Raw genomic sequence first — 57216 nt, 5'->3', positions numbered from 1 at the left:
CGCAGCTTTCATGTTGCTAAGTCGCCAACCGTCCCAAATCGCACTCCTCGGGGCGGGTGATAGCTCTGATGCTCATCACATTTCAGCGCCTCACCCTGAAGGAAACGGGGCAGAGCAAGCCATGCGAAAGGCACTAGAAGACGCCGGATTATCCGCCTGCGACGTGGGTTATATCAACGCTCATGGAACAGCGACACCACTAAATGACAGCATGGAAAGTAAAGCTATTTACCGCGTCTTCGGCAGCTCGGTTCCCGTTAGTTCTACCAAACCACTAACTGGACATACACTTGGCGCAGCCAGTGCGACTGAAGCTGCGATAGCCTGGCATATTTTGAAATACAATTTACTCTTACCACTACAACACTGCCAAGACAAAGCAGATGACATCGAAATATCGTTAGTCGAACAGCCTGCTCAACTCGAAGGCAAAGCCATTTTAAGTAACTCTTTTGCTTTTGGTGGTAATAACATTAGTCTCATTTTTGGTTATACCCATGACTAACTATCCTTGCATTTCGCAGCTACTGCCTCATGATGAGCCCATGATCTTGATTGATCGTGCGTTAGATATCCAGCAAGATACTATCCATTGTCAGGTGGATATTGGGCCTAAGAACCCATTTTTTGATACTGAATCCCAAACAGTTCCAGCCTATGTTGGCATTGAGTTTATGGCTCAATCCGTCGCAGCATGGTCAGGCTACCACGCAAAGCAGAAAGGCCAGCAGCCACCGATTGGTTTCCTTCTTGGCAGCCGTCGCTACAACTCGCATTGCGACGTATTTGCCTCTGGCCAACAGCTAGACATTTACGCAGAACAGATGATGGAAGATAACGGCATGGCCGTGTTCACCGCACGTATTGAGAGCGAAGGTAACACGATTGCAACTTGCCAGCTCAACGTTTACGTTCCATCAACAGAAAAATTAGAAGAAATGAAAACCAGGAGTCAACAATGACCCGAAACGTCTTAGTCACAGGTGCCAGTAAAGGCATTGGCAAGGCTATTGCCATCCAACTTGCGAAGGATGGATTTACCATTGCAGTACATTATATGGGTGACCAAAAGGGCGCTCAACAGACCTTAGATACCATCCAAGAAAATGGCGGTCACGGCCGACTGATTCAGTTTGATATTAGCAATCGCGAAGAGTGTCGAGAAAAGCTCGAATCAGACATCGCAGAGAATGGTGCATACTACGGCGTCGTCAATAACGCTGGCATTACGCGCGACACAGCTTTTCCAGCGATGACAGAAGAAGAGTGGGATGGCGTGATCCACACCAACCTTGATAGCTTCTACAACGTACTCCACCCTTGCGTAATGCCAATGGTTCAGAAACGAAAAGGTGGTCGCATCGTAACCTTAGCTTCTGTGTCTGGCCTGATGGGCAACCGTGGTCAAACCAACTACAGTGCCGCAAAAGCTGGGGTGATTGGTGCCACTAAATCATTAGCTCTTGAGCTGGCGAAACGTAAAATCACCGTTAACTGCGTAGCTCCTGGCCTTATCGATACTGGCATGGTCGATGAACATGTCAAAGAGCATGCGATGCCTCAAATCCCACTTCGTCGTATGGGAGAGCCTGAAGAAGTCGCAGGACTGGTTAGCTACCTAATGTCAGACATCGCAGGCTACGTCACTCGACAAGTTATTTCTGTCAATGGAGGCCTAGTATGAGTCGCCGCGTCGTTGTGACTGGAATGTCGGGCGTTACAGCGTTTGGTAATGACTGGGAGTCCATTGAACCAAGACTTCGCGCATGCGAAAACGCCACTCAATACATGCCATCCTATGAGCAGTATGAAGGGCTAAACACTAAGCTGGCAGCCCCTGTAGATAACTTTGAGCTACCAAAGCACTACAAGCGCAAACAAGTACGAGGTATGGGTCGCGTTTCAAAACTGGCAACAGTTGCCACAGAAAACGCGTTAAACCAAGCAGGTTTAATCGGTCATGAAGTACTGACCAACGGTCAAACTGGCATTGCTTACGGCTCATCCACAGGCAGTACCGATGCCATTGGATCTTTCGGCGTCATGCTCAATGAGAAAACGACCAAAGCGATCACTGCGACAACTTACGTCCAGATGATGCCGCATACCGCAGCAGTGAATGTTGGTCTCTTCTTTGGATTGAAAGGCCGCGTTATCCCAACCAGCAGCGCGTGTACCTCTGGCAGTCAAGCGATTGGCTACGCTTATGAAGCCATCAAACATGGTTATCAAACCGTCATGGTGGCGGGCGGTGGTGAAGAACTTTGCCCAACCGAATCTGCGGTATTTGATACTCTATTTGCAACCAGCCTAAAGAACAAATCACCAAAGTCGACCCCTCGTCCTTACGACGCAGGCCGAGATGGATTAGTGATCGGTGAAGGCGCTGGCACGCTCGTTCTAGAAGAATATGAGCACGCAGTAGCTCGCGGCGCTAAAATCTATGCCGAAATTATCGGTTTTGCCAGCAACTGTGATGCCGCCCATGTCACTCAGCCTCAAATGGAAACCATGCAGATATGTATGGAAATGGCGCTCCAAGACGCTGGCATCGAACCTGAAAAAATCGATTACGTCTCAGCACATGGTACGGCCACAGACCGTGGTGATATTGCTGAAAGTAATGCGACTGCCAACGCGTTAGGTAAAGTGCCAATCAGCTCGCTCAAGAGCTATTTTGGCCACACTCTTGGGGCATGTGGTGCAATCGAGGCTTGGCTGAGCCTTGAGATGATGCACACAGGTTGGTTTAGTCCTACACTAAATCTCGAAACTTTAGATGAACAATGTGGCCACCTAGACTATATTACTGGTACAGGTCGCGACCTAGAGGTGGAGTATTTGATGAGCAATAACTTTGCGTTTGGCGGCATCAATACTTCAATCATCTTTAAAAAGCTAGCGTGATAATCAATCGGTAGCTTATTGATGGTGTACTAATGGTAGCAAGGGTTTATTACCGAATTGGATCACGAATATCGCCAATACGGAAAATAAGCCTTTACTACTTCAGGGCGCTGGCATACTATGGCGTCGCTCTGTTATTCAGGGTTATTAGTGAAACTCAAGTAAAAGTAAATCATTCAGAATGCTAGCCATTCTGCTGCAGTACAGTTAGATTTTCCCTTAGCTTCATAGTTACATTTAATAGTTCAATTTTTCAGCGCACCAAACATTTAATTAAACTTATACAAGGGACACATCATGTCTAACAAAACTACTGGCACAGTAAAATGGTTTAACGAAGAGAAAGGCTTCGGTTTCATCACTCAAGAAAACGGCGGTGCTGACGTATTCGTTCACTTCCGTGCTATCACTGGCGAAGGCTTCAAAACTCTAGCTGAAGGCCAAAAGGTTGCTTTCGAAGTTGAGCAAGGCCAAAAAGGTCCTCAAGCTGCTAACGTAGAAGTACTATAATTTTAGATTGACTTAAACGTCGATTTTCTAAGATTTCAAAAAACCAGCCCTAGTGGCTGGTTTTTTATTAGCTTTCATCTGGCTGCGAGCAACATTTTCGTCCAGTTATAAAAAACGCCCTACTGAGGTAGAGCGTCGTTTACATTCTTAAAGTGGAGTAATTACCACATCAAGTCATCTGGTACAACGAAGTCAGCATACGGGTCATCTTCCGCAGGAATATCTTCTGCTGGCGCGTTTTGTTCAATGATAACGCTCTCATCACGCATCGCAATTTTCTTCGCCACACTACTTGGAATCACCACGTAAGTATCATCCGTGCGGGCAATAGACAAAATACCTTTCGCCAGCTGATCGCGAGTAAGCGGTTCAACATACAGTGCTTTGACTAGCGTTCCATCTGTAAAGTTGTATTTTATCTCGCCATCTTTCTGCTCGATGGTATTCATAGCGATAAGCTGTTTAATCTGCGCCTTGATCTCTTTGGATAGACGCTGCTCTTTCTGCTCTTCACTTAATGCTTTGTCACGCTCTTGCTGTAAACGCTTGTTCTCTTCCACTGCAGCTTTAACTTCACGTGCTTGTACACGAGATTTTTTTGAGCCTTTCTTCGCTTTCTTCAGTTTCTTCTCGTTCACTAAGCCTGCTTTTAGCATCTGCTCTTGAAGTGTCAGTTTTGCCATGGTTCTTCCAAAAGTAATCAATTTGAGCCCATTTTAACGGCTCAACTTTCGCAAATAAAGGCTGTTGATTGGATTAATCGTGGGAATAAAAACAGACTAGATAAAGCGAAAAAGAATATGCAGTTTAGGCTATCTTTTCGACAAATTTATTTTGTTAGACTCTGATGCCTTTTTGTCCGTTAATGCGCTCGACCCGGCAATATTCGAACTCTAACTCGCGCCGCGTCAGGTATGATTTCAGGTCCTTCTGATTCATGTATCACTCTCCCTATTCTTTGTGAGACTAGATGTGGAAAACATTTCCAAACTCGATCGTGTTCGTGCTGATTACAACGTTCATTACTGGAGCCAAGGCTTCTACGGCATCGACAACCAAGGCGAGGTGTATGTATCACCTCGTAGCGACCAAGCGCATCAAATTCCACTAAGCAACATTGTTGCCCAATTGGAAGAGAAGCAGCTCAACCTACCGGTTTTGGTTCGATTCCCACAGATACTGCATCAACGTGTGCATGGTATCTGTAACGCATTTAACCAAGCGATTGAAGAGTACCAATACAAGAATAACTACCTGCTGGTTTACCCAATTAAAGTGAACCAACAGAAAGAGGTGGTCGATGAGATTCTGGAAAGCCAAGCACAGCTAGAGACCAAACAGTTGGGATTAGAAGCAGGCAGTAAACCTGAACTGCTTGCCGTGCTAGCGCTGGCGCAAAAAGCGAGCTCAGTGATCGTATGTAACGGCTATAAAGACCGCGAATACATCCGTTTGGCGCTGATTGGCGAAAAACTGGGGCATAAAGTATTTATCGTACTAGAAAAACTGTCAGAGCTTGACCTAGTACTGAAAGAAGCCAAAAGCCTAGGTGTTAAACCTCGCTTAGGTATTCGTATTCGTCTTGCATCACAAGGTGCTGGCAAATGGCAATCAAGCGGTGGCGAGAAATCCAAATTTGGTTTGGCGGCATCTCAAGTATTAACCGTGATTGAACGCCTAAAACAAGAAGAGCAGCTAGACGCCCTGCAGTTGGTGCATTTCCACCTAGGCTCGCAAATGGCGAACATCCGCGATATTCGCAATGGTGTGAATGAGTCAGCGCGCTTCTACTGCGAATTACGCGCTATGGGCGCAGACATCCAATTCTTTGATATTGGGGGCGGCCTTGCTGTGGACTATGACGGTACACGTAGCCAATCGTCTAACTCGATGAACTATGGCTTGATCGAATACGCGCGCAATATTGTCAGCACCGTTGGCGATGTATGCCAGCAATACGAACAGCCAGAGCCTGTGATCATCTCTGAGTCAGGTCGTTCATTGACTGCACACCATGCGGTCTTGATCACAAACGTGATTGGCACAGAGGCGTACCATCCAGAGACTGTCTCTGCACCGGATGCAAATGACCCAACATTGCTACAGAACATGTGGCGCAACTGGGAGAACTTGCAAGATGGCAGCAACGCTCGTGCTCTGATTGAGATTTACAACGATACGCAAAGCGATTTGGCGGAAGTGCATTCTCAGTTCGCGATGGGATTACTTAACCTGCATCAACGCGCTTGGGCTGAGCAGCTTTCACTAAGAATTTATTTCGAGTTGAGCCGCCAGATGAGCACGAAAAACCGTTTCCACCGTCCGATTTTGGACGAGCTGAACGAACGTTTAGCGGATAAGTTCTTTGTAAACTTCTCGCTATTCCAATCGCTACCTGACGCATGGGGTATTGATCAAGTATTCCCCGTACTGCCGCTATCAGGGTTAGAAAACGTCGAAGATCGACGTGCGGTGATGCTCGACATCACATGTGACTCAGACGGTGCCATCGAACAGTATGTTGAAGGCCAAGGCATTGAAACCACTCTGCCTGTGCCTGCTTGGACAACAGATAAGCCATACCTAATGGGCTTTTTCTTAGTCGGCGCTTACCAAGAGATCCTTGGCGACATGCACAACCTATTTGGCGATACGCACAGTGCTGTCGTCAATGTAAATGAAAATGGTGAAGCGATCATCGAGCGAATCGATGAAGGCGATAGTGTTGAAGATATGATGCGCTACGTTCACATCGATGTAGATAAGATTCGCAGCAACTACCGTGAATTAGTCGCTGAACGCGTCGATGCACGTGAGCAGCAAACCGTACTAGAAGAATTAGAGGGTGGCCTAACGGGCTACACCTACTTAGAGGATTTTTAAATGAATGATTTGTTCACTAAGACTGATTATTCACTCTACTCAAACTCGATGAGCTTCATGCGCAGACCGTATCTGCGCAATCCGGTCTCATCAGACGCTGACCTTGTCGTACTTGGAGTGCCACTAGATATGGCGACATCAGGCCGACCTGGTGCGCGAATGGGCCCAGATGCAATCCGCCGAGCATCCGTTAACCTTGCATGGGAAGGAAACAAATTCCCATGGAACTTTAACGTATTTGAGCGTGCAAAAGTGATTGATGCTGGCGATTTGGTGTTCGACTGCGGCGACGCAGAAGACTTTACCTACCGCCTTGAAGCTGCAACTAGCGAAATCTTAAAAAGCGGTAAGACAATGTTAGCGCTTGGCGGTGACCATTTCATCACTCTGCCAATCTTACGTGCTTATGCTAAGCATCATGGTGAAATGGCCTTGATTCACTTCGACGCCCACACTGATACTTATGCGAATGGCAGCAGCTATGACCATGGCACTATGTTCTTCCATGCTCCAAATGAAGGTTTAATCTCACCGAAGCACTCAGTACAGATCGGTATTCGTACCGAGTATGATCAAGAAGATCATGGTTTCAATGTCATTAACGCAATGGAAGCCAATGACCTGAGTGCAGAAGACATTGTGGCTCGAGTGCGCGATATTATTGGTGATAAGCCCGTGTACGTCACTTTTGATATCGACTGTCTAGATCCTGCGTTTGCACCAGGTACAGGCACGCCAGTTTGCGGCGGATTAAACTCAGACAAAGTGCTAAAAATCTTACGTGGCTTAGCCGGAGTAAACATTGTCGGTATGGATGTCGTTGAAGTTTCACCTCCATATGATCATAGCGACTTAACAGCGCTTGCAGGTGCAACTGTGGCATTAGAACTGATGTACGCATGGGCTTTTAACCGCGAAAGCGAATAACGTATACCTGATGTTACCTATAAAGCTGGCCACCCTGTGCGCCAGCTTTTTTATTTCTCCACTAGATAGTGAGAAAAGGAGCAGCGTATACTATCAATCACATTCACTTTGATTGGTTCGTTATTATGGCTCATCGCTTGGTCTCCACCTCACTGCTCACCGCCACCTTTCTTGTGGCAGGTTGCTCATCTCCCTCTCCTGACATAGAAACCAATCACACCAAAACGTCACCTGCTGCACTGGATGTCACCACTTGGGTTAGTCAACAACTGCTAACATCGGAGGGCATCGAGCTCGACGCTAGCGATATGCGCTACTTAACGGGCAGTGCCGATCTAAACCAAGATGGGCAGCAAGAAACCATTGTTTTAATGCAAGACAGGTATTTTTGTGGCAGCGGTGGATGCTCAGCTTTTATATTCGATCAGTCAGGCAAGGTGATTTCTCGCATGACAGTTGTCAAACCACCGGTCATCCTAGCTGATAGTTATCGCAATGGCTGGCAGGATTTCATTGTATGGAGTAATGGCGCTTATCGCCTGATGAGTTTTAATGGAGAAAGCTACCCAGCAAATCCATCACTTGAACCCACGATAGATAGGAAGGAAGAGCAACAACTCGCGCTCGCTTACGTGATGGCAACGGAACTCTATCAACAAGACGGTTACGACATTATGCCCGCACCACCTAGCCAATTGTGGACACCCGCAAAGCAGTACCATTTCACCTTTAAGCATTACGGTGACCCCGAATTTATTTATCACGCCATTGTTGATTTAAATAATGGTGACATCAAAGTAGACACTCTCCCAATTGAAGAACTGGGCAACTAAATTTGCTGGCTTAGAAAACGCATCGCTAAAGAGCAGCCAAAGAGAATAAAAATGGAACTTAATTGAGTTCCATCCACTCCAACCGACTTTATCACTCAATAACTTTTTTATGTCTGCCATACTCTCTGTCGCTTTAACATCTGCGCTTCTAACCGAACCCAGCCTCAATACACTCACTTATCAAGTGAAACAGCACACTTTCGACCCTTCTGTAGTAACCGTTAGCGTCAACACCAGTGCATTCACCCAATTTCAAGTTATTCCCGCACGCACAATGCAAAGTGATATTCAGCCATCGCTTATCTGCGAGACATCCACTGGTGAACAAAACATAGCAACTTACAATACAGATTTAACATGTACGAATGTAAGTTGGACACTGTCATTGGCGGAAGTTGATCAGCATGGCTTTGATATCGCAGAGCAGTTAGATAGCTACTCGGCTGATAAGGGCTGGTTTTTTATTAGTGAGTTTAATTCGCTACCTCGTTTCGTAAATCACGACCAGCAGCCCATTGACGCAAACATCATCTTGCCAAATGGCAAAAAGCAGATAATGCCGAAAACCACACAGCCGCCACTATTTTTAGTAGGAGGGTTAACCCCGATATCGCTTGATATTAACGGATATCAAGTTGAAATCAGTTCTGACACTCAGCAAGTGTTAGACGCCATTGAACAATGGAAACCTGCATTCGAAACCCAGCTTCGATACTTGGTGAGTCTCTACCCACAAAGAGCTACACGTAGTTGGAATGTCGCGTTTTTCGCTCGTGATAAAACTGCGGGAAGTGTTAGTGGCGCTGCCGGCAGCGATACGATATTAGTCAACGCGCTCCAAGAAAACGGGAAGCTAGATTTTGATTCAATGCCAATGCTACTTAAAATCGCCGCCCATGAATCGATGCACATGATTGAGCAATCTACACCTCTATGGGCCTCCGAAAGTCTGGCTGAGTATTACGCCATGAAATCACTTAAGAAAACCTCTTACTCTTTTGTGAGTGCTGATACGCAGTGGCAACAATTTAAGCAATCTTTCCCGCTAGCAAGTACAGGCCTGCTCGAAGCTCACCAGAAAGTCTCTGCACAAGGAATGCAGCAGTATTACCCACTGTTTTATGTCAAGGGTCCGGCATTTTGGCTAAATATTGATAACGCATTAACAGAGGCTGGCTCAAGCCTAGATAAACTCGTCGCAAACTTTACCTTTGAAGCAACGGGTGAACTCTCACCATCATCGGTCAAACAAATAATGCAGGTTATCGGAGAAGAGGGTTGGCAGAAGATTGCTGAGAATTATCTCTAAAGTTGGAACAAGACAGCGCTATGTAGCGCTGTCTTTGGTTAGGGAGGTTACGCCCAGAAACTTAGAGCGATAAAGGTCAACGCGCCAATACAAGCAAGGTTCAGCAAAATACCGACACGCATCATTTCACTTTGTTTGATATGACCTGAGCCAAATACAATCGCATTCGGCGGTGTCGCCACTGGCAGCATAAAGGCACAAGACGCCGCGACAGCAATCAATACCGACAGGATTACCGGAGACATACCAAACGCTTCAGCGACGCTCGCAAAAACTGGAATGAGCAGCGCCGCACTGGCTGTATTACTGGCAAATTCAGTCAAGAACACAACAAAAATGGCAATCACAGCCACTATAAAGAAAATTCCTAAATGGGCGATCATGTCACTTAGGCCATTAGCCAAAAAGACACTCGTACCGGTCGCCTTCAGCACATTGCTCAAACAGATACCACCACCAAACAGGAGTAATACTCCCCAGTCAGCCGTTTTTTCAATATCTTTCCAATGTACAACTCGGGCAAAGTTAACAGCGACGATCGCCCCGAGAGCAACGACAGTGTCGAACTTAGCGTAGCCACCTAGCATTGCATTAATAGGCTTACTAAAAATCCATAAGCAAACCGTGGCGGCAAAAATGGCTAGAGTAACAATTTTCCCTTTATCCCAATTGACTGCTTCGCGATTCAGTTCGAACTGACCGTTTAAATCGGGCTTAAGTGCGAAGAACAATACAGCAATAGCCACAGGCAATAGTACCAATGTTGTTGGCACGCCAAAGCTCATCCACTCAGTGAACGTTAAGCCAACTTCTGCCGCAGCAATTGCGTTAGGAGGGCTACCCACAATCGTTGCAATGCCACCGATACTGGCACTGTACGCGATACCTAGCAGAACAAACACATAGGTTTTGTGACCACTTTCAGAGTTCACTTTGCTCAAAACACCAAGAACCAGAGGGAGCATCATTGCTGTCGTGGCCGTATTACTGATCCACATTGACAGCGCAGCGGTCACACCAAATAGCATAAATACAGCAACACTCATTTTACCTTTGGCGAGGATTAACACCTTGTCTGCAATAACCTTGTCTAAGCCTTGTCGATGCATTGCAGCTGCGAGAGCAAAGCCCCCTAAGAATAGGAAGATAATTGAGTTGGCAAAATTGTTTAGCGCTGTTTGGGTATCAAACACCCCAAACAACACTGCCATGATGGGTACTAAGATTGCGGTCACGGTAACGTGAAGCGCTTCCGTCAGCCATAAAATGGCGATAAACGTTAGCATACAGATCCCCAATACGACTTGAGGATCAAATGGAAGGGTAAAGTACATGACCGCAAACAGTGCAACATCTGCCAAGATAATCATACTGTTGCGGTTAAAAAACCATTCTCGGGTATTGTTGGGCAAAGGGACACTATCATTTCTATTCATTATTATATTTCCTTATGAGGGCCTTGTGGCATAGCAAATGATCCCACACATACCCATTTGGAAATATTTTTCATTGCAAATTTGTTAACCACATCAAAAATGTGGTTAACAATGTTAAGTTAATGAATAGTATTAATAAGTTCCCATCATCAGCTTGATTGAATAACACTTAATCTATCAAAAGTTTGCATCACTTCGGAACATTTCATCACACGTCCATGACCTTGCCCCTGAGTCGCCACTAACTCGACATTCGGCATCTCTTCAGCGGCTCTTTGGGATACTGAGAACTTAGTAAACTTATCATCTTCATCATGAACAATAATAGTCGGTGCAGTGCGAAGTTTTAGTTTATTGTATGGATCGACCGATTGAATCGGATAGCGATACTGCTCCTCAATTTCTGCAACCACACTGTTAAACAGCTTCATCGAATAGCCCGAGCGCGCAACACTCCCAAACAAGTTATCAAGATAATCCAACACAGGCGCGATCAGCAAAAAGGGTTTATCAACCAATTTCTGATGATGACATTCGATCGAAGAAGCTGTGCCCATGCTATGGCCAACTAGACCCGCAACGTCATCTACGCTATCGAGTATGGCCTCTAAGCCGTGTACGAATGCAGGAATATGCCCGTACAAGCCTTCGCTCTGTCCATGAGCAGGATGATCATAAGCAAGTGCTGTAAATCCTCGACTCGCGATATGTTCCATCAAAGGGTAATACTGACTCGCACTACCAGACCAACCATGGGTTAATACCCAGACAGGTCCAGTACCAAGTTGATACGTCTTTAGCGTTCCCTCTTTTGAAACCACTTCACCTTTTACTAAACCTTGGGGCTCAGCATTTTTTGGTTGAGTACGAGCAGGGGTCAGCAATAATTTGCGTGCAGTTTTCTGTGCATGATTGGGCGCAACAGTATGATGTAGCCTCGTAGTTAAGTTTACTAAGCTCTTCTTAACACTAAATTTATTTGACGTATTAAAGTAAATCTTCTCACTCATGGTCACTGTCCTTTCTATCTTCGCTTGTCATTGGCAGAAAAGCGAACGACCGTGCTATTTTAAGTTAAATAATAAGCCAAGTACGAACACTTAGCTTAACTCGATTCTATTTCCAGCTGGCGATAAGGCGCCTAACACCTTGCCAGAAATGTTGATAACTCGCCTCTTCCCCGTGTAGGGAGTAAAACAAGTGGGCGCTTAAATACAAACCATACAACTCAAATGTGGCCTGTTTGGGATCGAGGTCTTGGCGAAACTCACCACTCTCCACCCCTTTAGCAACTTGAATACGCAAATACTCAATCCAGGTTGCAATCGTTTTTTTCAGCATTTTTTGGGTTGGCGGCGCTTCCGCACCTGTTTCTTTCCACGCATCAAGGAACATACAACTGCCTTGAAACGAATGGTTCCAGCCCAACCAGTTATCAAGCAACATCGTCAGTTTTTGCTCAATGGAAATCGCGGTATGTTCGCGGGCTGGAGCAATGACGCGTTGGGTAAATACCTGATTTGCAAACTCTAATACCGAAATCTGCAGATTGTCTTTGGAATTAAAGTGAGCAAACAAACCACTCTTAGACATGGCGCACTGCTTTGCCAATTCCCCGATGGTTAGACTTTCCAGACCATTCTCACTCGCAAGCTCAAACGCTTTGGCTAAAATATTTTCTCGGGTTACTTTGCCTTTACTCATACAACCATCTCAAACATCGTCTCTTTATTTTTAGCACAGTCGTACTTTTTTTCCAATATGAAAGTGACAATTAGATCAATGCCGCTCTATGAGCGGCATTCAATTAAGCAACACCTAGTTGATGGTAAAGCGTTTCATCTGCAGGTCTAAGTTCTGTGCCACTTCTGTTAACTCATTGGCCGCAATAGATATCTCGCCAACAGACTGAGTATTTTGAGTGGATATTTCATTAGTTTCTTGGACACTACCGCTGACATTATTCGCCACTAAACTTTGCTCTTCGACCGCCGCAGCAATCTGCAAATTCAGTTCGTTAAGCTCAAAGATCGAGCTCTTAATCGCTTCAAGCTTATCGGTTGCTGAAATCGCTCGCTCCGATGTTTCGAGTACCTTGTTATGACTACTGGTAATCGAGTTAGTCGCTGTTTCAGCCCCAGCTTGAAGGCTAGTTATCAAGGTTTCAATTTGATGAGTGGCTTCTTGGGTACGTTGCGCTAATGTACGAACTTCGTCAGCAACCACTGCAAATCCGCGGCCTTGATCGCCTGCACGCGCCGCTTCGATAGCTGCATTCAGCGCTAATAAGTTGGTCTGCTCAGCAACACCGCGAATGGTTTCTAGTATCGATCCTATGTTGATAGACTCTTGATACAAGCCTTGGATTTGCTCCACACTGGCCGTCATTTCGTTTTCAATCGTCCGAATATCAGTCAATGTTTGGCCTACCACCTTCAAGCTCTCTTCAGCGCTGTGTGTGGCTTGCTGAGTAAAGTTTGACGCTCCTTGAGCGCTGGTCGAGATTTCTAGCGTACTGGCTGACAGTTGCTCCACGGCGGTTGCTATGCCATCCATTTCAGTTTTCAGCGCCTTAGAAGATTCATTGGTCGTATTAGTAATCTGGGATAACTCCTCTGACATCACCCCAGCTCGGCTGCTAGAGCCTAATACCTCACTCACAATATCACGCAACGATACGATGGTAACTTGCATATCATCCAGTAGCTCTCCCAGCTCATCACGACTATTGTTTTCAATCTTGATAGCCAGGTTGCCATCCGACAAGTGCTGGGACACCACCTTGACGCGTGAAATTCCGCTTAATATTGAGTGGCGCACCCAAACTGCGAAACTGATTCCGATAAGAATAGCGATCGCTGAGGCCATAAAAATGGCAGTCACGGTTTGCTCTTTACGCTCTTGCAGTTGAGGGATTAAAACGTCTTGTTGTTCTATCGCTGTATATTTGATCGCTTCTAGCTCTTTTGAAATGTCTTCACCAAGGTAAATCAAGTCACGAATCAGTGCCTGCTCTTGCGATTTCAGCTCGACTACATGCTCAAAGTCTTTGCCATATTTTATACGTTCGCTCTCAAACTGAGAGAACAGCGCTTTTTGTTCTGGCGTCTTCAAACTCTTTTTCAACGCCGATTCAGCTTCTGGAAGCTGCTTGTTGAGGTAACTGTTTGGCGCGGATAGAGGGGTTTTCTGTTGGTCTTGGAGATAATTAGAGACAGCGATTTTGGCAAACAGGAATTTTTCCATCAATATTGCAGAATAATACTCAATGTCAGCGTCTCCACTATCATGCGCTCCTTCCAGCAATGATTCGATCGCCCTCAATGCGGCTTTTTCTTGCTGCCTCATTGTGCCATTGAGTGACTTATCAAACTCATGTACTTCTTGTTGTAGCAGATCAAAATCATGCGCATAGTCGGCGACTTCCGTTTTTATCTTCGCAAAATGGCGTAAACTTTCTTCGTCGTGAAGATAGCCTTCCAAATCGGTAAGCAGTCGTTTCGTTCTCTCAAGCCTCTTATTGAATTCCGCCATGTATTTATCATCATGAGTTGCTAGAAACTCATTAACCCCTAGCCTTGTTTGTAACATATTGGCTTGGATCTGACCGATCAAGGTCGTTTCTTTTGACAACTTGCTAAACGTTTTAAAACTGGCGCTCGCGTTTTGCATACCTTGGTAGCTCACATACGCAGAGATACCGAAACAGATAAAACATGCCAGAAACGCAATAATGATTTTGGTACTGATCTTAATGCCATTAAGCATACCGCCTCCAATATACAGAACAAAATACTATAATTTCACAAATGCATTACAATCACAAATAATTAATGTCACTTACATTTTAAACTTGTATTCATTTGATTAAGTTAGGTATTTTCCCCATATCAGTTTAGGTGCTGAAAAGAGATACTGCTCTAAAACTCCAGATCACGTGGGTAAAAACTCATATAAAACACTCATCCAAATCATGTTTCTTAAACTCGCCAACTGATACCTTTTGCGGCTCAGTTTTCGAGAATACGTATCTTATGAGTCATCAAAAAATTATCAGTATCGAGTTTGGTCGTGTCGTTGCCATTCTCGCAATCGTCGCAATGCACTGCCAAATGTTTCTCACTTATTGGCAATACGACGGTACTCCTTGGCTTGGTTACTTGTTTAACCAAACAACACGATTCGCTGTACCACTTTTCTTTCTCATTTCAGGCTACTTAATTCAGCCTAAATTAATCGTAGACCCTATCTCGACTTTGAAACAGTATCTCTCTCCTTTACTGAGAATATTTATTGTTTGGAGCGTAATTTGTTTGTTGATGCCATTTAACTTTCAAGTCGTATTTGAACAAGGTTACTTAGTTGAGAGGGAGGGGTATTGGCAGTTCCTCGCCGAATCTCCTTTGAACTCCATATTGGAAGGTGGATTGGTTCACCTATGGTTTATTCCGGCATTAATGTGTGCCGCTATCATCACTGGCATCTTAGCTAAGTTAGATAAACTGGTCTTGCTATTGCCGATTTCAGTTGGTCTATATGTTTATGGTGTGTTGGCGGGCAGCTATTTAACGCTCACAGAGCTGTGGACCCCTTTCTTTACCCGAAACGGTCCATTTTTTAGCACTTTACTCTTTGCTATTGGATTTGTGATCCGTCAGCGTGGAATCACTGCCACCAGCCAACAAGCCGCCATGTTGGCCTTATTTGGTATGGCTATACACTTTGCTGAGGCAGCATGGCTTTATCAGTTTGATCAACCGTTCAACGCCAACGATTTCCTATTTGGTACAGCTCTGTGGGGCACAGGTTGCTTCTTTTGGCTATTATCGAAGCCAGAGCTTGGCAAGGGTTTATGGCTGACATCACTAGCAAAGTTTGTATTACCAATTTATGTCGCTCACCTACCCATCATAATATTGATGATGAACGTTGCAGGCTTCAACGAACTGACGGATTTACCAAAAGATGGACTGGTACTGGTTGGGAGCTTAGCAACGACTCTTCTCTTGGTCTTTGGCTTGTCTAAAACGCCACTCTATCGCTGGCTTTTCCGCTAATCATTAAGCGATGACTTAGTCATCGCTTTTTACTTTCTAGCTAAGTCGCGAGCCAATATAAGGGCTAAACCGAAAATCTGGAGAAACAAGCCGATATTTTTGTACCAAGCGATTTCAGCATCCAGCTCGTTCATTTGCTCGCTGAGCGTCAAGTTTTCTAAGTAGAAATTATCAATACGTTCACGATGTGTTTGCTGAGCTTGATTGATTAACCCCATAAGCTCACGGAGGTTTGCCTGACTAATTTGAGGTACAGATTTATTAACCCATTCACTCAATTGATCTTGCAAAGCTTGGCTGATCACTGCTGACCTGTCATCTTCTTGCCTTAGATGTAGCAGTAACATCTCCCGTTTACGCTCTAGGGTTTCAACACTATTCCATGCTAGTTGAATCGCATAGAGGTTCTCATCCTTTTCTTCAGCGAAAACATTGTGTTGATAACCCAGCTTATCCAGTACAACACTCGACATAAGTATTGCCATTACGTTGAGTATTAAACCGAACAGGACCAAAACCCATGGAGGCGGCAAACGTTGCATTACCACAACCTATCAAATGGTAAGTACGCGAGATTCAAGACCGCAAGTATCACCATCACAAGAAACGTAAGCTTCATTCCTGTAATACGACCTTTGAGTTTATCGGCAAGAATGCTCTTAGCATGAAGAATACGTCCTACCACAAACGCCACGCCACAGAGATGAACCATCCAAAGGCTGGCTCCGTTGAACTCTAAGAGCGCCATCAAAATCAATGTGATCGGTACATAATCGACGGCATTACCGTGAGCGCTTCGCGCCACCTGCAATGCATCAATGCCTCCATCGGCATATTTTACTTGTGCCTTTCGCCGCTGTTTAATGACTTGGATAGATAACCAGATCATTAACACTGCTAGAATAGACGCATATAGCGCTGTAACCATGAAGCTCTCCTCTGTCGTATTAATAACCAATTAAGCATAAAAAAGCCTCGCTGAACAGCGAGGCTAAAAAGGATGAGATCTCAAATTAACAACAACTTGTGCCGCAACCAGAAGAGGCTTGGCAATCTTCACCTTTACCTAGGAAGGTTTTCTCTGACAAGTAGAACGCGGCAAAGGCCTGTTCAAAGTCATCAGATACCGTTTTTTCAACTAAGCCAGAATCCATGAGTGCTTTACGCCAAGCTTGTACTTTAGGGAAACCTTCTAGCATGTCGAAACAAGTACGAGATTTAATAATGTAGGAGCGATGAAGCAGAGGTAGCCACGCGATATCGACATTACTCAATCCTTCCCCTTTAAACATCGGCCCGACAATTTGTTGTTCTGCTTTAGCGAAGGCTTTCGACAATTTTTCAATACGTTCAACCAACGTATCTTGAGTGGCGCTGCTCATTGCACCACACTGAGGAAGGTAGTGTTTAGAGCCAAGGTAAGACCATGCTCGGTCAAGAGCGCGCTGTTCATTACTGATCCCCGCCTCTACTGGGCCAAACTCATCTTCGATAAACTCAACGATCGCGTCTGATTCAAACAATGCCGTGCCGTTGTCAGTAATCAATACAGGCACTTGACCATTTGGCGAGATGTCCAAGAACCATTGAGGTTTGTCTTTTAGGCTGATGTACTCGATTTCGTACGCCACATTCTTTGCTTCTAGAGCGGCTGTCACACGTTGGACAAATGGACAAATTTTAAAACTAACGACTTTGATCATCTTATTACTCACTTTTTCAATTAGGGAGGATGCCTGTTTTACATCCCTTACACCTTTAAGACGATGTGAGTTTGAAAAAGACGAACAAAACCTAAAATTATTTTAGCAGTTATCACAACCCTTTGAATTTCTTTGACAATCAATAACTGCGCCCTTCTTATCCAATTGCAAAGTACAACATTCTTCAAATAGCTTTTTGAGTTGCAAGCGGCTTTGCTGGACACGAGATTTTAATGTGGAATAGCTGATTCCCACTTTTTCTGCGAGTTGCTTTTGGCTCTCACCCTGCAACTCAACAGCCTCAAGCAATTGAGATTGTTCATCAGGCAGGGCATAGATAAACGGTTTAATGCAATGAGACATTTCTTGTTCGATCGTCTCTTGTGATTGCTCAAACCACAAATCATCAGCAACTAAATCATTGTCGCGCTGCTGACGAGCGCGTTTTCTGTAGAAATCGATTATAGTTCTATTAGCCAGTTGGAATAGCCAAGCTTTTACGCTTTCACTTTCTTGAACTTGTGAGAGGCTCTGGTGCGTCTTGATCAAGATTTCCTGCAGCAGGTCATCAACATCGTCAACGTTGGACACCTTCGAGCGCAAAAATGCTTTAAGTGCCTGCTGATACTGAGCCCAAACCGTATCGAGCTGAAGCGAACTAACTGCACTTTTCATCTGCACAACACTCATCTTGCAAAAATCCTATAACGCCTTCCAGACATTGATATTCAGCTACACAATATAGTGTGCGACCTTCACGGCGTTGACTAAGTAACCCTGCTGAGGCCAAACTTGAGATGTGATGCGACAGCGTCGAACCAGGGATTCCCATTCGCTCTTGTACAGCACCGACAGCAATACCTTGATAACCCGCTTTGACCACAGTTTTATAGATTGAAAGACGAGTCGGATGACCGAGCTCTTTCAATGCTTTTGCTACTACTTCGAGTTCCATAACGACTCCACTTAACATATATTTCCAGAATAATCGAAATATATGTTAAGTGCAACCGCTCAACTCCACCATGGATTGTTTCTCGATTTAATGTCTAAACCGCATGATTAGTAAACCCCCAGCACAATGGAAGTCAGTAGAATACCGACCATAAAACTTGGTGTATGGAACGTTTTTTCCTTAGCGCGGTAATACTCTTTTGCGATTTCTTCTTGGTAGCTTTTGATTGCCAACTCTCTTACATAGTTATTTTGCATAGTTCTTTCTCCTTTCATTCATTAATAGTGAGGATAAAACCTAAAGTTAACTTGAGGTAAAGAACTATTTTTATATTTTAACTCCTTGATCTATGGCTAGGACCGACAGAAAAATCGTGTTTTCTGCTCTGTTTTCGCAAAGCGCAACGAGATAGCGTCTCTTTCTGTTCAGTTATACTCATCTCGTTCCAACCTAATATTTCAGCTAAGGATCGAAAGCAGCCCAAACAGATATCGTCTTCATCTAAGCAACAATTTCGAATACAAGGGTTGGCTAACTTTGGTTCACTGGGTCGCATACAAGTCCCCGCCCTACTCATCTTCGCATTCATTACAGTTTAGCTAAACTAGCAAGAAGCCACTCGCCTTACGCTGTCCCATTGAGTCGTTCTTGGGTTGATATCCATCTTTTCTAATCTATATTTCCATTTTTATCGAAATATTTATTGATCTTTGTCTGTTTATTTCTATAATTCGAGAAAAATAGAAATGAGTTTTAATTGAAAGCTCATGATTCCTAAATTTGGAGCCACACCATGAATAACGAAATGATGACAATGGCAAGCGAAGCACTCAACATGTTTGCCTTCTTAGCTACGGAGCTGATCATTCTGTTTTTAGCCATCAGCTATATTGTTGGCGTGTTGCAAGAGTTTCTTACCCCAGAAAAGATCCAGTCGATCTTAAGCTCACGCAATGGCAAAGGTTATATTATTGCAGCGCTTTTAGGCGCAATTACCCCCTTTTGCTCTTGCTCAACCATTCCTTTTTTAAAAGGTCTGCTAAGAGCAAGAGCGGGATTTGGCCCCATGATGGTATTCTTGTTTGGTAGTCCACTGCTTAACCCTGTCATCATTGGTTTGTTTGTCGTTACTTTCGGTTGGAAAGTCGCGCTGTTTTACTTCCTAATTGCCATGACAGTATCGGTTGTTGCTGGCTATGTATTAGAAAAACTTGGCTTTGAAAAATACGTAAAGCCAGAAGCCTATCAAGCTGTTGAAAGATCTAGTTGTAAAACAAGCTGTGAAGCGAGCAAACCTACAAAAACTGAAGCCAATTCATGTAGTGCAAAAACCGCATGTGGTGAACCAACTTTGCCAGCAGCAGCGCAGAGCACTTGTTGTGGAACTAAAGCCGAGCCAAAAGTTGAAGTCAGTTGCTGTGGTACAGATGGCAGCGCAACTGCAACTCTCATTGAAGCAAAACAGCCAAATCGCTGGGCGAAGATTTGGCTATCGACTTGGAATGATTTTAAACAGGTATTTCCTTACCTAATGCTGGGTATCGCGATAGGCTCCTTTATTTATGGCTTCATTCCTACAGAATTGATTGCTGAATACGCTGGCGCAGGTAAGTGGTATGCGATCCCTGTCGCTGCAGTGATTGGTATTCCCCTTTATATTCGCGCAGAAGCCGTCATCCCACTGAGTGCTGCACTCGTTCAAAAAGGCATGGCTCTTGGCTCCGTGATGGCGCTAATTATTGGCAGTGCAGGGGCAAGCTTAACAGAAGTCATTTTGCTAAAGTCGATATTCAAAAATCAGATGATTGCGGCTTTCTTAACCGTAATCCTTGGAATGGCCATTGGCGCAGGCTTCTTGTATAGCTTTATTTTTGGCTAAAACGACAACTGCCCTACTTATATCAGTAGGGCTTTTTAATAGTAGGTTAGACCCACGCTAGCAATTATTGCGTTTGTGTAATACTGATTATCAAAGCCAGTTATTATCATTTTCCAGTCAATAATTAATAATGCATCTCCAGTCATTCATACATTTGGAGACCATTATGGCTAATGGATTTACAAGAGATGGTGGCGTTCAAGAACAAATCGATGCCACTGTTATTGATGCAATCCAGCGCGCTCGCGCGCACCTTCAGCATGAACACAACGAAACAGATTACTGTTTGGAGTGTGGAGAACTCATTCCGAGTGCACGCCGAAAAGTAATACCTGGTGTGGAGTTATGTGTTGAGTGCCAAGAGAAACATGACGCGCGCACAAAAGCATTCAGCACATTTAATCGACGAGCCAGTAAAGATAGTCAACTGCGCTAACAATGATGAGATAAGCGCTCCGTAAGTGCTTATCTCGTAATGATTATCTTACTTTTCAAATGCCGAAAATAGGTGTTCCAAAAACAAGCGAATGCGTCTAGGCATGTAGTCGCGGCTTTGGTAGATAACGTGTAAGTCGGCGCTCTTGTTTGAAGTCGCAGGGCTAAAATTTTTCGTATAGTCATCAAGTACCGTTACTAACTTACCTTGCTCTATGTCTTGCTGGACATCCAACATAGACTTCAAAGCAATGCCCGCTCCTTCAATTGCCCACTGGCGAATCACTTCGCCGTCATCCGAACATCGGTTGGCAATCACAGAAACCGACTGCTGCTTTCCAAAAACATTAAAATACCAGTGCCTTAATTCTTCATTACCTCTGACTAGCACAAGACAACGATGACTAAGTAAATCACTTGGCACTTGAAGGGGTCCGCTGTCAGCTAAATATTGTGGTGACGCACAAAGCACGCGATGACTTGCAGCCAGCCTTCTTGATATTAATTGACTGTCTGCAAGCTCACCATAACGGATCACGAGGTCTAGGCCCGACTCGGCAAGGTTCGACAAACTGTCGTTCAAGTAAAGATGAGGCGTCACATCTGGATAACGCTGACTAAATGCGGAAAGCAAAGGAGCAATATACTGCTTGCCTATGTCTTTAGGGGCTGAGATTTTGAGCGTTCCTTTAACGTCGTTAGTCCCTGTTTGCATCATACTTTCGGTTGCATGAACACTATCTAAAATTTCCACACAAGCCTTATAGTAAAGTGCCCCAGCATCGGTTAGCGACAGATGTCGCGTACTTCGATGGAGTAACTTTACACCGTAACGCTGTTCGAGATTTTGTAATCTCGCGGTCACTGTCGCGGGTGATAAGCCTAACGCTCGTCCCGCCGAAGCTAGCCCTTGATTATTGATGATGGCGACAAACATTTCCATATCCGAAAACTTGTCCAATCGTGCCCCCATTATTTAGAAAATCTGAATAATTAATTCAAATATTACCCAATTATCAAAATATGTCGAATCAATATACTGACCCTATTAACGCAAGCGCAAAACGAGTCGCTTGCATGTAGGACAACTCAGCGAGATTCGAATGACTAACGAAAAAATGCCATTACAAGTTTGGATTCTAACCCTAGCGGCTTTTGCGATTGGCACCGCAGAATTTGTTATCGCCGGCATACTGCCTCAAGTTGCTCACTCTCTCTCCATTACAGAGGGACAAGCAGGCTATTTGATCAGTGGCTATGCTCTTGCGATTGTAATAGGGGGACCATTACTCACGATTTACCTTACACGTTTCAACAAAAAATACGTTTTAACAGGGCTCATGGTTCTGTTTATTTTAGGTAACGTACTTTCTGCCTACGCTCCGAATTATGCGGTGCTTATGCTCAGTCGGGTGATCACAGGCCTAGTACAAGGGCCGTTCTATGGCATCGGCGCTGTTGTAGCAACAAGCTTAGTATCGGATAAGATGGCTGGGCGCGCGGTCGGACAAATGTTTGCAGGTTTAACGTTAGCCAATGTCTTAGGTGTCCCAGGAGGAACATGGATAGGTTTGCAATTTGGCTGGCATACCACCTTTATGACTGTTGCCGCACTCGGTCTGATCGCTTTGGTCTTTATCTCTAGCTTCATTCGCGCCACGGGACATGAGAAAGCTAAAGAAATACAAGCACAACTCAACGCATTCAAAAATCCGCTACTTGTAATGAGTTTAGCTGTTACCGTTTTGGTTTGGTCAGGATTTATGACTCTATATGGCTACCTCGCCCCAATCGCCATGCATGTCAGTGGGTTTGGTGAACACGATGTAACTTGGATTTTAGTCGTTGTTGGTGTCGGACTTATCATAGGTAATAACCTTGGGGGACGCTCCTCTGATAAGAACTTGCAAAACGCATCCATGATATGGGCCACAGCGATGATCGTTTCGCTCTTGCTAGTCGGCGCAAGTGTTGAGAATCAGTGGCTATTTGTCGCATCAGCCTTTGTGTTTGGCATTGCGTCCTTTGCGAATGTGCCAGCCATGCAACTTCGTGTGATGAATCATGGTGGTGAAGGGCAAGAACTCGCGGCGACAGCGAATATCTCTGCCTTTAATTTGGCAAATGCTTTTGGCGGCTTTCTTGGAGGTATAGTGGTAGACAGCCAATTGGGTGCAGGCATGATTCCCTACGCGGCTATTTTAGTCCCATTAATTGGGGTTGCCCTCATTGCCCAAACGAACCGCAAAGAGGCCTCAGTAAACAAAGAGTTCGCATAGTCATTAGGCTGCCAGTTGGCAGCCTAATGCATAACATCGGATAGGGAAAATATTGTGCTTATCGCTCACCTAACACTTCAAACTCATCATAGGTGAGCCTTGCTTTACCGTCTTCTTGCAACGTCCAAACTTCTTTATGTACCACGCCAAAGGCTTTGTTCATGGTCCATTTAGACGACAATAGATAACTTTTCTCGTCCAATTTAGTCCAACTGACGTCAGTATATTCGACACCACTGAAACCTTGGTCCATGATCTGTTGCCAAAATGCTTGGACCCCTTCACGGCCTTCAAATGTCCCAAACGGTTTTGCCACCATCGTAGCATTCGGAGCATATTGCTCGGCGCAACCTTTGGCGTTTTGTTGATTAAACGCCTGCTTCCACGATTCGATACCCGCTTGGCACGCTTCTAATACTGAATATGTCATTGTCGCTCTCCTTTAAGTAATGCACTCAGTGTAGAGTTATGATTAACTAAGAAAAACAAACCAATAAGAAATCATAGTTCTATAAAAGAGAACAGTAGCCATGAATAAGCATCGCCAAATGACACTCTTTATGCACATCGTCGACTCCGGTTCTATCTCAAAAGCCTCAGAGAAACTCGACCTATCCAAATCAGTACTCAGTCAAGCACTGAAGCAGTTAGAAAAGGAACTAGAGTGCACTCTACTCAAACGAACGACACGAAAGCAAAGTCTAACGCCACAAGGGCAAGCGTTTTACCAGCACTGTTTGGCAATGAATGAGATTGTAGATAAGGCTTGGTTAGAAATGAAAAATGCTCAGAGTGCACCTTCAGGCAGAGTGTCGATAACAGCCTCACACGCTTTAATGGAAAGCGTCGTAACGCCAGCTGTCGCAACCCTCTTCAAGCCATACCCAGATGTGATACTCAATTTGATAGCCGACGATAAACCCTTGGATCTCATGCAGCACGACATCGATCTTGCTATAAGGGTTGGAGAATCAAAAGACAGCAATTATCGCCAACGTAAGGTAGGGGAATTTAGAGACGTATTATGCCAGTCTAAATGGAGCCAAATCCCTCCACATCAGGCGCATTATGTTGCTAACCAATGGCAAAAAAAGCAGATTAGCCACCGCTTAACTCATCAAAAAACGGGGGATCATCAAGAATTAGAATTCAATGCAAAGCACCGAGCGAATACCATAAACCAAGTGGCCACTATGGTGGAAATGGAAATGGGTATAGGTTTACTACCAGAATTTCTTCTGCATCAATATGCCAACATAACCCCATGCTTACCAAATTACCGTTTACCAAAATCTAATGTCTACGCCATCCATTCCTATTCGAGGACACCTCCAATCGCCGTGTCTATGGCAATAGAAGCAATAGAGCAACACCTGAAGCAAGCGATGAACACCTGATAATTTGCGTAAAGTTTAGTCTAAATCAATCTTCTTATTTATTTCACGTATCATTCAAATTAGCTGTCCTACACTTGTTTAAAACGCCATTATCAACAGCAAGGAGCAGCTTATGATTACCAAACATAGAGACTATCAACTGCAAGATAACAACCACTTTCATGCTCATGTCGAAATTAACCCTATTGGCGTACTTGACGTTGAAATAGTCGAGAATAAACAACACCATCAAGCCGAATTTAGCGAGCTGAGTTTTATGAAAGTTGATGGGCACACGCGATTATGTGGCCGCCAAGATGCAACGCCTTGGCAGTTAGAGCTCAACAATAAAGATGCGGAAGAGATTAATCGCCTGATTGATCAAGCAAGCGAAGAGTTAGAAATTTTGATGCGTGATTTATAAAAAACACAGTGGCGCAGATCGTATCTCTGCGCCAACTCCCTCGAACTTAATTCGATTATTTATGTGCAAGTATGGGTAACTTAGTCAGTACTTTTTCGCTTAACCTATCGAATTGAGGAATCAATAAGTAAACCGCGCAAATAAAGGATATGGATCCAATAAGATCAATTGGCCTATGCATTCCCAACCACAGCCGACTATACGCAACGCCAACCGCCCAAACCGTTAAGATAACCGCTAGCCCGTACTGCCCAGACTGAATAAACAACCCACCAAAAAAAGCCACGCAAATAGCTGCAAAAATCGTATGACCTGAAGGAAATGAGTAGTCTTTTTCTCCTTGCCAATGACGCGTTCGCCACGGACTTACCTGCTGAGAGATCTTATCAATCACTTCAGCTTGTTGGGTTGAATTCAAATTATAGAAATGCGTTGGTTGAGGAATCAAAAGTTGATGCGATAACAGCTCTGTGTATGGGCGAGGACTCTCCGTCATTTGCTTTAAGCCTGTTTTTGCCGCAAACCCAATCACTAAAATAACGGCCAGCTGGATACATTTGGCAAGAAACATTTTTGGAGAATCGATAACTTTCCAGCTTATTGCTAGAAGGCAGGTCAGAGTTATGATGAATCCTTTCGAGCCTGCAGAGTCAGTTAATGCGGTAAAGAATAGCCCGGTGAAAGTGGACACATCGCCGAGCAAATCAATATGACTAACCAGTAACGACATTGGGGCAACCAACAATACAAAGATGGCCAGTAGTCCTAAGCCATACTGCTTATTCAATAGATACTCTTTCACTTTCGCTCTACTAGGTAAACTCAACTTAGCGTCTATTAAACGCCTATTTACTGCGAAATTTATCAAAGCTATGTCAATTCAGTGAAAGATCCCCCGACAATGCTAGCTCAGTACCATGCCGCAATAAATCGCTCAATGGATCTCATTCAACTCGGGCTTTTTTTGGCTTGGTACATCCTTTGATCTGCAAGCTCAATAAGGCTTGAGAGCTCGACACCGTGAGCCACTTTTGCTGACGCGACTCCAACACTAAAATGGATTTGGTACTCTTTATTGTTACTCACATTATAAGCGTCTACTGCCCTGCGAAAGCGTTCTAAAGCAATATTGGCAACCGTCTCAGAAGTCCCAGACATTAAGACAATAAATTCATCACCTCCTATGCGCGCGAGCACATCTGAATCTCTAAACGATCCTTTAAGCAGACGAGCAAATGCCTGCAAAACTTCATCTCCAACATGGTGTCCATAGTTGTCATTTACATACTTAAAATCATTGAGGTCAAAATAGGCGACAGAAATGGAGAGCTTGCTAAACGCACAGTAATCTATTGATTTCTTCGCTAGCTCTTCAAACCCCCTCCGATTAGAAATCTGAGTTAACGAGTCAAGTGTCGCGGCTAGGTTATTAGAAAGCTCTTGCTCAGCCATTTTAGCCAAATCAACCAGATCTTGAATCTCATGTTCCGTTAACTCACGTGGCTTAGTATCAATCACACAAAGCGTTCCCATCTTAGTATTATCGTGATGGACCAAAGGAATACCTGCGTAAAAACGAATATATGGCTCATCTTCTACAAGTGGGTTACCCAAAAAGCGTGGGTCTAGCTTTGCATCAGGAATAATAAATGGCTCATCACCGAGAATAGCATGACCACAAAACGAAATATTCCTCGGCGTTTCAGTGACTCCAAGACCAAAACATGATTTAAACCATTGCCGATTAACATCCACCAAACTCACGACCGCAATCGGTACATCCAAAAGACGTTTAGCAAGGCGAGTGACCCGATCAAACCTCTCTTCTGGCTCAGTATCCAAGATTTTGAGCTGCTGTAGGTTATCGATACGCTGAGTTTCGTTATCTGGCTTTTTAGGCTCTTCCATGAGTCAAAACTATTAAGGAATGATAATCATGATCTTAGCAGGCAAGAGTCAAGTTGCTTAAAATATGAGTAAATTTTCCGCCCCTCTTGCTATCGCACGTTGATATGACCAGCAAAAAAGTGATGGACAGGACCATGACCATTCCCCACTTCAAGCTCGTCAGCATGAGATATGGCCTGGGAGATATATTGCTTGCCAAGATACACCGCTTTGTGAAGTCGATTACCTTGTGCAAGGTAGGAAGCAATCGCAGAAGATAGGGTGCAGCCTGTTCCATGGGTATTCTTAGTATTAAAGCGACGTGCTCTTAACAAATCGCAGCTGGACGCTTCAATCAATAGGTCATTACTGTTGGAGTCACTTTCTAAATGCCCCCCCTTCAAAAGAACTGCTTTAGCGCCAAGTCCGCGTAATTGTTCAATCATCGCTCCCATGTCGTCTTCTGTTTTTGGCACCTCACAAGAAACCAATGCGGCCGCTTCTGGCAAGTTAGGGGTAATTAAATCAGCCAATGGTAAGAGCTCACGCTTTAACACATCTATCGCCGCGTGCTTGAGCAGCAAATCACCACTGGTAGCCACCATCACGGGATCAACCACTAGATGCTTCGGTTTGTACTGGCGAATTTTCTTTGCGACCGTTTGGATAATCTCTACATCTGCAAGCATGCCAACTTTTACAGCAAACACATTGAGATCTGAGAACACCGCATCTAACTGGCTTTCAATATGCTCTATAGGAATGGGATGAATGGCAGAGACACCACGTGTATTTTGTGACGTAATCGCGGTGATGACTGAACAGGCATATCCTCCAGTAGCAGAAATCGATTTGATGTCGGCTTGAATGCCTGCGCCACCACCACTGTCAGAGCCAGCAATAGTGAGTACTATGGGTGTGTTGTCTTGCAAATGTGGCATGAATGCTCCTACTACAAGACGTACAGGAACTCTCAGCTATGTCGAATAGACGGCAGGTGAGTGCGTACACTCTGGATTGATGAGCAATACGCGGATAGTTCCCTACGTCAGTGTTAACTGAATCAGGTTCAACGGGTCTCGCACAGCGATCTCAGCCATTTCACATACATGCTCAGGCTCCCCGACTATTTGCTGAGAATAATAACAGCAATTTAAAACTTCATGCACCTCTAATTTTCGAGACGCAATGAAGAGCAGCTACCCAAACAGATGGTTATCGTTTAATCTCATAGTCATAAAATACATTTATGAAGAGAGCGTAATGCTGAATCCCGTTTGGCTCAAAACATTCACAACCCTTATCGATACAGGTCATTTTACTCAAACAGCAGAAAAGCTGTATATGACTCAACCAGGTGTTAGCCAACACATTAAAAAGCTGGAGTCGGCTTGCGGATACGACCTAATCAAACGTGATAAAAAGACATTCACTATCACCGAACAGGGCTCAGCGGTTTATCAATACGCCAAAACCTTAGAAAAAAATGAGGAGCTGTTGATTAATTCTCTCGGCCAAGACGACCCTTATGTGGGCAGTATTGCGCTTTCTTGCTCCGGATCCTTAGCGCTCATGCTTTACCCCAAACTGCTAGACTTACAAGCTGTGCATCCGACTCTAGTTCCTCATGTCGAAGCGGCACCACAACACAAGATCCTAAAAGACATTCTCGACGGTCACACCGATTTAGGGCTAGTCACACAAGTACCTGACGACCCACGCTTTAGCAGTGAAAAGTTAGGCCATGAGCCGCTCTGCTTGATGCTACCAACATGCAATCTACCAGACGAAAACAGATTAACTGCTGAGTATTTAAAACAACTAGGCATCATCAAACACCCTGATGCCCAGCACTACTTTTCACTCTATTTTTCGCAATGTGGCGACTCACTTCTGGCGGGATTAAGCATCGAAGAAATGCCTATATCAGGTTACGTCAATCAACTTGCTCAGATCTTGCTACCTGTCTCCAAAGGCCTGGGCTTTACTGTGCTACCTAGGAGCACATTAGACAGCTTTGTTGATAGAGACAAAATAGCCATATTTTCTCTACCGCAAGAAATCACCGAAAACGTATATTTACTCGCTAAGAAACACCGTAAGTGGCCGGCAAGGTTTTTCACTGTTAGAGACACAATAAAGACAAGCATGGCCTCAAACTAGGCTCTTACTCTGGTTAACAAGAAAATGGGGTGGTTTTCAATTTAATCAACGAGCTAGTCAATCAAAAGGCAGTAAAATAAATGGAGAGAGAGTTACAAGAGGCAGGGTTTTAGTAGGAGTGCACCTTAATACTAGAGCACTCCCACATCGGCAGGTGTGAAAGACTAAGCTTCTAACACTTCCTCACCCAAAACTTCAGACAACAGTAGCTGATCCGTTTCATCAAGCTTCATACCTAACACTGGCAAACCATGCTGGGCAGTCCAACAACAGAAGAAAACCACAATTGCTAATGCGAATAGAATCACTGATACCATAGCCAAAACCTCCTCCTTGGTTAACATTACCAGTACCTGGCTAACCAAAAGATGCCGCTATTTCGCGAAGGCCGTCATGCAATACTTTATTCTTTTACGTTTTGGATCCACTAGAGTCGAAAATGGCTCAAATATGTGTTTCTGTATCGTGCAGTGTATTCGTATTAACTATTGAAATTGACTCGGTCTCAACACCTTAAGTTAGATTGGGTACCTTCTAAATATAGGCGCCTCCTACAAATGAAGCAACTACATTTAGTGGTATTTCGATACAAAGTCACAATTTTTATGCTTTCGTGCACATATTCGTTTCAACGGGAGATATTTCTAAATTTCACGATTACTTAAGAAGCTTTTATGGCTCCATTTTTCTTGTCTCGAAAAGGGAAATAGCACTTTGTGCAAAGATAAAGATTACCTTCTAACACGTTTTCTTCTCCTTAAGAGTAGAGATGAGGATTTATCAGAATAAACGGATAACATCCCTAAGAAACAAGAAAAGCTCTAGAGTCAGGCACTCTAGAGCTTTTAAGTTAGCGATTGGCCAAAAAGGGCTTACGCGCCAATCACACCACCATCTTCTCGAGTAATCGCCATGATTGTGGAGCGAGGTTTACTAGTTCCACCAGCAGGGAAATGTGAAGGAGCCCCTTTCTCACCCGGGTGCTGAACACCCACAAACATCGTTTTATTATCTGCTGAGAAAGTTAAACCTGTGATTTCACAAGCAATTGGTCCTGTAAGGAAACGACGTACTTCACCAGTCATTGGGTCACCACAAAGCATTTGGTTATTGCCTTGCCCTGCAAAGTCACCTTTATTTGAGTAGTTACCATCCGTTTGAATCCATAGACGGCCGGCGCTATCAAACCCAATACCATCAGGGCTATTGAACATGTTCTCAGCGGTAATGTTGGCACTACCCGCATACAAGCTGTCTTTATGAACTTGAGGGTTACCAGCTATTAAGTACAGATCCCACTCAAATTCAGCGCTAGTATGGTCGCCACCTTGTGGAACCCAGCGAACAATCTGACCATAATGATTTTCTTTACGTGGGTTCGGGCCTCCGACTGGTTGGCCTTCTTTCACACCTCGATGCTTGTTATTCGTCAAGGTACAGAACACGTGCGTATTGTTTGGATGGACAGCTACCCATTCAGGGCGATCCATTGTTGTCGCCCCAACTTGAGTTGCCGCGCGACGAGCAAAAATCATCACTTCAGCTTGGTCATTGAAGCCATTGTCTTTGGTTAAACCGTTCTTTCCGTATGTTAGCTCAACCCACTCACCTTTGCCTTTCAGCTCTTTCTCATCCATTTCGAACTTGGCAACATATAAGGTGCCTTCTTCAAGTAGATTGCGGTTAGCTTTATCGTTACCTTTTTGGTATTTGTTTTTGGAAACAAACTTATAGAGATGCTCCCCACGTTCATCATCCCCAAGATAAACAACGACATGACCATCATCGTTAATAAGAAGTGCGGCGTTTTCATGCTTAAAGCGGCCAAGAGCCGTACGTTTTAGTGGTGTAGATTTGGGATCGTTGGGATCGATCTCAACGACCCAACCAAAACGGTGAGGTTCATTTGGGTGTTTAGCAACGTCAAATCGCTCATCCGTGTCATGCCATTGATACTTACTTTTCGCTGCTTTAACACCATAACGCTTGTGGTCATTACTCAACTCTGCCGTGCCACTCGTACCAAAGTAACCGTTAAAGTTTTCTTCACACGTTAGATAAGTTCCCCAAGGGGTTTGACCGTTAGCACAGTTGTTAAAAGTGCCTAATGGCTTCATACCAGAAGGGTCTAGCTTAGTTTTCATCAAGTCATGGCCCGCCGCTGGACCTGTAAGTTGCATTTGCGTATTCGCGGTAATACGGCGGTTACGTTGGCCGCTCTTATCTAGCTGCCAACCACTCTCTGATTTAATGATTTCAAATACGGTGACGCCGTGTGCAGCCTGCGCTTTTAGCACGTCATCAGACGTCATAGCTTTACCACCATGATCAAACAGCAGATCATAGTTGGTGTACTCGTTATTCACCGCAATCACCGCGCGACTCTCACTAATAGGGAATAGGCTCATGCCATCAGTGTTATCACCAAACTGAACCATCTGATCTTTAGATCCTTGCTTACCACTTGGATCAAATTCTGGTGCTCCCGGGAAGATAGGGTCTCCCCATGAAAGTAAAGGCGTTGCTTTGTAGCCTTTAGGGACGATGAAAGCATCAGCAGTAGAAGCTGGTACCGCTTCAAAGTTAAGCAGTGAGTTATCACTCTTTGCTGCAAATGCTTTAGTGATTGGGTTTAACGAAAGAAATGCACTTGCACTTACTGCCGCTGTCCCAGCTAAAAATCGGCGTCTTGAAAGACGCGCATCGATCATTTGGCTGAACTCAGAATCCTGATTATCACGCTTATTGTTTGAAACTGGACACATTGCTGGCTCCTTGCTTAGTTTTATATTAATAGCGAGGGGGATAATAGAAGGCACAAATGACAGATAAATTAACTTATTGTTTCGTATGGATTAAAACCAGCTTGCAGATTTACTACACTTACATGGCAGGCTCATTAAAGTGCGCCATGGTTCAATTTTAGTAAATAAGGTATGGTGTACATGCAAAAAAATGTGAACTAAAGCCTAGATTTTTACAAAATTGGCCGCTAAATTGATCCCTGTTCATGAGGAACTTGATTCACATAAGCTCACTGACGAGCAGATTTGTATTTACGTGAGGGAATATCATGAAGAAAATGAGAAAAGCACAGCTGCACCGCGTTCGCATTCAGTATTGGAAAGAGTCGAACAAAAGCGCGGGCAAAGAAGCATAAAGTGCAAACCCAAAAACTAAGCTGGCTGAGACGCCAGCTTTTGTGTATCTAGAGTAACGTAAATTTTTAAGCCGCTTTGTCGGATGTTGGGAACATTTCCGTGAGCTGATGAAGTACAGACTGAGTCTGCTTTGAAAACAAGTGCTTATCTTTGTAACCCACTAACTGAATTTGGCGTACTTTACCTGAGACCAAAATCTGTCTTAGCATCCGATTGACCATTTGCACATCCAAAGCACTCCCCCTTTCCAAACGCGAAACCGGATATAAACAAGCAAGATCAATGTTCAACACCACATCTTCGCAATGCGACAAGTAGGTAGCGAGCTGTTGCTTAACTTGAAAGCGATGACTAAAGCTGCACTCTGGTAGAGTCAACCAATCGCAACCAAGATCTTCTGCATACTCCAACGTACGTCCATCCAAGTTTGCGTTGTCAATGCCAAGGCAGAAGAGTCGGCACTCGTTGTAACGTGATAAAGCAAAATGAAAGGCTGAGCCTTGATCAGGCTCGAGCGACGCTTTCAGCTCAAACTGACGACCAATATGGATAATACCAAGCTCTTTACGTGGAGAATTGAGCAAAGGTAGGCTGTACAACAAACTTTCGCTGTTGTTTGTTAGCACGACGGGTAGCGTACTGGAACCAAGAAAACGCGAGAGATGCAATTGATATTTACCTGTAGGCTGGTCATTAAGATTGTAATGACCACCATTTAACCAATGAGGTTGGTCTAATGATACCAACCAATCGAACATCTCTTCTAAGCTTTGATCGGCTATCTCAAAATCCACTTGTTTCATTGGTTTTAGTCGTTCTGATACGGTGAGCAGAGCCAACCGATGTGACGATATCCCGGTGATACTATGTGTTTTATTACGTCGAAATAGCCCAAACATTGCGTTACCTTTCTGGGGGCAAAGCCCTCGCTGCTTGAAGAACATGCAAAATGATCTTTTGCTGATTCTGTTCCACTCTATGAGCTGGTGCCATGACTGAAATTGCGCCAACCAATTTCGTTCCTTTCATCACCGGTGCGCTGATCCCAGAAACACCTGGATCGATTTCCGATGTACTCAGGGCATACCCTTGGTTTCGGATCTGCTCTAGTTCCTGCTGCCACTGCGAAATCTGGTTGTATTCCCCAAAATAACGCAAGATTTTTTCACAGCGCTGAACTGGCATGTAGGCGAGCATCACTTTTGATGAGGCGCCTCGTAACAGAGGTTGACTTTGACCCTGGACGTAGCTGCAACGAAGCGCCTGCATACTCTCTTTGCGACTGACACACAGCGCTCGATACCCGACTGGCACCATATAAGCCGCCATTTCACCAGTCTGTTTTTGCAAGCGATTGAGAACAATGTCTACCGCATCTAAATCATGCTGGCTGGTTTCATAGCTGCGCATCAGCATTAAAGCTGCTGGACCTATGATCAAGGTTTTGTCAGACGGACTTTCTTCTATTAGGTTCCATTCTTTTAGCAATTTTAGGTGGCGATATAAGCTGCTTATTGGTGTTCCAACTTGCTCACTTAACTGTTTCGCCGTGACGGGTTCATCATTCACCGCCACTTGCATCAATAGTTGGAGAACCTTTTCATTAACTTGTCCACTACTCTGCTTCATAGAGTTCACGCTCTTGTTGTATCGCTATTACGGGTTGTTGATCAAATTGTATTCTTATCTAATAGGAATTAGTAAGCATAATTCTTTAGCTATTCTCGACATGCGAGAATTAAGCAAAATTCAATAATCTATAAATGATGCGTGTCTCATCGTTGAACACCCACAAAACTTTACTTAACGGTAAAGTTAAAATATTCTCTGTAAATATAATAATTTCAGCAGTCATATATAAATCCAATAAGCTGAAAAATAACAACAACACAGGGACAGACATGAAAAAACTCGCCCTTTCTATTGGCCTAACCTTAGCGCTTGCTCCAACTCTATTTTTTACCTGCCAACGTTCACAAGCTGGCGCAAATCAACACGCTACAGCCTATGTGGTTCAGTTTCCTATTGAACGTCAGGTAACACAGTTAACCGCATTGGAAGGAGAAATCCGACCGTCGAAATACACACAGCTCATTGCTGAGCAAAATGCCAAGATAGACACCATTTATGTTCAAGATGGTGAAATGGTGGCTAAAGGTGAGCCACTGTTCAGTTACGATGCTTCTCTCGCTGCTCTAGCGGTAAAAGCGGCAGAAAACGAATATCAGTTTGCTACGCGAAACATCATAGAGTTAACTCGCACTGCGCACGAAAATGACCCAAGAATAAATACTGCGGCCAGAGCAGTAGATAAAACTCGCAGTAACTTACTCAAAGCACAGAAGGCGCTAGCTTCGACAACTGTCTACGCCCCTTTTGCAGGTAAAATTGGACAAGTTCGTTTCAATACCGGCAATCTGGTCAAGGAAGGTGAGCTTATCTCCGAACTGGTTGCAACCGATACGATTGAAGTCCATTTTGAGGCACCGCCTGAGGTGCTCAATCGCTTCCGTCAGGTGCTCAATAGCCAGCCGGATACCATTCAAACGTCACTTGTGAGTGAAGATGGCGATTTCATTGACGGTAAACTTAGATACGTGGATTCTACCCTCTCATTAAATAGAGAGAACTTGGCTGCCTACGCCGTTTTTGACAATACGAAAGGAAAACACCTGATCGGTTCAAAAACAACCCTCTACTTAAACAGTCCAACGCAAAAAGCGCAGCTCTTTGTGCCAAAAGTGTCGATTCATACGACAGACGGAACTCCGACTCTGTTTGTTCTGGATGAAAAGCGAATTGTCAGACCAAAACAGATCACTTTAGCGACAATTAAAGAGAGCTATATTGGCTATACTCCAATCGCAGAGGGCATCAAACCAACCGACTTTGTTCTGACCACTCCCGATGCGCCTAAGCTTGTTGGTAAGAAGATTGACCCGATGGTAAACCTAGTTAACCAGCTCAACGAGATACTAAGTCGCACACCTTGATGGTAAAAGCAGCGAACGAGCAGAGAAAAGATGAAAAAACTCTCAAATAATCGCTTAACAGCTAGAAGTGACAAAAAACTATGGTAGCGTTGCAGCTTTCCCCATCCTGTATGGATAAAGGTATGGACAAACGAAGCCAACGTAGCGAGCGAACCAAGCTCAGCATTATTTTAGCCGCTATCGAGTGCTACAAAGAAATGGGTGTGCAAGGAGCATCACTGGACGTGATCGCTAAGCATGCGGGTTCGACTAAGCCTACGGTCTATTCTCACTTTGGCTCTAAAGAAAATCTCTACCAAGCTGTGGTTGAACACATCATGGAAGAAGAGAAACTGAATCGAACCTTGCCACCGTTCAATCCTGATTTGAGTGTACGGCAGCAGTTAATTGATATTTTCAGTCAGCAGCTTGAGCAAGTGATGAAATGTGAGAAACGTCGCTTGCTGGTCGCCATAACCATCGAAGCGATGTGCCAAGGTAAGTGTCACCTTAATCAGGTCGAGAGTATCAAAACATGCCCAATGGAAGCGTGGCTGGAGTCTGCCATCAAACATGGTGCGCTACCCAAACAAAACACGACAGAGCTGGCAACCAATCTTTGGGCCTTGGTCAAAGGCAGAACCTTTTTCCCTGTCTTTTTAGGAATGGCACCTGATGACCCTGCCGACAGACAACACAACCTTGAGTCGGCAATTGATTTCTTCCTTGCCTGCCAATCAAATAAAAAGGAGCCCTAAGGCTCCTTTCACTATTCTTTTAACGTTTTTCCCTGACTGCGAATGACATCTTGATACCAGTAGAAGCTCTTCTTACGTTTGCGCTCTAACGTACCACTACCATCATCATGACGATCCACATAGATATAACCGTAACGTTTACTCATTTCTGCGGTTGAGTTGGCCACCAAGTCAATTGGACCCCAGCTCGTAAAGCCCATTAGCTCAACCCCATCCAAAAGCGCTTCTCTTGCTTGGACAAGGTGATCATTTAAATAGGCAATACGATAGTCATCAATGATTTCACCTTCTGGGGTGACTTCATCTCGCGCTCCTAGCCCATTTTCAACAATAAACAATGGCTTCTGGTAGCGATCGTGTAAAAAGTTAAGCAATATGCGCAGCCCTTTTGGATCGATCAACCACCCCCACTGACTTTTCTCTAGGTAAGGATTTGGCACGCTATCTACGATATTTCCTACCTCTTTCTGCTTTGGATCCGCACTCGCACAACCACTGGCATAATAGCTAAACGAGATAAAATCGACACTGGCACTGGCGAGCTCTTCTACATCGCCAACACTCATATCAATCTCAATCCCTTGCTCTCGGAAATAGCGCAGCATGTATCCCGGATATTTACCTCGCGTTTGCACATCCCCAAAAAACAGCCACTTATTGTTCTCATGCATTGCTGCAATCACATCATCAGGGTTACAGGTATACGGGTAATTAATCGCACCAAGTAGCATGTTGCCGATTTTTGCATCTGGGATGATTTCATGACACACATTGACCGCTCTAGCATTAGCGACTAATTGGTGGTGAATCGCTTGATAGATAGCTTGCTCGCTTGCGTCTTCTTGCAGCCCAACTCCTGTAAATGGTGCGTGTAAAGACATGTTGATTTCATTGAACGTTAACCAAAGTTTGACCTTGTTTTTATAACGCTCAAAGACCGTTCGCGCGTAACGTTCGAAAAAGGTGATAAGCTCTCGGCTACCCCAGCCTCCATAGTTTTCCACCAAGGCATAAGGCATCTCATAGTGAGATAGAGTCACGAACGGCTGCATACCTCGCTCAGCTAACTCATCGAAAATATTATCGTAATAGGCTAGCCCCGCTTCATTGGGCTCTAACTCATCGCCGTTAGGAAAAATTCGTGTCCAAGCTATTGATAGGCGTAAGCAATTAAAACCCATTTCCTCAAACAACTGAATGTCGTCGGGGTAACGGTTGTAGAAGTCGATCGCAAGATCTTTAATTCCATCATTGCGCTCCACTCGTGTTTGATGAGGGCTTAAGATACCTTTCGGCAACATATCCGAGGTAGAAAGGCCTTTACCATCTTGGTCAAAAGCCCCTTCTACTTGATTAGCGGCAATCGCGCCGCCCCAAAGAAAATTATCCGGGAAGCTCGTCATAGCAACATTTCCATAAAACAACTGAATCTGGAAATGATTGTAGAACAGCTTATACGGAACAAATAAGGTTAGAGTAAGAGAGAATTATTTCCTAGTTTTGCTACAGTGAATAAGGCCTTTCTCTTCAAGCTGTTGGTGAATTTGCTCTGTTCTCTCTCTAAACATGTCCCGCAATAAACGAACAGTTGGCGTAATCGAGCGGCGGCTTGGGCAAACCAACCATAACTCGCTGATCGTTGGCTGATATTCGGGCATGATCTCAACAACATTACCAGCTAAGAGGTCATTCGACATATCAAGGTAGGATTTGATGGCAACACCTTTACCTGCCACACACCAACGGCGAACCAAATCCGCATCATTAGAGGCTCGGTTGCCCGACATCTTCACTTTGAACTCTTTGCCATCTTTGAGGAACTCCCATTCATCTTTAAGAACATCACGAAGTTGGTAAAACAGTCCATTATGTTGTTTAAGTTCTTCTATATTCTTAGGCTCACCATATTTTGCAAGATAGTCCGGGCTAGCACAGAGGATTTTCTTGATGTCGCAGATTTTGAAACCATACAGGTTGGAATCAGTAGGCGAGCCATATCTCAGTGCCATATCCACACCATCTCGATACAAGTCCACGTTGCTGTCACTCAAATGAGTACGAAGTGAGAGCTTTGGGTGCGCGTCAAGAAACTCATCTAACCAAGGTACAACAACGTTCCGTCCAAGATCGGACGAGAGTGAGATCCTGACTTCGCCATCGATCTCGCCCTGCTCTTCACGCATGGACTGTTTAGCTTGAGATAGAAGCTCCAAGGCTTTCTCACATTCCGGAAGATAACGTTCACCAGCGCTCGACAATCTCAACTGGCGTGTCGTACGAATGAATAGCTCGGAACCTAGCGTACTTTCTACCCTTTTCACCGCTGCACTCGCTGTCGCGGTTCTCATATCCAACGCTTTGGCAGCCCCAGTAATGCTGCGCATCTCAGCAACTTTCAACACCACATGTAAGTCTTCAAGCAACATATTATCTATTCCTATTTGACAATCACGGACAGATTACACTGCTTTAAATAGATATCTCAAGCTGACTAAGATCAATAACCAGTGAAATAGATTGAATATTTATGAATAGCGAGATCGATTCAGCACTCTTTTCGCGAAAGTAAGACTATTCTTTAGTTAGTGTTTTCAGTAAGAGGGGCTGGTTATGCATTACAAACATATCCTTGTCGCACTAGAGCTCTCGGAAGAAAGTAACATCCTTATCGAGCGCGCCGTTTTTCTCGCCAATCAACTTGATTCGCGCATCTCTTTTATTCATATCGACGGAACGCATGGGGAGATCTATCCTGATCTCGTCGACATTAAAGCGAATCCTGACTTGAGACCGTTAAACGAGCACACAATGGAACAACTTAAGTCATTTGATACCAATACCAATTACCCGATCACGCAGTTCATCGTCGGTACTGGAGATTTGAGCGACAAACTCCATGATGTAATCAGTGACAGCAGAATCGATTTGTTGATCTGTGGCCATCACCAAGATTTTTGGAGCCGGATAGTTTCATATTCACAGCACCTTATTAATAAATCTCCAGTCGATATTTTGGTTGTGCCTATCGAGGCATAAACTTCGAACGTGCAAAGGCCCACTCATCAAGTGGGCCTTTGACAATGTTATTGCTAACTTAATCTTTCACCAGTAATCTGCTGAATCAGTTGCCCCACGCGAATGGTTGGAACATAGGATCCAATGGCGTTTTCGCCACATGGTTTACATAGTTGCTGATCACTTTCTGTGACAAGCCTAAAATCACTTCTAATACTTGCTGCTGAGCATAACCGGCTGCATAAAACGCTTCTAAATCGGCCTGAGTCACATTACCTCGGCTTCGTACCATACTCAGGGTGAAATCATGCAGAGCTTGAAGTTTTTCTGTCGGTAATGCAGAGCCAGTGCGCAACGCTTCAGTAATCGCTCCATCCACTTTCATTGAATTAGCGATCAGGGTATGAGCTGGAACGCAGTAACGACATTCATGCTCAACATTGATGGTTTGCCACACGACAGTTAGCTCTTCATTATCAAATGAGCTGTTCACAAAATGTGTGTGAAGCTGGTTGTACGCTTTTAATGTTTCAGGTGCTTCCGCTAGCGTCGCTAACAGATTTGGGATTGCCCCCATGCTTTGTTTCGCACCCTGCAAAATCGCTTGTGCATCTTCTGGCGCTGATTCTAGTGTATGACGTTTGAACTCTTTCATTTCTCTTTTCCTTTCAAGTTTGATCTTTTGTTTTTGACTAGGTGATTCCCCAGTGAATGAAAATACAATAGATCCACTTGAACGATCGTTCAAGATTTATTTTGAACGATCGTTCAGATTGGTAATAAAGATTACGCTAAGCAACTGAAAGTATTTGGCTTATTTCTTTTAAAATTTTTTATCCTCCAGAAAAGTCCGCGAAAAAACATGACAGCTTTACCCTACAAAACAAAGTAACTATAATTTGAACTGTCGTTCAAAATAGAGTTTCAACAAAGTATGGGTAAAGCAGCTAAATTCGATCGTGAGCAAGTCATCAACCTAGCCACCGACCTTTATTGGCAAAAAGGCTTTCACGCCACCTCTATGCGAAACTTACAGGATGTGATCGATATGCGCCCTGGCAGCATCTATGCGGCGTTTGGCAGTAAAGATGGGCTGTTTAAAGAGGCTCTCAACAACTACACCCAAATGGGCATCGAGTTGTTAGCCACCTGCATTGAAGAGGCCTCTTCTCCTCTCGAAGGACTAAAAGTATTTGTAAAAAAAGTGGTTATCAATACCAAGCAAGATGCACCCAACGGGATGTGTATGTTGGCTAAAACAATTGCAGAATTGACTGACGAACATCAGGAGCTGTTAGAGAGAGCCCAGCAATGTTTTCAAAAAATGGAGCGGACTTTTGCTGAAGTTATCGGCCAAGCTCAGCAGCATGGAGAAATTGAGCAAAGCAAAGACCCAGTCAAACTAGCCAGGCATTTACAGATCCAAATTGCTGGCCTGCGTACCTATGCAAAAGCCGATGACAACGACGAATTGTTAGCGGAGATGATTGACGATATCTTCTCTCACCACCCCTTCTAGGGCCGTTCAGATTTGAGAAAGCTCAGCGGAGTCATACCCGTTTGCTTCTTAAAAAATGCAATGAAAGCACTGTCTGATGAGAAGTTGAGCCGATAAGCCACCTCTGTTACTTGCCGAGCCTGACACAGCCACTGTATCGCTTTAAGTAATCGCCACTGTTGCTTCCACTCTTGATACGTCATGCCTGTTTGAGTTTTGAAAAGACGTGTCAGGGTTTTGCTACTCGCGCCCACAGATTGCGCTAGAGAATTAAGTTCGGGTAACAAGTAATCTTCTTGATTCATTTCACGTAGCAGTCCCGTCAAGCGCTTATCTGACGGCAGTGGCAGGAAAAAAGATTGGCGTTTGGCTTGCTCAAACTCATGCCAGAACAGTTGGGTGTAGTAATGGCTCTGCTCTGGCTTTTTATCCCACGGCCAAAGTGCCATTGTGTTGATCAGCGACTTCAACAGTTCATTCACCTCAATCATCGCAATCTCTTTCAGGCAATGGAAATCCGTCGAATCAAAATAGAGTGAGCGATATTCAACCACATTGCTCATTATCGCTCGGTGCTCAACCCCACCCGGTATCCACACCGCTTTACTCGGTGGGAGTACGCAAATCGAACCCTGCAACGCAAAATGCATACAGCCTTGCGGAGCATATAGTAGTTGCCCCTTTTGATGTCGATGCATACCCGAGTCGTGCTTCCCAACAGCCGCAGCGATACCAACGACAGGTATTGCAATCTCATCAGGATCAAATTGCGTCTTTTCATCTATGATTGCCATAATGTCCGATTCTTGATGTTTTTGGTATTAATGTTGTTAATAGGAATAGAATAGTTCTCTCTATACTGCGTGCCAAGTAAATTACTCTATGAGGATAAATAATGGCGCGTAAACCGTCTTTGTGGCTAATGCTCACAATGCTGATGTTTCCCCAAGTGGTTGAGACCATCTACAGCCCGGCCCTGAATGGGATTTCCGAGGCATTTTCAGTGAGTGCCCATCAAGCATCGCAAACACTCTCCATCTACTTTGCTGCTTTTTCTTTCGGTGTGGTAACTTGGGGGATCCTAGCTGATAAATGGGGACGCAGAGCGACTATGATCGCAGGGCTCATCGTCTATGGACTATCAGCTCTCACGGCCATGCTGACGAATAGCTTTGCTTTACTCTTGTTCGCCCGAGCCACCAGCGCATTTGGTGTTGCTGTGGGCTCCGTCGTTACCCAGACGATGCTGCGCGACAGCTTTTCAGGGGAGGAGTTAGGTAAGGTGTTTGCGTTAATGGGCATTGGTTTATCCATCAGCCCCATTCTTGGTATGGCAACAGGTGGGTTACTCGTTGAACTAGGCGGCTATCAATGGGTGTTTGCCTCATTATGTGGGTTAGCCGTAGTTCTGCTCATCCTCAATCTGATCCGCTTACCAGAAACTCAAGTGACTCAACCGAAACTCAAGCTTTCTGAGCTTAGTAAAGCCATGATCAAAGATAGACGAATTTGGCAAGCAGCAAGCCTAGTCGCACTGTTTAACATCGCGCTGTTTGCTTATTACCAACTTGGTGGTTTTCATTTCAAACAAATGGGGCTCTCTGCTCAGCAATTTGGCTACAGTGGTCTCCTCCTTGGAGTAGGAACGTTAATAGGCAGCTTAGTAAACAAATCACTGCTAAAACGCGGAGTCACAACCAATGCAATCCTCAATATCGCCGCGAGTTTACTTGTCATTGGCGCCCTAGGGGTACTGGTTAGCATTAGTCACATTTGGTTTGTGGTGCCAATGGTGTTGGTAGTGATGTCATTTGGCATCGCAATTCCAAACATACTCAGCAATGCTTTGGTCGAATATAAACAGTACGTTGGAAGTGCAGGAGCATTATTTGGCTTACTTTACTATCTGATGATAGGTGGTGGGCTGGCACTTTCAGGCTTAGTGCAGCACCTTGGCTACGTGCTGTTAGCTTGTGCGATGAGCGTATCGCTGATGCGTTACTTTAATCAGCGCAAACCTAATTAAAAATAAGCCTGACTGTCTAGTCAGGCTTTCATTGTTATCGGTGAATTAGAGCACTTCAATCACATCATCCATGTGCATACGCGCTTTTGGGAGACCATGGTTGTAATCTTCCCCATCTTGGTGGTAGCCAATCGCCAATGCCACTTCACATACATGCCCATCTAACTCTTGCTCAAAGATCTGACCGATAAGCTCTGGGTCTACCCCTTCCATTGGCGTTGAATCAATACCAAGGCGAGCCAAGGTGTGCAGTAAGTTACCCAGTGCAATGTAGACTTGCGCTTTTGTCCAAGTGCCATTAAAGCCATTTTCGTCTGTATTCGCTTCTGCAAACCCGTATGCGCCATCAAGCATCATGTGGTAGCGATCTTCCGGTAAGTGGCCTGATGTCACTTCGGCATCAACACGCTTAGCGTACTTCTCTTTGGTGAATTTTGGATCGTAAGCCATGAGAATAGTGTGCGACGCTTCTTTAGCATGCGGTTGATTAAACTGATGCTTATTTGCAAACGTATCGTGGAAACGCTGTTTCGCATCGTCGCTTTCCAATACGATGAATTTCCAAGGCTGCGAGTTGATAGACGAAGCCGAAAGACGCAGCGCCTCTTTGATCACTTGGATATCATCAGCAGAAATGCGTTTCGTCGCATCGTATTTTTTAGCCGTGTAGCGAGTGTTTAGATCGTTAATAATTGGGTGTGTCATTAGATTGTGCCTCGGTCAAATTCAGTCAATTACGCAATGTGGGTCAGATGATTTAAAGTAAACACTTCAACAGCGCCATCGGTCGCTGCGCGATAAGCGGCAATATGCTCGCTTTGCAAGTGCTGTTGCAAAAGCTGTTGAGAGCTCCAACTCTCTAAAAAGACAAAATGAGCTGGATTATCGTTGTCCTGATGTAAGTCGTAGCGAATGCATCCTTCTTCCTTACGCGTCGGTTCAATCAGCTTAGTTAGCTCATTTTTTACCAATTCTATTTGGTCCTGCTTGGCAATAACATTTGCCACAATTGTTAATTTGCTCATCGACTTAGCCTTTACTTTCATCGTCAACTGCCACTAAAGAGCTGTGGTATTGGTTTTCTTGCTAGCGATATTAATCTGTCCATAAAGCCCGATAAACAGTCTAATCTTTGAATTATTATCAAACTATTTTTGATAATCGATTCATCGCTGCCACTGCACCTCACTCCTCTATACAACCGTTCGTCGCATAGCTAAACGGAACAAAAGAATCACCGTAATAATTGAAAGCTATTAAAAACAGAGGGAATTATCAATGGATACAGTTATTGCGTTGTTGCTATCACTGTTTGTTGTCATGCCAATCTTAACTTTGATGCACGAAATGGGGCATGCACTACCTCAGCTAGTACTTGGAAAGAAGATAACTGTGCGATTGGGGCAATGTGATAAAGGAAAGCAGTGGAAGTTGGGACGATTCACCCTTAAAAGCTCTCTCGCCCCTTTTCATTTAGGCCAGTGCGATATCTCACCGTCACTAAGTCCAAACATTAGAATCTTAGTATTGCTCGCCGGGCCAATGACGTCATGGATAAACTACCTAGTGTGCCAATTTCTACTTGAGTTTAATTGGCCCTACTTAATTAGTTATTGCCTGAACTTTGCTGTCACCTTTACATTTATCCAAGCGCTTATGACCACGATTCCCATGCGTTACCCTAAGTTTATGTCTGCGAACAACGTGAGTCATAGTGATGGTTTCCAAGCTCTGACAATTCTTCGCAGAGCCCGAAACACGGCTTAAAACTGATAGTTCATCTCGACGCGGAAGTCGGTACCATCAAGCACTTCGCCCCAATTCCAAAACGCGCGGATGTTTTGCCTCGGCGTTATTTGGTAGCCGATCGCTGCTTCGTTGACGAATCCATAGCTCTCTTGATAGCCGTCATTACCGCCAAGCTGAGTGGTGTACATAGGGTTGTAGTTAAGCCAAATGGAGTCGGTGATCTCGACTTTTCCGTACATGCCAACTAAACCGAATGATGACGGCACCGAGTAACCAGAGTCACTTTCATCAACAGTTAAACCAAGTCCCGCTAAAGGATAAAGCTGTACCGCACCCAGTTTAGGCAAAGCTTGGATCAAGCTGTAAGACGCATTACCCGCTCCTGCCTCAAAGTTCCAATTGAGATCTATTTGGTTGCCTCGCCCGTTAGTGGTATCAACATGGAAATGACGATAGCGCATCGAGTCAACCGAGTCAGTTGCCTGGCCTGATGTGCCCAGTAAATCACCACCAATGCCTTTTAACTCTAATACATGTTGAGCCATCGTATCTTCATGGCCAGTATCATAAGATTGGCCCAGCTTAATGTTGGCCCCTTTTGTGGTCCAACCCGCTCCTGCTTGAGTGTACACCGCCAAAGGATCACTCATGTCTTGAACTTCTTCTGCCTTAGCTTGTGGCGCTATGATAAGAGTGGCGAATATAACGGCAAAAGCAGCACGTGGAACGAAGGTGTTTTTATCAAATTTCATTTTTCTTACCTCATTTGATTTCCCAATAAAAGCAAGATGAGGCATCCCTGCCTCATCTGATATCCGATAATTGGGTTATCGAACGTGTAAGTAGAATGGAGAAAATACGTCAGTCACATCCACTAGGCGTTGCAGTTTGTTTAAGTCTCCTTTGACTGCTTTTGCAGATGAATCTTTAACACTCAAATCTTTGACCAAGAACAGGTGAACAAAATCAGCTTTCGATACTTTCACCGTTAAGTCGGCATTGTCTGCGTGCATCTTGTCGATTGCCATGGTGCGATTTGACACATTAATCAAGTAGCTCGCACCTTCAATATCAATATTGATAACGATGGTTTCATCAGCTTTTAGTTCTTCCGCTTTTAGACGAGTTGGGATTAAGCTAATCACATCATCGGTTGGCGCATCGACAAATTTGCTCGCATCACCAAAGAAGTTCATCGTATCGAGTACACCGTCAAGTTGACCACGTAGCTCAGCTGCACCTGTTAAACCCCAGTGACGCCAGCCTGGTACCGATTGCTCCCACGCCCAATTTTCCATCGCTTGTGCTTTCAGTTCACGAGCGCCCATGTCTTGGTGGTCAACACGGATGACATGAGTAAGCACTTGCATCGCTTCACCGTATTTTTGCTCTTTGATGAACTGCTCTGCCGCTTTCTTGATTTTCGCGTCACCGCCCATCATATCAACGTACATTTGCGCCATATCTTTATGAGCAGGCTTAGCAAACTCTGATGCGTCACCGTTAAACCAGCCCACATTACCTGCATAGATGTTGGCAACGTTTTGGTATTCAGAGCCACGCAGTGGACGCAAATAGTCATGATGTTTCAGCTCTTCTGGCAAACGGATAGAGTCTGACAGTTCATGCATAGTGTAGCCTTTGTTGATGAAACGCACGGTTTGGTCTTGCATGTAACGTAAGCTGTCTGCATACGCCTTCATCACATCTTCTACACGGTCAACCCCTACCGCCGAACGACCATGGTGCAAAGACAAAGCTGTCGGGTGGTAACGACGCATACGGTCGATAGAATCTGCCCACTCTAGACCATCACGGTACTCAGCGCCGCGAATAGTGTAGAGGTTTGGTAGCGTTTCACCTTGGATAGTATCGCCGCCAACCATGTCGCCAGTTTCGTGAACATAAAGTCCTACGCCATCTGGTGCTTCACCTGGGGTATGGAAGAACTCAAGCGTTAAACCATCCACTTCAAGAATCAACAAGTCATCAACTAAGATATTTGGCGCAAAGAAGTTCTTATTCTGAGAGCGCATAATCACTTCTGACGGATAGCCTACGCCCTGATTCACACCTTTATCGTACTCGTTGTCACGCTGTAGGAATGCGCCAAATGCATAGCCGGTACGAATTGATTGTTGGTTGAGGTAAATACCGGACTCTTCGTTCATTTTGCGTTGAAAATCGGCATGAGCAATCACGTTGATTTCACCGGCTTCAAAACGCTCACGAGTCGTTAAACCTTCACTACCTGCCCACTGATCTGGGTGGTGGTGTGTGTAGAAAATAGTATGAACTTCACGCTTATCTCCTGTTGCTTGGCGATAAGCCGCTAACATAGCTTCTGCTGTCTCTTTTGCCGAACCAGCATCAGCAATAATCAAGCCTTCATCACCTTGAATAAAGGTAATTGACGCGCCTTCAAAACCATAAGCGTTGTACATGCGATCGCTAAGTTTGAAGATAACAGGCTGTGTCAGGTGCTGTTCCATCTCAGCAAGTTCTGGGTGAATTTTGCCCTCTTTCAATGCCGCTTGCATGTTTTCTTCTGAGTACTCAGGCGTAAACAGTGGCTCACCACGCCAGATTATTTCAGGGAACTGCCCAGAGACATCTTTATCAGAAAGCTGAACATAGCTGTTTTTCTCTGCTGAGAACTTAGGCTCAACAAACTTCACGCCATTTTTTACTGGGTCGTAGTTATCTGAAATGATGATGTTGTAATCACTGATATCGAACGCGTGGCTGTGATCGCCATGAGTCAAACGCTCTGAAGCGTCATGAGAGTGTGCAGATACGCCAAAAGCAACCAAGATAGATAAAGCAACGATAGACTTTTTCATAGTATTACCCTGAAACAATAGTTTTGGATTAATCGATTCGGGCGTCCTTACCAATTCACTTCAAATCCGTCTGTTCTGTTGATGGGGTAATACTAAAAGGGAAAGGTATGGTTAACCATTGACCAGTGACTATTCAATTCATAGCTTTTATCTATATATTTACTAGTGACATAAAAAAGCCACTCAACTGAGTGGCTTTTTTAAGTGCTGTTTAATGCTCTCCCGGGCATCCTTATGGGCTTTATTGGCCAGATTCCGGCGGTGATAGATGAGTTTAAGTTGATAAGGACGAATAGGAAATGGAGGCTCCAATACTTTGAGTCCAAGCTCCTGCGCTAAACCAAACATGCTTTCAGTGACAATACAGATTGCATCTGTGTTCCTGACACTCAGTAGTAGATTCGATGGCCCACTCACTTCACGGACAATTTTACGTTGAAAGGTCTGTTCCGTGCGTGCTTCTAGCGCACCAACATTGCGATCTTGTAGCCGCAAACGAATATGATCGGCGCGTTCAAAGTGCTCCATGCTCAATGCCTTACCAATAAACGGATGATCTTGGCGACAAGCAAAGCCAATTTGATACTCTCGAACCTCTTCCGTTACAAAGGTATGATCGTCAACAGTGATATCGTCAAACAACATATCCACTTCGCCAGAGCGAATCTTATCCAGCATGCGATATTCAATCGCTGGGCTTTCGGTCAACAGTACGCCAGCCATATTAGGCAATGACTGGAGAATGATCTCTGGGCCACAAACCACCAGCTCTCTTGGCATATACAGCGCTTGCTCAAGTTGCTCCATTATTGGCCGCACTTGATACGCAAGCGAATCTGCCGCTTCCGTCGGTTGAATGGTGCGGCCGAGTTTAACGAACAGCGGTTGACCGTAACTCTCTTCAAACTTTTTGATCGCACTGCTCATGGAAGGTTGAGTCATGTCCATATGCTCTGCCGCCTTGGTAATACTGCCAAAATCATAAACGGCCAAGAAATGCTTGATAAAGTTAAGGTTCATAATAACGACGGTCTGCACTCTCAAAATGGGGATACGTACACCATACACTTTTAACAAAATAATGCTTAAACAAAGTTATTAGCTATGATTTACCTCTCATTGGTGCACTTAAAGGAAACAAAATCTTATTGACCCAGATTAATAAAAAGTGAACTAGAGCTACATCACATTTTTGAACCCCGTAGAATGCGTGCTCACGTTCATGTTGAGTAAGAGATAAATAGTGACACGCGATCAATTCGAGTTATTAGCCCCGGGCGGCGATCTAGATTCCATCAAAGCCGCTATTGCTGCGGGTGCAGATGCCATTTATTGTGGCCTAGACCGCTTTAATGCACGTAACCGCGCCACCAACCTCACCTTAGATAACTTGAATGGCGTGTTGCAGCTTGCTCATCAGCACGATTGTAAGATCTTCCTTACCTTGAATGTATTGATTCTAGAAAGCGAAATCCCAGCCATCGTGCGTTTACTTAGCCAACTTAATACCACCGCTATTGATGGTGTCATCGTGCAAGATCTTGGCTTAGCCTACATCCTTAAAAACTACTTTCCCGACTTGGATGTTCATGCCTCTACCCAGCTCAATACACACAATGAAGGTCAGATCCTGTTTCTTAACCAGCTAACAGCCAGCCGTGTAAACCTCTCACGTGAATTGAACATCAGTGAGATTAAGCATTTGGCTCAGTTTGGTCGTGAACATGATGTGATGATGGAAGTGTTTGTTCATGGCTCTTACTGTATTGGTTTCTCTGGCATCTGTTACATCAGCTCGGCGCGCAACGGCGCTTCAGGCAACCGTGGTCGTTGCAGTCAGCCTTGTCGTGAGCAGTACGAAACCACCAAAACAGGTAACAGCTACCCTCTCAACATGAAAGACAATTCAGCGTTTGGCGATTTAGAAGCGCTTGCCGATGCGGGCGTGTATTCGTTGAAAGTGGAAGGCCGAATCAAGAAGTCCCATTATGTTTACACCGTGGTCGATAACTGGCGTAAACAGATTGATCGCTTATGCGATGGTGTGGAACTGTCGAACGACACCACTGAGCTTTACACCGTTTTCAACCGTGATTTCTCCAACGCGTTTTTGCAAGGCGACTTTGGTAAAGCGATGTACATCGACAACCCTCGTGACCACGCGGTGAAACATTTCTCTAAGATCTACAAATGCGAATCCGCTGATGATGTACAAGGCGTGAAGAAAAAGCTCTACGACGACAAAACCGCAATCATTGAGAAGGTTGCAGAGAAGACGCAAAACTTTGACGTAACCTCAACGCAAGCCTCTGGCAGTAGCCTAAAGGGTGCGATTGATGTGCCGACTTTACCAACGCTGCCCGAGCCACTAGTGCGTGAAGGCGCTCCGAAGCTATCGGTATTGATTTCATCAGTAGAAGATACCGCACTATGCGAAGACAGCAACGTCGATGTCTACTTCCAGCTACCAATGGGATTGGCGGGTGAACTGAATGCGATGATTGAGTTGTTCCAAGCAAACCCAAGATTGAAACCTTGGTTCCCTGCGATTTTGATTGGTGACGATTACCAAGCCGCACGTGCATTCTTACAAGCCGTGAAGCCAGCATTGTCGATCACCAATAACTCTGGTGTGGGCATGTTGGCTCAAACGCTAGGTTTAGGTTGGGTTGCAGGCCCGCAAATGAACACGGTGAACTCGTACTCGTTCAAATGTTTGCAACAAGAGTTCGCCGCAAGCGGTGCGTTTATCTCTAACGAGCTGAACATGAAGCAGATGCGCCACATTAAGCGACCACACAACATGCGCAGCTACTACAGTATTTATCACCCAAATACACTCTTAACCAGTCGCCAATGCTTGTTCCAACAAACCGAAGGCTGCCGCAAGATCAAAGTAAACAAAGGCTGTTTGAGGCGCTGCGACAAACGCACATCCATCATCAACCTAAAAGACAACCCGTACGTGGTGCAAAAACAAAAAGGCAGTCATAACGCTATCTACAGCGAGTACAACGTACTCAATCTGCAAGTGCTGCAAGATTTGCCGCAGCTGTTGACTGACGTGCTGATTGACCTGCGCGATATCCAAACAGAAACCAGAGTATCGATGAGTAAGCCAGAGGTTGTCGATGCATTTTTGCTTGCGCTACAAGAACCAAACTCAGAGCGTGCCCAAACGCTCAACGATATGATTCACCCTACGGCAAACGCACAGTATTTAAAGGGTTTGTAGAAAAAGCTTTGCTCGCTTCTAATTCGCGTCATTTGATGGCTTGAACCAAGACCAAGCTATGACTACAATGGCGCACTTTTTCTACGGACTTCAAGGTCACAAAAAATGACAGATACAGCTAAACCAGCTCTACCAGATCGCCTATCAGGCAACCCACGTAGCCCATTCTTTGTAAAAGAGTGCTTCGATCACCAGATCGGTATTCGCTTTAAAGGCAAAGAGCGTACAGACGTTGAAGAGTACTGCGTGAGCGAAGGCTGGGTAAAAATTGCTTCTCCAAAAGCAAAAGACCGTTTCGGCAACCCTATGCTTATCCAACTTAAAGGCGAAGTAGAAGCGTACTACATCTAAGTCTGACTTAGCCTAATCTAACGAAAGCCACTCAGTTGAGTGGCTTTTTTATTTGTCGCAGAAAGCCATCTTTTCAAACCATAAAGATCTTTACTTGTGAGGATTAAAACATTTGATAAATATAGATAAAATAAGCACTTAGAATACTGGCTCACGTTATAAAACCAGTAGATTATGAAAAGAACCTTACTTGCACTTTCGATAGCCACCATCACCATGGCAGGCTGTCACGACAAAATCACCATAGACGACATTCCTGTCTCGCCTGATCCCCAACCACCAACAGAAACCATTCCTCCGACAGATATCATCCCTCCTGTCACTTACATCGGCTCACTGCTTGCTTCAGGTCAAACGGTATCGGGAGAAGTGGAGTGTAATGGCAGTGTTCTTAGCCAAGGTACGTTTGAAGTTAAACAAGGGACCTCGTTCACTTGTACTTTGGGGCATGTCCCACTCGGTGAATTTAGTGCACCTTTCCCGGGTGATTCGCGCAACACCGCATTCAATGACAACATCACAACGTCGTTTGATTTAAGTAAGTTGCATGGCCAAAACGTAACCAAAGTCCTTCAATCGATCGATGCCTGTGACAGCAACAATGAAATCTGCCTTAACGAATTAGACGCTTTCGATATTGAAAATGTTTATCAGCACCTTAATGACAATCAAGTTGTTGATGACTACTTAGACGAAAAGAAACAAGAGTCGACAGATGAAGTGGATAAAGCGCCAAGCTCTCACGTCGATGAAGATGTCGTGCCAGCAGTCGATCCAGACGCAAGTAACAACCTGAACTCTAACTTTGTTTCTGCATCTGCGGAAGAGAGTTACGTTTATAAACCAAGCACCGAAGGTAAAGTGCTGACGCGAAGCAAGCTAACGGATGAAAACGGCCAAACTATCAGTGGTATCAGTTATTTCTCAGCCAACTCCACTGGCATCACGGACGAAAATGGCGAATTCGAATACTTGTGGGGCGATACCATCACATTCGGTATCGATACGTTTGAATTTGGCAAGCTAGCAGGCAACCAAATCGACTATAAACTCACGGATGTCACCGATAATCAGGTGGTAAAAGCCAACATCCAATCGCTACTTGATCGTTACGCCACGTCTAACGCAAACAATTTGGAAATTAGCGATAAGGTGCAACAGACCTTTGCTCGCTATCCAAATGTCATCAACGAACTCATTAATCTAAGCCTACCGAATGGCGGCATTATTGACGGTTCTGATTTTGCGCTACCTAACGAATTTGAAGCCCAGTTTAGTAGCGGGCTAACCGCAGATATTGATGGAGAGCTCAATCAAACCACACTATTTAGCAGAGCTTTCCACCAGCCAACGGTGCTTACCTTGGACAGTGGTAAATACGTTACTGATTCCTTGAATGCTATCTTTCGCAACGTAAATACCTTCCATGTATTCAATGACAATGGCAGCTTCTATGGAGCAACGGGTTACACTCGCGGTATGCGTACCCTCAACCTGTCTAACCGTGCTTTCCCAATCATGATGCCTCGCGCGGACAAAAACCGAGAACTCAATTTTGGCGAGCCACAAGCTTGGACACGCGAGGGCAGACCATACATTGCTGAGCATCCAACCATAGACATGCCAGCGATCCCAACCGTGTCTGAAGACAATGCAACTTACGGATTTCCATTCGTCACAGCGGGTGAAATTGGCCAAGGCAAAGTGGTATTTATGGGTAATGGCTTGTACCCAAGCATATTGTCGTGCCCTGAGAGTTATTGGACAGATCGCGCCTTAAAGATCGATAGCAAAACACAAACATGTTCTATCAACGGCGCAGTGAATACGTTGCATGACGATAACGGGGCAATGAAGCGGTTCTTCTCTAACCTGTTCCAATGGTTTAACAAAGGCGAATCGGTAGCCGGATTAAACATTGCGACCAACATAACCAAAGCGTACGCCGCACACCATAACTCACAGTCGGGTTTAGAATACGACTTCTTTGTTAATCCAGAATTTGGCTTTGGCGCCGTGACCACCTTGGGTAAAAATGGACTCAGCGGGCTTGATGCAAAGCAAACACCTATCCTGTTGCTGCAGGCGTATCCAAAACGCATCATCGGCGACGGTATGACCCACCAGTTCGTTGCAGACTTAGACAACCCAAATCTCAGCCAGAGCGACATTACGGCATTGATTAAGTACATCAACAACGGCGGCAACGTGCTGTTTATGGAAGCACTGCAAACCGCAAACCCTGAGCCAATTGGCCGCCTAGCGGACGCTGCCGGTATATCCGTTGGCGGGGAAAATGTGACGCCAACCAACCAGGCTTTCTGCGGCTCGTCATACTATTGCCAAAGCATGTACCCAAATCTACATGTTAAAAGCCAACACGATATGGTGGTGTTAGAGCGATTCCAAGATGTGGATGGCAAACCACCGTTTACCGTCAACCAAGATGGCAGTGTTGAATGGATCAAAGATGAAACCAAGATCAAGTTCGAAATTCCGACTTATGAAGTGGTTAAGCTGGATGTAAACGGCAAGCCTGTTCTGGATGATGAGGGACAAATAGTCAAAATCACTAAGCACGCTCGTATTTTTGTTAAAAACGAAGCAGAACGCTTAGCCGCCATTGAAGAGCTACAAACCGCTTTTGAGGGGACACCCGTTTGTAGTAACGAGTATCAATACGAGTTTAACTGTATTGAGACACGCCAAGGGGATGGCGTCACTGTTCGAGGTAACTACTATCGTGCCGATTTCGACCGTTATGAGGTCAGCCCATCGGTTATTAGCAGCATGGTTAAAGCCGCGAATCTAGGGGCAAACTTTACCGCTCTGTACAACCACGAGATCTATTACCGAACTAAAGGTAAACAGGGTGTGCGTTTATCAAGTACAGAGTTAAACCAAACTTACGACAACCTCTCTATCTGGATGTGGAACGACAACCCATACCGCTACGAGAGTAATATTCAGGACGAACTTGGCTTTAAGCAAGCCGTTCAGTTCCTCAACTGTTATACCGATGGCAAACATCAGCCAAACTCTGGCGAAGCAAACTGCCCCGTTGATCTAAAGGCATCGCTGGTTGCAAACAACATGCTTCATGGTGAAGGTGAGCTTGCAGGACAACTCAACCCTAGCTACCCCCTTAACTACATGGAAAAACCTCTGACTCGTATTATGTTAGGGCGTTCATTCTGGGACTTCGACATTACGGTAGACACCACTCAATACCCAGGGAAAACGCCGAGCTTTGGTGGCAATGAATCAATCAATATCCAAACCGACGGGCAAGCGGTCTCCTACTCGGCAGGCAACCGACAATCCACAGGTCTATGGGCACCTCAGTTGCAAGACGTTTCTGTAAGCGGCGGCGTAGCAGCAACCATTACCGTGATGATGGCCGATGATTTAACGGGTAAACCACGCCATGAAGTAAGCTTGAAACGCCCGCCGAGAATGCAAACAAGCTATCACTATGATGGTTCAACGTTGACCTTCAAGGCTCCATACGGTGGCTTGATCTATGTTCAACCCAAAGAAACTGAACTGGGTGAAGTCTCCTTCAATTTCGAAGGCGTAGAAAAAGCAGCGTGGTGGAAAGAAGGCGAGTGGATAAACTCTCCAGATTTCGCAACAGCACCGATTGCCGAAGTAGATACAGGTTCATTCATCTACACCACGGCGGTTAAAAATCTAGAAAGCCTAGATTTGGCTAAATTTGCCAAGGAGATGAACCGCTTCGCAGATGCGGCAAGTGACTTCTATGGCAGGGATGAGACCACGGCAGACGGCCTACATCGCCGCTTCACCTATCCAGAGCTCAAAGAGTTTCGACATCGATTCGTCAATGACGTGCAAATTTCTATCGGCGCCGCTCACTCGGGCTACCCAGTAATGAACTCTGGTTTCAATGCCAATAGCACTAGCGTTCCGACCAACGCAATTGATGACTGGCTGTTATGGCATGAAGTCGGTCACAACCTCGCTGCCGCACCTTTCACGGCTGCTGGCAGTACAGAGGTAACCAACAATGTGCTGGCCCTTTACATGCAAGAGCTTGAAGGTCGCAACAACAACCCAGAGATGGATCGCATTCGCACCGACATCAAAAAAGCACCAATTTGGCTAAGCTCTAACAATGGACACGCTTGGTCTCATGGTGATGCGGGTATGCGTTTGGTGATGTTCGGTCAACTGAAAATCTGGGCTAAACACCATTTCAAAATCGACGACTGGTACCCAGACGCCGAAAAACCAGCGGTGTATGGCAGCGATGAAGGCTGGAACATGTTCAAGCTAATGCACCGTAAAGCGCGTGGTGATTCGCAGGGAGATGAAGGCAAAAACTACTGCAGTTCTTCAGAAACCGGCTTGTCTGGCGGGGACTTAATGATGGTATGTAGCTCGTACGTATCAGGTTACGATTTGAGTGAATTTTTCAACGCATGGAACGTTGGTGAAACCTCAATGACCAACCCTGATGGTCATAAAGTGTATCAAGGCGGTATCAGCCAAGCAGCCTTAACTATGCTGGAGATACTCAAGCTAAGTAAGCCGCAAGCGTCGCCACTTACAGTAAACTCACTCGACTACGCTCCAAACTAAGCAGCAGTCATCTCAGTAAAATGCACAAAGCGCATGTTAGTCTCTCGCCTACATGCGCTTTTTCTTTTGGTCAGATTTCAAACAAAATTTGTTTCGCAAACTCAATGATGGCAGTATGCACCTAAATGAGTATTGAGATTTACGGACGAAGATATGAAGCTTACATTGAGAAAAGCGCTCCCCTCAGATTTGGACTTTCTGATCAATCTACGCCATGCAACCATGCGTGATTACCTCGAAGATGCCGGTATGCCAACCACTTACGAAGCGTATGTAGACCGAATTCAATACAAATTTGATTGCGCACAGATCATCATCCTTGATGACACTCCGATTGGGTTATTTAAAACCGAGTACCAAAAAGAACAAAACTTGTGGTACCTGATCCAAATTCAAATCCACCCAGGCTATCAGAACTTACAAGTTGGTAGCCAACTCATCTACTCATTGATAGAAAAAGCAAAAATAACCAATGCAGTGGTTGGTTTGAGCGTTATCAAAACCAATCCTGCTTACAAGTTGTATCAACGACTGGGTTTTGAGAAAGTAGGTGAAAACAAATTTGAGCACGAGCTAGAACTCTATCCATAGCCCAGCGCTCTAGCAGTAATGATAAGGACATCTATGCTCTCCACTCAGCACCTAATTCTCAAACCCGCAACAGAAGGTGATCTTGATATCTTCCTAGAGATTCTAGGCTCAGATGCTTTAACCAAATACCTTCCCAAAGGCAGCGCGTACACGGAAGATGAAATTAGGTTATACACTGACAAACGCCTTGCTCATTGGCAGCATGGCTATGGCACCTACATCATTTATGAAAAAGCAGAACCTAGCATTAAGCTTGGGTATGTTGGTGTAGAGCAATGCGCCGATCCAAGGTTTAGTGATGTGCGATACGCTATCCTTCCCAGTTATCAGGGCAAAGGTTATGTATTTGAAGCCGCCAACGCCGTGATTTCAGAAACCTTCAAGACCCAACCGCTAGACAAGATTTATGGTGTCGCCTTAAAGCAAAACTTAGCCTCATTGGCGATCATAAAAAAGCTGGGAATGACAGCAGATCCCAATACCGGACTCTATGGCGAGTTTGACGATCTTTTGACTTACTCCGTCGCCCGATAATTAAAGGAGTCCGCTATGAACCATGTCATGCTAGATATTGATGGTACGCTGATTCAGTCCTATGAGCTCGATGAGCAATGTTTCGTGTCCGCGGTACAAGAAGTCACAGGTATAACCCTTTCGAGCGACTGGGAGGCTTATCCCCACGCTACCGACAAAGGAATTCTACAAACCTTTGTCGAAAGACAGGCTCCCCACTACTCTTTCGAAACGTTAGAACGTTTAGTAAAACCAGTCTTCATTCGCAATATCACAAATACGCTACGAGATGAGCCAGCTAAAGAAATCCCAGGTGCCAGAGATTTTGTTTCTTATCTACTGCAAAGCGACCAACACATAGTGTCAATCGCCACAGGCGGCTGGGGAGAAACCGCTAAACTCAAGTTGGAGTCAGCGGGATTCAACCCGAATGGCTTAGTGATAGCCTCTTCTAACGATCATCACTCCCGCACTCAAATTATGCGCGTGGCGCAATCTAAGGCTGACCAAAGCGCTGAACTGCCCGTGACCTATTTTGGTGACGCGAGTTGGGATGTGAAAGCATGCAAAGAGTTGGGAATAAACTTAGTCATCGTCGGCAACCGCACTCAACATCACCAGCAAATCAATAACTTCTCATGCCTACATAGTGTGCTACGTTATCTTTAAACTAACATCGATTGTGACTCACTTTTCTTTAAAGCCAGTATAAGAGTTTTTGATCGCCACACTTGAAAGAGTCAGGAGAGGAAATGGAAAGCCCACTTGTCACACTTAAACACGCCAGCAAAAGTTTTGTCGATGGCAAAGAGACACATCGCGTGCTGGAAGAGGTCGACTTTACGTTGAACACAGGAGCGAGTGTCGCTCTGACGGGCGCAAGTGGTAGCGGCAAAAGTACCTTACTCAATGTCATCGCTGGCTTTGAGCCACTTT

59 protein-coding genes and 1 riboswitch (1 of these 60 only partly in view) are annotated in these 57216 nt (G+C 44.8%); of the genes, 29 read left to right on the top strand and 30 right to left on the bottom strand.

What is annotated here, in order from left to right; genetic code table 11:
* From AC4MRV_RS02605 to cspE, 5 genes are all read left to right on the top strand, one after another.
* A protein-coding gene (locus AC4MRV_RS02605) for a beta-ketoacyl-[acyl-carrier-protein] synthase family protein (protein WP_491185862.1) crosses the window boundary here: on the top strand, positions 1 to 505 show its 3' end. Its footprint begins 683 nt before the window's first position; the window shows 505 of its 1188 coding nt (coding positions 684-1188); its start codon lies beyond the left edge, outside the window; its stop codon occupies positions 503 to 505.
* A complete protein-coding gene (locus AC4MRV_RS02600; RefSeq protein WP_491185861.1) occupies positions 498 to 962 on the top strand; it encodes a hotdog family protein in 465 nt (154 codons plus the stop codon). Before AC4MRV_RS02605 ends, AC4MRV_RS02600 begins: the two co-directional genes overlap by 8 nt.
* The gene (locus AC4MRV_RS02595) at positions 959 to 1684 is read left to right on the top strand and encodes a 3-ketoacyl-ACP reductase FabG2 (RefSeq protein WP_491185860.1); all 726 of its coding nucleotides are present in this window, start codon (positions 959 to 961) and stop codon (positions 1682 to 1684) included. The genes AC4MRV_RS02600 and AC4MRV_RS02595 overlap by 4 nt, the downstream gene beginning before the upstream one ends.
* Positions 1681 to 2907, top strand: a complete 1227-nt coding sequence (locus AC4MRV_RS02590; RefSeq protein ID WP_491185859.1) for a beta-ketoacyl-ACP synthase — start codon at positions 1681 to 1683, stop codon at positions 2905 to 2907. The genes AC4MRV_RS02595 and AC4MRV_RS02590 overlap by 4 nt, the downstream gene beginning before the upstream one ends.
* A gap of 297 nt (positions 2908 to 3204) precedes the next feature.
* Entirely contained in the window at positions 3205 to 3417 is a 213-nt protein-coding gene (gene cspE, locus AC4MRV_RS02585; RefSeq protein ID WP_005473978.1) for a transcription antiterminator/RNA stability regulator CspE, read from the top strand.
* Positions 3418 to 3578: 161 nt separating this feature from the next.
* On the opposite strand, the gene AC4MRV_RS02580 is transcribed toward cspE, so the two are convergent.
* The gene (locus AC4MRV_RS02580; RefSeq protein ID WP_491185858.1) at positions 3579 to 4100 is read right to left on the bottom strand and encodes a DUF2058 domain-containing protein; all 522 of its coding nucleotides are present in this window, start codon (positions 4098 to 4100) and stop codon (positions 3579 to 3581) included.
* Between the two features lie 289 nt (positions 4101 to 4389).
* Here AC4MRV_RS02580 and speA point away from each other — a divergent pair, with 289 nt between their 5' ends.
* The 4 genes from speA (at position 4390) to AC4MRV_RS02560 (ending at position 9369) form a co-directional block, all read left to right on the top strand.
* The gene (speA, locus tag AC4MRV_RS02575) at positions 4390 to 6300 is read left to right on the top strand and encodes an arginine decarboxylase (protein WP_491185857.1); all 1911 of its coding nucleotides are present in this window, start codon (positions 4390 to 4392) and stop codon (positions 6298 to 6300) included.
* On the top strand, positions 6301 to 7227 hold the full coding sequence (speB, locus tag AC4MRV_RS02570; protein WP_491185856.1) for an agmatinase: 927 nt from the start codon (positions 6301 to 6303) through the stop codon (positions 7225 to 7227).
* A gap of 125 nt (positions 7228 to 7352) precedes the next feature.
* Positions 7353 to 8060, top strand: coding sequence for a COG3650 family protein (locus AC4MRV_RS02565; protein ID WP_491185855.1), 708 nt, complete (start codon positions 7353 to 7355; stop codon positions 8058 to 8060).
* 109 nt (positions 8061 to 8169) lie between these two features.
* Entirely contained in the window at positions 8170 to 9369 is a 1200-nt protein-coding gene (locus tag AC4MRV_RS02560; protein WP_491185854.1) for a hypothetical protein, read from the top strand.
* A gap of 47 nt (positions 9370 to 9416) precedes the next feature.
* Here AC4MRV_RS02560 and AC4MRV_RS02555 read toward each other — a convergent pair whose 3' ends face one another.
* From AC4MRV_RS02555 to AC4MRV_RS02540, 4 genes are all read right to left on the bottom strand, one after another.
* Positions 9417 to 10805, bottom strand: a complete 1389-nt coding sequence (locus tag AC4MRV_RS02555) for an SLC13 family permease (protein ID WP_491185853.1) — start codon at positions 10803 to 10805, stop codon at positions 9417 to 9419.
* Positions 10806 to 10954: 149 nt separating this feature from the next.
* Entirely contained in the window at positions 10955 to 11815 is an 861-nt protein-coding gene (locus AC4MRV_RS02550; protein WP_491185852.1) for an alpha/beta fold hydrolase, read from the bottom strand.
* Between the two features lie 106 nt (positions 11816 to 11921).
* Positions 11922 to 12509 (bottom strand): TetR/AcrR family transcriptional regulator, encoded by a 588-nt coding sequence (locus AC4MRV_RS02545; protein ID WP_491185851.1) that lies wholly within the window; start codon positions 12507 to 12509, stop codon positions 11922 to 11924.
* Positions 12510 to 12623: 114 nt separating this feature from the next.
* Complete coding sequence (locus tag AC4MRV_RS02540; RefSeq protein ID WP_491185850.1) at positions 12624 to 14573, bottom strand: HAMP domain-containing methyl-accepting chemotaxis protein; 1950 nt, start codon at positions 14571 to 14573, stop codon at positions 12624 to 12626.
* 266 nt (positions 14574 to 14839) lie between these two features.
* Here AC4MRV_RS02540 and AC4MRV_RS02535 point away from each other — a divergent pair, with 266 nt between their 5' ends.
* Positions 14840 to 15862, top strand: a complete 1023-nt coding sequence (locus tag AC4MRV_RS02535) for an acyltransferase (protein WP_491185849.1) — start codon at positions 14840 to 14842, stop codon at positions 15860 to 15862.
* A 29-nt stretch (positions 15863 to 15891) separates the two neighbouring features.
* On the opposite strand, the gene AC4MRV_RS02530 is transcribed toward AC4MRV_RS02535, so the two are convergent.
* The 7 genes from AC4MRV_RS02530 to AC4MRV_RS02500 form a co-directional block, all read right to left on the bottom strand.
* Positions 15892 to 16404: a DNA mismatch repair protein gene (locus AC4MRV_RS02530; RefSeq protein WP_491185848.1), complete on the bottom strand. Its 513-nt coding sequence runs from the start codon at positions 16402 to 16404 to the stop codon at positions 15892 to 15894.
* A complete protein-coding gene (locus tag AC4MRV_RS02525) occupies positions 16404 to 16790 on the bottom strand; it encodes an MAPEG family protein (protein ID WP_491185847.1) in 387 nt (128 codons plus the stop codon). The genes AC4MRV_RS02530 and AC4MRV_RS02525 overlap by 1 nt, the downstream gene beginning before the upstream one ends.
* An 85-nt stretch (positions 16791 to 16875) precedes the next feature.
* Positions 16876 to 17565 carry a glutathione S-transferase family protein gene (locus AC4MRV_RS02520; RefSeq protein ID WP_491185846.1) on the bottom strand — a complete coding sequence of 230 codons (690 nt, stop codon included), beginning with the start codon at positions 17563 to 17565 and terminating at the stop codon, positions 16876 to 16878.
* Between the two features lie 102 nt (positions 17566 to 17667).
* Positions 17668 to 18240, bottom strand: coding sequence for an RNA polymerase sigma factor SigZ (sigZ, locus tag AC4MRV_RS02515; protein ID WP_491185845.1), 573 nt, complete (start codon positions 18238 to 18240; stop codon positions 17668 to 17670).
* Complete coding sequence (locus tag AC4MRV_RS02510) at positions 18224 to 18520, bottom strand: ArsR/SmtB family transcription factor (protein WP_491185844.1); 297 nt, start codon at positions 18518 to 18520, stop codon at positions 18224 to 18226. The genes sigZ and AC4MRV_RS02510 overlap by 17 nt, the downstream gene beginning before the upstream one ends.
* A gap of 107 nt (positions 18521 to 18627) precedes the next feature.
* Positions 18628 to 18777 carry a hypothetical protein gene (locus AC4MRV_RS02505; RefSeq protein WP_491185843.1) on the bottom strand — a complete coding sequence of 50 codons (150 nt, stop codon included), beginning with the start codon at positions 18775 to 18777 and terminating at the stop codon, positions 18628 to 18630.
* Between the two features lie 77 nt (positions 18778 to 18854).
* Positions 18855 to 19076 (bottom strand): DUF1289 domain-containing protein, encoded by a 222-nt coding sequence (locus AC4MRV_RS02500; protein WP_491185842.1) that lies wholly within the window; start codon positions 19074 to 19076, stop codon positions 18855 to 18857.
* A gap of 237 nt (positions 19077 to 19313) precedes the next feature.
* Here AC4MRV_RS02500 and AC4MRV_RS02495 point away from each other — a divergent pair, with 237 nt between their 5' ends.
* Positions 19314 to 20399 (top strand): permease, encoded by a 1086-nt coding sequence (locus tag AC4MRV_RS02495; protein ID WP_491185841.1) that lies wholly within the window; start codon positions 19314 to 19316, stop codon positions 20397 to 20399.
* A gap of 166 nt (positions 20400 to 20565) precedes the next feature.
* The gene (locus tag AC4MRV_RS02490; protein ID WP_491185840.1) at positions 20566 to 20835 is read left to right on the top strand and encodes a DksA/TraR family C4-type zinc finger protein; all 270 of its coding nucleotides are present in this window, start codon (positions 20566 to 20568) and stop codon (positions 20833 to 20835) included.
* Between the two features lie 48 nt (positions 20836 to 20883).
* On the opposite strand, the gene AC4MRV_RS02485 is transcribed toward AC4MRV_RS02490, so the two are convergent.
* Complete coding sequence (locus tag AC4MRV_RS02485; RefSeq protein WP_491185839.1) at positions 20884 to 21795, bottom strand: LysR family transcriptional regulator; 912 nt, start codon at positions 21793 to 21795, stop codon at positions 20884 to 20886.
* 142 nt (positions 21796 to 21937) lie between these two features.
* On the opposite strand from AC4MRV_RS02485, the gene AC4MRV_RS02480 reads away from it, so the two are divergent.
* The gene (locus AC4MRV_RS02480) at positions 21938 to 23113 is read left to right on the top strand and encodes an MFS transporter (RefSeq protein WP_491185838.1); all 1176 of its coding nucleotides are present in this window, start codon (positions 21938 to 21940) and stop codon (positions 23111 to 23113) included.
* 58 nt (positions 23114 to 23171) lie between these two features.
* On the opposite strand, the gene AC4MRV_RS02475 is transcribed toward AC4MRV_RS02480, so the two are convergent.
* Positions 23172 to 23543, bottom strand: a complete 372-nt coding sequence (locus AC4MRV_RS02475; RefSeq protein WP_491185837.1) for a YybH family protein — start codon at positions 23541 to 23543, stop codon at positions 23172 to 23174.
* Between the two features lie 100 nt (positions 23544 to 23643).
* On the opposite strand from AC4MRV_RS02475, the gene AC4MRV_RS02470 reads away from it, so the two are divergent.
* Together AC4MRV_RS02470 and AC4MRV_RS02465 are read left to right on the top strand one after the other, a co-directional pair.
* The gene (locus tag AC4MRV_RS02470) at positions 23644 to 24510 is read left to right on the top strand and encodes a LysR family transcriptional regulator (protein WP_491185836.1); all 867 of its coding nucleotides are present in this window, start codon (positions 23644 to 23646) and stop codon (positions 24508 to 24510) included.
* A 112-nt stretch (positions 24511 to 24622) separates the two neighbouring features.
* Positions 24623 to 24913 carry a hypothetical protein gene (locus AC4MRV_RS02465; protein WP_491185835.1) on the top strand — a complete coding sequence of 97 codons (291 nt, stop codon included), beginning with the start codon at positions 24623 to 24625 and terminating at the stop codon, positions 24911 to 24913.
* A 55-nt stretch (positions 24914 to 24968) separates the two neighbouring features.
* On the opposite strand, the gene AC4MRV_RS02460 is transcribed toward AC4MRV_RS02465, so the two are convergent.
* The 3 genes from AC4MRV_RS02460 to thiD form a co-directional block, all read right to left on the bottom strand.
* Complete coding sequence (locus AC4MRV_RS02460; RefSeq protein ID WP_491185834.1) at positions 24969 to 25715, bottom strand: phosphatase PAP2 family protein; 747 nt, start codon at positions 25713 to 25715, stop codon at positions 24969 to 24971.
* 146 nt (positions 25716 to 25861) lie between these two features.
* Positions 25862 to 26821, bottom strand: coding sequence for a GGDEF domain-containing protein (locus AC4MRV_RS02455; RefSeq protein WP_491185833.1), 960 nt, complete (start codon positions 26819 to 26821; stop codon positions 25862 to 25864).
* Positions 26822 to 26910: 89 nt separating this feature from the next.
* The gene (gene thiD / locus AC4MRV_RS02450) at positions 26911 to 27741 is read right to left on the bottom strand and encodes a bifunctional hydroxymethylpyrimidine kinase/phosphomethylpyrimidine kinase (RefSeq protein ID WP_491185832.1); all 831 of its coding nucleotides are present in this window, start codon (positions 27739 to 27741) and stop codon (positions 26911 to 26913) included.
* Positions 27742 to 27823: 82 nt separating this feature from the next.
* Positions 27824 to 27935: riboswitch (TPP riboswitch) on the bottom strand.
* Between the two features lie 128 nt (positions 27936 to 28063).
* Here thiD and AC4MRV_RS02445 point away from each other — a divergent pair.
* Positions 28064 to 28963, top strand: coding sequence for a LysR family transcriptional regulator (locus AC4MRV_RS02445; RefSeq protein ID WP_491185831.1), 900 nt, complete (start codon positions 28064 to 28066; stop codon positions 28961 to 28963).
* 164 nt (positions 28964 to 29127) lie between these two features.
* Here AC4MRV_RS02445 and AC4MRV_RS02440 read toward each other — a convergent pair whose 3' ends face one another.
* The 4 genes from AC4MRV_RS02440 to AC4MRV_RS02425 all read right to left on the bottom strand — a co-directional run bounded on the left by AC4MRV_RS02440 (position 29128) and on the right by AC4MRV_RS02425 (position 33753).
* Complete coding sequence (locus AC4MRV_RS02440) at positions 29128 to 29307, bottom strand: hypothetical protein (protein ID WP_491186046.1); 180 nt, start codon at positions 29305 to 29307, stop codon at positions 29128 to 29130.
* Positions 29308 to 29835: 528 nt separating this feature from the next.
* The gene (locus tag AC4MRV_RS02435) at positions 29836 to 31728 is read right to left on the bottom strand and encodes a PhoX family protein (protein ID WP_491185830.1); all 1893 of its coding nucleotides are present in this window, start codon (positions 31726 to 31728) and stop codon (positions 29836 to 29838) included.
* 461 nt (positions 31729 to 32189) lie between these two features.
* Positions 32190 to 33023 (bottom strand): arginase family protein, encoded by an 834-nt coding sequence (locus AC4MRV_RS02430; protein WP_491185829.1) that lies wholly within the window; start codon positions 33021 to 33023, stop codon positions 32190 to 32192.
* 4 nt (positions 33024 to 33027) lie between these two features.
* Positions 33028 to 33753: an IclR family transcriptional regulator gene (locus AC4MRV_RS02425; RefSeq protein ID WP_491185828.1), complete on the bottom strand. Its 726-nt coding sequence runs from the start codon at positions 33751 to 33753 to the stop codon at positions 33028 to 33030.
* Between the two features lie 272 nt (positions 33754 to 34025).
* Here AC4MRV_RS02425 and AC4MRV_RS02420 point away from each other — a divergent pair, with 272 nt between their 5' ends.
* Positions 34026 to 35117 (top strand): efflux RND transporter periplasmic adaptor subunit, encoded by a 1092-nt coding sequence (locus tag AC4MRV_RS02420; protein WP_491185827.1) that lies wholly within the window; start codon positions 34026 to 34028, stop codon positions 35115 to 35117.
* A gap of 122 nt (positions 35118 to 35239) precedes the next feature.
* Positions 35240 to 35854: a TetR/AcrR family transcriptional regulator gene (locus AC4MRV_RS02415; RefSeq protein WP_491185826.1), complete on the top strand. Its 615-nt coding sequence runs from the start codon at positions 35240 to 35242 to the stop codon at positions 35852 to 35854.
* An 11-nt stretch (positions 35855 to 35865) separates the two neighbouring features.
* Here AC4MRV_RS02415 and AC4MRV_RS02410 read toward each other — a convergent pair whose 3' ends face one another.
* Positions 35866 to 37257, bottom strand: coding sequence for a glycoside hydrolase family 1 protein (locus AC4MRV_RS02410; RefSeq protein WP_491185825.1), 1392 nt, complete (start codon positions 37255 to 37257; stop codon positions 35866 to 35868).
* 84 nt (positions 37258 to 37341) lie between these two features.
* Entirely contained in the window at positions 37342 to 38280 is a 939-nt protein-coding gene (locus AC4MRV_RS02405) for a LysR family transcriptional regulator (RefSeq protein ID WP_491185824.1), read from the bottom strand.
* Positions 38281 to 38464: 184 nt separating this feature from the next.
* Here AC4MRV_RS02405 and AC4MRV_RS02400 point away from each other — a divergent pair, with 184 nt between their 5' ends.
* Positions 38465 to 38890 carry a universal stress protein gene (locus AC4MRV_RS02400; protein WP_491185823.1) on the top strand — a complete coding sequence of 142 codons (426 nt, stop codon included), beginning with the start codon at positions 38465 to 38467 and terminating at the stop codon, positions 38888 to 38890.
* An 85-nt stretch (positions 38891 to 38975) separates the two neighbouring features.
* Here AC4MRV_RS02400 and AC4MRV_RS02395 read toward each other — a convergent pair whose 3' ends face one another.
* On the bottom strand, positions 38976 to 39524 hold the full coding sequence (locus AC4MRV_RS02395) for a carboxymuconolactone decarboxylase family protein (RefSeq protein ID WP_491185822.1): 549 nt from the start codon (positions 39522 to 39524) through the stop codon (positions 38976 to 38978).
* 279 nt (positions 39525 to 39803) lie between these two features.
* On the opposite strand from AC4MRV_RS02395, the gene AC4MRV_RS02390 reads away from it, so the two are divergent.
* Complete coding sequence (locus tag AC4MRV_RS02390; RefSeq protein WP_491185821.1) at positions 39804 to 40388, top strand: TetR/AcrR family transcriptional regulator; 585 nt, start codon at positions 39804 to 39806, stop codon at positions 40386 to 40388.
* Here AC4MRV_RS02390 and AC4MRV_RS02385 read toward each other — a convergent pair.
* Positions 40385 to 41161, bottom strand: coding sequence for an AraC family transcriptional regulator (locus AC4MRV_RS02385; RefSeq protein ID WP_491185820.1), 777 nt, complete (start codon positions 41159 to 41161; stop codon positions 40385 to 40387). The genes AC4MRV_RS02390 and AC4MRV_RS02385 overlap by 4 nt on opposite strands.
* Positions 41162 to 41262: 101 nt before the next feature.
* On the opposite strand from AC4MRV_RS02385, the gene AC4MRV_RS02380 reads away from it, so the two are divergent.
* Positions 41263 to 42393 (top strand): multidrug effflux MFS transporter, encoded by a 1131-nt coding sequence (locus AC4MRV_RS02380; protein ID WP_491185819.1) that lies wholly within the window; start codon positions 41263 to 41265, stop codon positions 42391 to 42393.
* Positions 42394 to 42438: 45 nt separating this feature from the next.
* On the opposite strand, the gene AC4MRV_RS02375 is transcribed toward AC4MRV_RS02380, so the two are convergent.
* Positions 42439 to 43098 (bottom strand): NAD(P)H-dependent oxidoreductase, encoded by a 660-nt coding sequence (locus AC4MRV_RS02375; RefSeq protein WP_491185818.1) that lies wholly within the window; start codon positions 43096 to 43098, stop codon positions 42439 to 42441.
* Between the two features lie 29 nt (positions 43099 to 43127).
* Positions 43128 to 43418, bottom strand: coding sequence for a putative quinol monooxygenase (locus AC4MRV_RS02370; RefSeq protein WP_491185817.1), 291 nt, complete (start codon positions 43416 to 43418; stop codon positions 43128 to 43130).
* Positions 43419 to 43671: 253 nt separating this feature from the next.
* Between AC4MRV_RS02370 and AC4MRV_RS02365 the strand changes: the two genes are divergently transcribed.
* The gene (locus tag AC4MRV_RS02365) at positions 43672 to 44160 is read left to right on the top strand and encodes a hypothetical protein (protein WP_491185816.1); all 489 of its coding nucleotides are present in this window, start codon (positions 43672 to 43674) and stop codon (positions 44158 to 44160) included.
* Here AC4MRV_RS02365 and AC4MRV_RS02360 read toward each other — a convergent pair.
* The 3 genes from AC4MRV_RS02360 to AC4MRV_RS02350 form a co-directional block, all read right to left on the bottom strand.
* Entirely contained in the window at positions 44157 to 44894 is a 738-nt protein-coding gene (locus AC4MRV_RS02360) for a hypothetical protein (RefSeq protein WP_491185815.1), read from the bottom strand. The genes AC4MRV_RS02365 and AC4MRV_RS02360 overlap by 4 nt on opposite strands.
* 75 nt (positions 44895 to 44969) lie before the next feature.
* The gene (locus AC4MRV_RS02355; RefSeq protein WP_491185814.1) at positions 44970 to 46985 is read right to left on the bottom strand and encodes an alkyl sulfatase dimerization domain-containing protein; all 2016 of its coding nucleotides are present in this window, start codon (positions 46983 to 46985) and stop codon (positions 44970 to 44972) included.
* Positions 46986 to 47168: 183 nt separating this feature from the next.
* Positions 47169 to 48005 carry a LysR family transcriptional regulator gene (locus AC4MRV_RS02350; RefSeq protein ID WP_491185813.1) on the bottom strand — a complete coding sequence of 279 codons (837 nt, stop codon included), beginning with the start codon at positions 48003 to 48005 and terminating at the stop codon, positions 47169 to 47171.
* Positions 48006 to 48228: 223 nt separating this feature from the next.
* Here AC4MRV_RS02350 and AC4MRV_RS02345 point away from each other — a divergent pair, with 223 nt between their 5' ends.
* From AC4MRV_RS02345 to AC4MRV_RS02315, 7 genes are all read left to right on the top strand, one after another.
* Positions 48229 to 50220 carry a peptidase U32 family protein gene (locus AC4MRV_RS02345; RefSeq protein ID WP_491185812.1) on the top strand — a complete coding sequence of 664 codons (1992 nt, stop codon included), beginning with the start codon at positions 48229 to 48231 and terminating at the stop codon, positions 50218 to 50220.
* Between the two features lie 105 nt (positions 50221 to 50325).
* Positions 50326 to 50571: a DUF3297 family protein gene (locus AC4MRV_RS02340; RefSeq protein ID WP_005473870.1), complete on the top strand. Its 246-nt coding sequence runs from the start codon at positions 50326 to 50328 to the stop codon at positions 50569 to 50571.
* Between the two features lie 174 nt (positions 50572 to 50745).
* A complete protein-coding gene (locus tag AC4MRV_RS02335) occupies positions 50746 to 55176 on the top strand; it encodes an SslE/AcfD family lipoprotein zinc metalloprotease (protein ID WP_491185811.1) in 4431 nt (1476 codons plus the stop codon).
* A gap of 153 nt (positions 55177 to 55329) precedes the next feature.
* On the top strand, positions 55330 to 55767 hold the full coding sequence (locus AC4MRV_RS02330; protein ID WP_491185810.1) for a GNAT family N-acetyltransferase: 438 nt from the start codon (positions 55330 to 55332) through the stop codon (positions 55765 to 55767).
* Between the two features lie 33 nt (positions 55768 to 55800).
* Complete coding sequence (locus AC4MRV_RS02325) at positions 55801 to 56301, top strand: GNAT family N-acetyltransferase (RefSeq protein ID WP_491185809.1); 501 nt, start codon at positions 55801 to 55803, stop codon at positions 56299 to 56301.
* A 15-nt stretch (positions 56302 to 56316) separates the two neighbouring features.
* Positions 56317 to 56949: an HAD family hydrolase gene (locus AC4MRV_RS02320; RefSeq protein ID WP_491185808.1), complete on the top strand. Its 633-nt coding sequence runs from the start codon at positions 56317 to 56319 to the stop codon at positions 56947 to 56949.
* 83 nt (positions 56950 to 57032) lie between these two features.
* On the top strand, positions 57033 to 57216 hold a 184-nt coding region (locus tag AC4MRV_RS02315; RefSeq protein WP_491185807.1), incomplete at its 3' end, for an ATP-binding cassette domain-containing protein.

It is taken from the genome of Vibrio sp. (genome assembly GCF_984391705.1).
The sequence above is the reverse complement of the archived record's forward strand: the minus strand, read 5'-3'. Positions and strand labels throughout refer to the sequence as shown.

Coding starts and splice junctions, on each gene's coding strand:
- thiD (WP_491185832.1), bottom strand. CDS start 27,741: ATGCCACATTTGCAAGACAACACACCCATAGTACTCACTATTGCTGGC.
- AC4MRV_RS02425 (WP_491185828.1), bottom strand. CDS start 33,753: ATGAAGCAGAGTAGTGGACAAGTTAATGAAAAGGTTCTCCAACTATTG.
- AC4MRV_RS02385 (WP_491185820.1), bottom strand. CDS start 41,161: ATGGCAATCATAGATGAAAAGACGCAATTTGATCCTGATGAGATTGCA.
- AC4MRV_RS02500 (WP_491185842.1), bottom strand. CDS start 19,076: ATGCGACCCAGTGAACCAAAGTTAGCCAACCCTTGTATTCGAAATTGT.
- AC4MRV_RS02415 (WP_491185826.1), top strand. CDS start 35,240: ATGGACAAACGAAGCCAACGTAGCGAGCGAACCAAGCTCAGCATTATT.
- AC4MRV_RS02470 (WP_491185836.1), top strand. CDS start 23,644: ATGAATAAGCATCGCCAAATGACACTCTTTATGCACATCGTCGACTCC.
- AC4MRV_RS02455 (WP_491185833.1), bottom strand. CDS start 26,821: ATGGAAGAGCCTAAAAAGCCAGATAACGAAACTCAGCGTATCGATAAC.
- AC4MRV_RS02590 (WP_491185859.1), top strand. CDS start 1,681: ATGAGTCGCCGCGTCGTTGTGACTGGAATGTCGGGCGTTACAGCGTTT.
- AC4MRV_RS02330 (WP_491185810.1), top strand. CDS start 55,330: ATGAAGCTTACATTGAGAAAAGCGCTCCCCTCAGATTTGGACTTTCTG.
- AC4MRV_RS02335 (WP_491185811.1), top strand. CDS start 50,746: ATGAAAAGAACCTTACTTGCACTTTCGATAGCCACCATCACCATGGCA.
- AC4MRV_RS02420 (WP_491185827.1), top strand. CDS start 34,026: ATGAAAAAACTCGCCCTTTCTATTGGCCTAACCTTAGCGCTTGCTCCA.
- AC4MRV_RS02475 (WP_491185837.1), bottom strand. CDS start 23,543: ATGACATATTCAGTATTAGAAGCGTGCCAAGCGGGTATCGAATCGTGG.
- AC4MRV_RS02360 (WP_491185815.1), bottom strand. CDS start 44,894: ATGAAATTTGATAAAAACACCTTCGTTCCACGTGCTGCTTTTGCCGTT.
- AC4MRV_RS02395 (WP_491185822.1), bottom strand. CDS start 39,524: ATGAAAGAGTTCAAACGTCATACACTAGAATCAGCGCCAGAAGATGCA.
- sigZ (WP_491185845.1), bottom strand. CDS start 18,240: ATGAAAAGTGCAGTTAGTTCGCTTCAGCTCGATACGGTTTGGGCTCAG.
- AC4MRV_RS02410 (WP_491185825.1), bottom strand. CDS start 37,257: ATGACGAGCTTCCCGGATAATTTTCTTTGGGGCGGCGCGATTGCCGCT.
- AC4MRV_RS02375 (WP_491185818.1), bottom strand. CDS start 43,098: ATGACACACCCAATTATTAACGATCTAAACACTCGCTACACGGCTAAA.
- AC4MRV_RS02565 (WP_491185855.1), top strand. CDS start 7,353: ATGGCTCATCGCTTGGTCTCCACCTCACTGCTCACCGCCACCTTTCTT.
- AC4MRV_RS02580 (WP_491185858.1), bottom strand. CDS start 4,100: ATGGCAAAACTGACACTTCAAGAGCAGATGCTAAAAGCAGGCTTAGTG.
- AC4MRV_RS02400 (WP_491185823.1), top strand. CDS start 38,465: ATGCATTACAAACATATCCTTGTCGCACTAGAGCTCTCGGAAGAAAGT.
- AC4MRV_RS02490 (WP_491185840.1), top strand. CDS start 20,566: ATGGCTAATGGATTTACAAGAGATGGTGGCGTTCAAGAACAAATCGAT.
- AC4MRV_RS02325 (WP_491185809.1), top strand. CDS start 55,801: ATGCTCTCCACTCAGCACCTAATTCTCAAACCCGCAACAGAAGGTGAT.
- AC4MRV_RS02560 (WP_491185854.1), top strand. CDS start 8,170: ATGTCTGCCATACTCTCTGTCGCTTTAACATCTGCGCTTCTAACCGAA.
- AC4MRV_RS02545 (WP_491185851.1), bottom strand. CDS start 12,509: ATGAGTAAAGGCAAAGTAACCCGAGAAAATATTTTAGCCAAAGCGTTT.
- AC4MRV_RS02350 (WP_491185813.1), bottom strand. CDS start 48,005: ATGAACCTTAACTTTATCAAGCATTTCTTGGCCGTTTATGATTTTGGC.
- AC4MRV_RS02510 (WP_491185844.1), bottom strand. CDS start 18,520: ATGGAACTCGAAGTAGTAGCAAAAGCATTGAAAGAGCTCGGTCATCCG.
- AC4MRV_RS02530 (WP_491185848.1), bottom strand. CDS start 16,404: ATGCAACGTTTGCCGCCTCCATGGGTTTTGGTCCTGTTCGGTTTAATA.
- AC4MRV_RS02445 (WP_491185831.1), top strand. CDS start 28,064: ATGCTGAATCCCGTTTGGCTCAAAACATTCACAACCCTTATCGATACA.
- AC4MRV_RS02320 (WP_491185808.1), top strand. CDS start 56,317: ATGAACCATGTCATGCTAGATATTGATGGTACGCTGATTCAGTCCTAT.
- AC4MRV_RS02555 (WP_491185853.1), bottom strand. CDS start 10,805: ATGAATAGAAATGATAGTGTCCCTTTGCCCAACAATACCCGAGAATGG.
- AC4MRV_RS02340 (WP_005473870.1), top strand. CDS start 50,326: ATGACAGATACAGCTAAACCAGCTCTACCAGATCGCCTATCAGGCAAC.
- AC4MRV_RS02430 (WP_491185829.1), bottom strand. CDS start 33,023: ATGTTTGGGCTATTTCGACGTAATAAAACACATAGTATCACCGGGATA.
- AC4MRV_RS02595 (WP_491185860.1), top strand. CDS start 959: ATGACCCGAAACGTCTTAGTCACAGGTGCCAGTAAAGGCATTGGCAAG.
- AC4MRV_RS02525 (WP_491185847.1), bottom strand. CDS start 16,790: ATGGTTACAGCGCTATATGCGTCTATTCTAGCAGTGTTAATGATCTGG.
- cspE (WP_005473978.1), top strand. CDS start 3,205: ATGTCTAACAAAACTACTGGCACAGTAAAATGGTTTAACGAAGAGAAA.
- AC4MRV_RS02405 (WP_491185824.1), bottom strand. CDS start 38,280: ATGTTGCTTGAAGACTTACATGTGGTGTTGAAAGTTGCTGAGATGCGC.
- AC4MRV_RS02540 (WP_491185850.1), bottom strand. CDS start 14,573: ATGCTTAATGGCATTAAGATCAGTACCAAAATCATTATTGCGTTTCTG.
- AC4MRV_RS02550 (WP_491185852.1), bottom strand. CDS start 11,815: ATGAGTGAGAAGATTTACTTTAATACGTCAAATAAATTTAGTGTTAAG.
- AC4MRV_RS02520 (WP_491185846.1), bottom strand. CDS start 17,565: ATGATCAAAGTCGTTAGTTTTAAAATTTGTCCATTTGTCCAACGTGTG.
- AC4MRV_RS02365 (WP_491185816.1), top strand. CDS start 43,672: ATGGATACAGTTATTGCGTTGTTGCTATCACTGTTTGTTGTCATGCCA.
- AC4MRV_RS02535 (WP_491185849.1), top strand. CDS start 14,840: ATGAGTCATCAAAAAATTATCAGTATCGAGTTTGGTCGTGTCGTTGCC.
- AC4MRV_RS02495 (WP_491185841.1), top strand. CDS start 19,314: ATGAATAACGAAATGATGACAATGGCAAGCGAAGCACTCAACATGTTT.
- AC4MRV_RS02435 (WP_491185830.1), bottom strand. CDS start 31,728: ATGTGTCCAGTTTCAAACAATAAGCGTGATAATCAGGATTCTGAGTTC.
- AC4MRV_RS02390 (WP_491185821.1), top strand. CDS start 39,804: ATGGGTAAAGCAGCTAAATTCGATCGTGAGCAAGTCATCAACCTAGCC.
- AC4MRV_RS02370 (WP_491185817.1), bottom strand. CDS start 43,418: ATGAGCAAATTAACAATTGTGGCAAATGTTATTGCCAAGCAGGACCAA.
- AC4MRV_RS02465 (WP_491185835.1), top strand. CDS start 24,623: ATGATTACCAAACATAGAGACTATCAACTGCAAGATAACAACCACTTT.
- AC4MRV_RS02480 (WP_491185838.1), top strand. CDS start 21,938: ATGACTAACGAAAAAATGCCATTACAAGTTTGGATTCTAACCCTAGCG.
- speB (WP_491185856.1), top strand. CDS start 6,301: ATGAATGATTTGTTCACTAAGACTGATTATTCACTCTACTCAAACTCG.
- AC4MRV_RS02505 (WP_491185843.1), bottom strand. CDS start 18,777: ATGCAAAATAACTATGTAAGAGAGTTGGCAATCAAAAGCTACCAAGAA.
- AC4MRV_RS02380 (WP_491185819.1), top strand. CDS start 41,263: ATGGCGCGTAAACCGTCTTTGTGGCTAATGCTCACAATGCTGATGTTT.
- AC4MRV_RS02600 (WP_491185861.1), top strand. CDS start 498: ATGACTAACTATCCTTGCATTTCGCAGCTACTGCCTCATGATGAGCCC.
- AC4MRV_RS02355 (WP_491185814.1), bottom strand. CDS start 46,985: ATGAAAAAGTCTATCGTTGCTTTATCTATCTTGGTTGCTTTTGGCGTA.
- AC4MRV_RS02440 (WP_491186046.1), bottom strand. CDS start 29,307: ATGTTAACCAAGGAGGAGGTTTTGGCTATGGTATCAGTGATTCTATTC.